The organism is Salmonella sp. 3C, from assembly GCF_025426275.1.
Lineage (GTDB): Bacteria > Pseudomonadota > Gammaproteobacteria > Enterobacterales > Enterobacteriaceae > Salmonella > Salmonella enterica.
The window spans coordinates 2,823,576-2,881,246 of record NZ_CP104858.1; the positions used below are offsets into that span (position 1 = coordinate 2,823,576).

The window sequence follows — 57,671 nt, forward strand, 5'->3', positions numbered from 1 at the left end:
AGGAACTGGTCGCACATATTGTGGCGTGCTGTCCAATGCATGAAACGGGCGCGCGGTTGCTGATTGGCTACATCGAACAGCACATTCTGCCACGACTGTCGCGCTACTGGTTGCAGGCCATGACGGAAAAAGCCGCGATCAGGCAGATTGATATCGGCGTTAATGGTGATGAGCAGATTGTTTTTGAGATCGTTTGCTGAAACCGGCCGTTCGAAGTGTCCGTAGTGCGATTTTAAAAACTGTACCGGTATACCGCTCCCCTTGCGGCAACCAGTTGACTAAAAAGGAAATGAAGGATTATGGCTATCAACAATAGCGCGCAGAAATTCATCGCGCGCAACCGCGCGCCGCGCGTGCAGATTGAATATGACGTAGAGATTTACGGTTCCGAGAAAAAAATCGAGCTGCCGTTCGTGATGGCGGTGCTGGCCGATCTGGCCGGGAAACCGCGTGAAGAACTGCCGCCGGTGACGGATCGCAAATTCCTCGATATTGATAACTTCAATGAGCGCATGAAAGCCATTGCGCCGCGCGTGGCGTTCGCTGTGCCGAATACGCTGACGGGTGAAGGTCAGTTGATGGTCGATATCACGCTGGAAAATATGGACGACTTTTCGCCGGCACAGATTGCCCGCAAGGTGGACGCCCTGAACCAGTTACTGGAAGCCCGCACTCAACTGGCGAACCTCCAGACCTACATGGATGGCAAGGCCGGGGCGGAAAATCTGGTCAATAAACTGTTGCAGGACCCGACTCTGCTGAAAACGCTGGCGAATGCGCCGAAATCGGCCGCTACCCAGCAAGATGTGTCAGCGGATAATGAATCAGCGGAATAACGTCGAATTTTTAAGGAATTTTCATGGCAAACAGTAATATGCAGGCAACCGACGCGGTTGCTCAGGATACCGCCTCCGCATCCGGTGAATTTGATGCGTTGCTGAATCAGGCCTTCCGACCCAAGACTACCCAGGCGGCAAAAGCCGTGGAAGCCGCGGTGCAGACGCTGGCGCAACAGGCGCTGGCGAACACGATCACCGTCAGCGATGACGCCTATAAAAGCATCAGCGCTATTATTGCGCAGATCGACTTTAAACTGACCGAACAGATCAAACTGATCCTGCAACATCCCGACTGGCAGAAGCTGGAATCCTCGTGGCGCGGTATGGAGCATCTGGTTTACAACACCGAGACCGACGAAAAGCTGAAAATTCGCTTCATGAATCTGTCAAAAGATGAATTGCGGCGCAACATGAAGCGTTACAAGGGCATCGCCTGGGATCAAAGCCCGATGTTCAAGAAACTGTATGAAGCCGAATACGGCCAGTTAGGTGGCGAACCTTATGGCTGTATCATTGCGGATTACTACTTCGACCATACACCGCCCGATGTGGATCTGCTTGGCTCTATCGCCAAAGTCGCCGCGTCGGCCCATGCGCCGTTTATTGCCGGGGCTTCCCCCTCGGTACTGCAAATGGACTCCTGGCAGGAACTGGCGAATCCCCGCGACCTGACCAAAATCGTCACCCAGAACCTGGAATATGCGCCGTGGAACTCGCTGCGGGCTAGCGAAGACTCCCGTTATATTGGCCTGACGATGCCGCGTTTTCTTGCCCGCCTGCCGTATGGCGCAAAAACCAACCCGGTGGACGAGTTTGATTTTGAAGAAGATGCGGATGGTTCTGACCATACCAAATACGTCTGGAGCAACGCGGCCTACGCGATGGGCGTAAACATCAACCGTTCCTTCAAACACTACGGCTGGTGTACGTTGATTCGCGGTGTGGAATCAGGCGGTGCGGTGGAAAATCTTCCCTGCCATACCTTCCCGACTGACGATGGCGGCGTGGACATGAAATGCCCGACCGAAATCGCCATCTCTGACCGCCGCGAGGCTGAACTGGCGAAAAACGGTTTTATCCCGTTGATCCACCGTAAAAACTCAGACTATGCCGCCTTTATCGGCGCACAATCGCTGCAAAAACCACAGGAATACTACGATCCGGACGCGACGGCCAACGCCAACCTGTCCGCCCGTCTGCCGTACCTGTTCGCCTGCTCGCGCTTCGCTCACTTCCTCAAATGTATCGTCCGCGACAAAATCGGTTCCTTTAAAGAGCGTGAGGATATGCAGCGCTGGCTAAATGAATGGATTATGAATTACGTCGACGCCGATCCGGTGAACTCCTCGCAAGAAACTAAAGCCCGTCGTCCGCTGGCTGCCGCTGAAGTAGTGGTGGAAGAGGTGGAAGGCAATCCAGGTTATTACGACGCGAAATTCTTCCTGCGTCCGCATTTCCAGCTTGAAGGGCTGACGGGATCGCTGCGCCTGGTGACAAAACTGCCGTCAGTGAAGCAGGGCAATGCCTGATGCATTTATTTTGTGAATGTTTAAGCGAGTGAAGTCAGAGAAGATAGAGAATATAAAGAGGGATATATGGCATATATTTACGGTTTGGTTGATTCGTTGCAAGGGAAAGATCAGGTCGGTGATGGGGAGTGTGTGACTTTAGTCAAGCAATATGCACATTTGGGGGTTACAGGAACCTGGAAGCAAGGGCGAAAGGTTTTTGGGGATAAGTCGATCCCCAGGGGGACAGCAATCGCAACTTTTGTTAATGGTAAATACCCAGCTGGTGACGCTGTGCATAAACATGCGGCTTTCTATCTTGAACAGGATTCTAACTATATTTATGTTATGGATCAGTGGAAAAAGAAGAAAAAAATCTCGTCCCGCTCACTTTCTCGTAAAGGTGGGATACGTAGTGATGGCACATATCCGGATGCCAGTAACAATGCCGAAGCTTTTTATATTATTGAGTAGGAAATACATATTATGACCATAAGCTCAACTTTTCATCTGTTACCTGGTATTGTTCTGCTCTTTTCACAATATGCTGTAGCCTGGGAAGTCAGTTGTCCGGCTGTTATTGATACTCAGTCTTCTGCTGTGAGCCTGAAGTCTGATGTCCCAGCGCCGTGGCAGCTTTCTCCTCGATATATGTCGCGTTTATGGTTAAGTAGTATTGGGGTAACGCAGGGTAAACCTGAAAACCTGATGGATCTCAAACCAGAGACTAAAAAAGTAAACGGTGAAAATTGGTCTGTATGGGAAACAGAACGTGTTAGCGATAAAGAAACCGATCGCTATTGGGTTTCGTGCATTTATGGTCATGAACAGATATGGTTGGCGCAACCAATACCTGCTTCTTCTACTCGCTGTAAGACCCGTGATTTTGAGGGGTCGCCAGAAGACCAGTCTGTATCTTTTATCTGTAATTAGCAATTTGAAACGTGAAAATTTCAGTATAGATTATGGTTTTTATTATCGGAAGCTATGAGGCATTATTTATATGCATTAAATAATGCAAACTCATAAAATAACTAAATACATTATCGGTATCGGAAAAATATACAGTCTTCTGTTGTCCTGAAATTATTGGAGAGGAATTCTGTACGGCAATGATTTATCTATAAACAAAGATGTAGATAAAATCAGATTAATTTTAAGTAAAACTTAACAAGGATATAAAAATGGCTTATGACATTTTTTTGAAAATTGACGGCATTGACGGCGAGTCAATGGATGACAAACACAAAAATGAAATTGAAGTACTGGGCTGGCGCTGGAATATTCATCAGGAATCCACCATGCACGCCGGTAGTGGCCTCGGCTCCGGTAAGGTCTCTGTCACTAATCTGGAATTCGAGCATTATATCGATCGCGCCAGCCCGAATCTGTTCAAATACTGTGCCTCCGGTAAGCACATTCCGCAGGCCATTCTGGTTATGCGTAAGGCTGGCGGCAACCCGTTGGAGTACCTCAAGTACACCTTTACCGATCTGATCGTTGCGGTCGTTTCACCTAGCGGTAACAGAGAAGGCGAAATCGCGTCTCGCGAGCGGATTGAGCTCTCCTTCAGCATCGTGAAGCAGGAATACGTGGTGCAGAACCAGCAGGGTGGCAGCGGCGGCACCATCACCGCAGGCTACGACTTCAAGGCCAACAAAGAAATTTAACGGTTGTTTTTCCGGCCAGATTTATATCTGGTCGGATTTATTGTTTTGATTTTAAAGGAATTTACAGTGAATGAATGGCGTAACCCCACTCGGTGGTTATGTGCGGTAGCTATGCCTTTTGCACTGCTCCTGCTTTCCGGATGCGGCAGTAGCGATGCGTTACCTGACCTCGAATCACAGCGACTCGACCTGAGCGTGAAAGCCTCCGATAAGGTGAATCCTGACAATCAGAAGAAGGCCGCGCCCATTGAGATACGTGTTTATGAACTGAAAAATGACGCCGCTTTCACGACAGCTGATTACTGGTCGCTCCATGACAACGACAAATCCGTCCTTACCGACGATTTAGTGCGTCGCGACAGCTTTATTTTGCGTCCCGGCGAAGAGAAAAAACTGCGTCGCCCGCTGAATGCGCAGACCACGGCAATCGGCGTACTGGCCGGATACCGTAACCTGGCCAAATCGGTCTGGCGGGTAACCTACAAAATCCCGGAAGCCCCGGAAAAAGCCTGGTACAGCAACTTCATACCGGGGAAAGGAAAAGTGCAGTTGGATGCGGAACTGGAACAAAGCGCTATTGTAATTACGGAACGGGATAAATGAATTATGAGCTGGAATGACCGCGTAGTCTGGAGTGAAGGACAATTTTTACTGCCGCAGATGTTTCAGCAGCAAGAGCGTTATCTGGAACACGTCATGCATTACCGCAGCCTGCCGCTGACCCCCTTTTTCTGGGGATTCAGCCACTACAATATTGATGGCGAAGCGCTGAACATCGGTAAACTGATACTGAAAGAGGCATCAGGGATTTTTCCTGACGGTACGCCGTTTAACGCACCGGACCATACCCCGCTGCCGCCGCCGCTGACCATCCTGCCGGAGCACCTGAACCAGCAGATTTGTCTGGCGGTACCGGTACGCGCGCCGAACAGCGAAGAAACTACGTTTGACAATAACCCGGAATCACTGGCGCGTTTCTCGGTACACGAACACGACATCCGCGACGCCAACTCGCTGGGACGTGGCGCGCAGTTATTACAGCTCAGTCACCTGCGCCTGCGGCTGCTGCCGGAAAAGGCGGTGACGGGCGCCTGGATTGGCCTGCCGCTGACCCGCATCACCGGGCTGAACCCTGACGGGCGGATAGATATCGACCACGACCTGATCCCGCCCATCATTAATTATCAGGCCAGTTCACTGATGTGTACCTGGCTGTCGTGGATCAACGATCTCATCCGGATGCGGGCCGATTCGCTGGCGGAACGGCTGACCGGCAGCGACAACCACGGCCATGAAGCAGCAGAGGTCTCCGATTACCTGCTGCTGCAAATTCTCAATCGCTTTGAGCCGCTGCTGACTCACCTGGCGAAAACCCCGCTGGCCCCGGAAGTGTTGTATCGCTACCTGTCCGAACTGGCCGGGGAACTCTCCACCTATGTGCGTCCACAAACGCGACGGCCCGCTGAATATAAAGAGTACAAACACCTGACGCCCTATGCCGGGTTGAAATCACTGGTCGATGAGGTGCAGTTCCTGCTGAATGCAGTACTGATCCGGGGCGCGCAGCGCATCGAGCTGAAAGAGGGGACTTACGGCATCCTGAATGCGGTGGTGGCTCCTTCCGATCTTGCCGATTTCAGCACGCTGGTACTGGCGATAAAGGCTTCAATGCCGACCGATGTGCTACTGCAACATTTTGCCGCCCAGACCAAAATCGGGCCATCCGATCGCCTGCCGGAACTGATCCGCTCGCATCTGCCGGGGCTGGCTTTGCAGGTTCTGCCTGTACCACCGCGCCAAATCCCGTTTCAGGCCGGATACATCTATTACGACATCCGCCGCGAGGGAGCATTGTGGGAACACATTGCCCGTTACGGCGGGATGGCCATGCATACCGCCGGGGAATTTCCGGGGCTGGAGACAGAACTGTGGGGAGTGCGCGATAAATGACAGACAGTACCCTGACGCCGCCAGCGGCGGACATGATGTCCTTTTTGTCCACCACGCCGGAGCATAAGGACAGTGAATATGAAACGCCGGTACACACCAGCCAGCGCACGGAACTCAATGTCATCGTTGAAGACGGTCCGGACAGCAAACTTCGGCTGGCTGAAATCAGCGCGGCGGCTAACCCGTTGCTCGCCGCTGCCCGGCCTTTATTGTGCGCTCTCGCAGCCATGCCCGCTAAACTGGATGCGGCCCTGGTAGAGCCTTACCGTAATCTGCTGGTACGCGAGATGCATCTGTACCAGACATTATGCGATCAGGCGAACCTGCGGCGCGAGCACGTACTGGCGGTACGTTACTGCCTGTGTACGGTGCTTGATGAAGCCGCCAATAACACAACCTGGGGACGGCGCGGCGTCTGGGCCGGAAAAAGCCTGCTGGTAACATTTCATGGTGAAAGCGAAGGCGGGATAAAACTTTTCCAGATCATCGGGCGTCTGGCGGCCAGCTTCCAGGAACATGGCAACGTACTGGAGGTTATCTACCACCTGCTGGGGCTGGGATTTGAAGGCCGCTACAGCGTGCAGCCAGACGGGCGTAAGCAACTGGACAATATTCGTCAGCAACTGCTGACACAGCTTTCACAGCGTCGCGATCCGGTCATGCCCGCGCTCTCGCCTGACTTTCAGGGGGCGATAAGCGGACGACTGCGGCGGATGCGCCGGGTGCCGGTCTGGCTGAGCGCCGGGATAGCCCTGTTGGCGATGCTGACGCTGTTTGGCCTTTACAGCCACCGGATGGATGTGCAGACCGTCACCGTACAACAGCATATTGATGCGATTGGTATAAAACTGCCGCCGCCGCCCGTGCCGGTTCATAAGCTGCGGCTGAAAATCCTGCTGGCAAACGAAATCGCCCGTGGCCTGCTGACCGTGGACGAAGATGACCAGCACAGTAGGGTGGTCTTCCGTGGCGACGCCATGTTTGTGCCGGGACAGAAAACGGTGAGTGACGCAATCCGGCCAGTGATTAACAAAGCGGCGCGGGAAATCGCCCGCGTGGGCGGCGCAGTCACTGTAACGGGTCACACTGACAGCCAGCCCATTCATTCGGCTGAATTCCCATCCAACCTGGTGCTGTCGGAAAAACGGGCGGCGGAAGTTGCGGCGTTGCTGACCTCCGGCGGCGTACCTGCCGGACGGGTACATATCGTCGGCAAGGGCGATACGGTGCCGGTGGCGGATAACGGCAGTAAAGCCGGGCGGGCGAAAAACCGTCGGGTGGAAATTCTGGTAGTGGAGTGAATGAATGATGAAAAAATCGACCTATGATGTGTCTCATCATTCGGCAGTATGTGGCGTGACGGGGGATTATTATCGGATCTCAGCGACATATCACATAACACGATCTGTTCGTGTTTTTTTGATCATCTTATGTTGCCTGTTATCCGGTGGCGCTTTTGCCGGATCCCCGATTAACGCAGGCTTCATTTCCCCCGATAATGTCAACCTCAGTACTCGGGATTTCCTGAAATTTTATGCCACTGACAACGTACAGAAAAAAGACAATGCACTGATGTATATGCTGGGGGTGGAGGATGCGACAGAAGGTAAAGCCTGGTGTGGATATGGTCAGGTTGACAGTATAACAATAAACCATACTGTGCTGACCTGGTTTGAACAGCACGCAGTGAAAAAGCCTGATGTAAGGGCTTCAATACTAATAGAGGAAGCATTAGTTAAAAATTTCCCCTGTCAGGGGACTGAACCCTCCGTAAAAATTGCTTCCCGGTCATCTCCTGTGTTATCCCTGACGCTGGATGCGCTTAATCTTTCAGGTAATGACTTTTTTAAATTTTGGGTATCTGGTAATCAACTGGATAAACTCAGGGCGGGTATCTATCTGCTTGGCGTGGAGGATGCGACAGAGAACAAACTGTGGTGTGGATACGCTTTATTTAAGACGCTAACATTAAATGAATTAGTCTATGTTTCTCTTAAAAATAAAACCAATGAGGAACTGAATTCTCGCGCGGCTGAACTTATCATAAATAAATTAATAGAGTATCCCTGTAAGATATAAAATCATTCAAGTTGCATCAAGGCGGCAAGGGAGTGAATCCCCGGGAGCGTACATTAGTTCGTGACTGGGGTGAGCGAGGAAAGCCAACGCACATGCAGCCTGAAGTATGACAGGTATACCCTGTGATAATGTTATCGCTGCCAGTTCAGATAAAGTCTTGGTGGTAAAGTCTTGGTGGTAAGTTATTGATATGTTTAAGGTAATGGTCTGTCTGTTGGTGGGTGTTCCTGCCATTTCTTATGCGCACGATTATGGGTGTGCTACGGTTGGAGCATCAATGGAGTCATCATTATTTGATGCCATAAAAAATGACCTGAATATAGATGTCGCTACTATTATAAAGGATAAAACAAAGGTAGAGATTCTTGATATCTCACCTGTATCTAAGGTCTATGCAGAATCTCTGGCCAGGATGGATTATGAAAAAGATAAGGCCAAAAATAAAGTGGCAATATTAGATAAAAAATCCTATTTCGATAGTTATTATGAAAATCAGGTTAAATCTATCGTGGCAAAATATACCTATATTAACAAAGATGAAGAAAAAGATATTTTCATTGCATCCAGCTTCATGAATGCTGATGAGTGTTCTGTAAGATTTAATGGTTATATTACTTTATCCAGGGAATTTTAAAATATTGATTATTGGGTGGCGAGTCGAAATATAATGCAAAAATTTCTTAGTCTGCTTTTTTCCCGGCGCGCGCTGGCAGTTGTGGGCGTTCTGGTTCTGGCGCTGCTGGTCTGGTTTGTCGGGCCGCTGGTGTCATTTGATACCCTGCGCCCGCTGGCCTCCGTGGGTAGCCGGGTAGTGACCATTGCCCTGTTGCTGATGCTGCTGGTACTGTGGCTGGTCAACTGGTCGATGAGTATCATCGGCATCAGTGTCCTGTGCCTGGCGATTGGCTTCGTCACACCGCTGCTGGCCCTGGGCGATGTCCATCCGTTTGCGCCGCTGTGGGTCCGCCTGACATTAATTGGTTTCATCCTGCTGATGTACGCGCTGTACGGCCTGTACCGGCTGTGGCGTGCGCTGCGTATGGATGAACAACTGCTGCGTCGCTTCCTGCATCCGCGCGGGGAAGAGGTACCGGTGGCAGGCGAGATCAAAGCCGACCTGCGCACCGTCAACCATATTGTCACGCAGGCCATCCGGCAGCTGCGGCAGTTGCGGGTGGATATGCCTGGCTGGCGTAAGATCTTCGAGGGAAAACGCTTTCTGTATGAGCTGCCGTGGTTCATGGTGGTCGGCAGTCCCGGCGACGGCAAAACCACGGCCCTGCTGAACACCGGATTGCAGTTCCCGCTGGCGGAGCAAATGGAGCAGACTTCGCGCATCCTGACAGTACCGGGTGGCGGCACGCTACACTGCGACTGGTGGTTTACCAACGAAGTGGTGTTGATTGATACCGCCGGACGCTACGCCCGCCACGATGACGGCGGAGAAGTGAGCGCCGCGCAGCGTAACGCCGGAGAGTGGCAGGGCTTTCTCGGTCTGCTGCGTAAACATCGCCCCGGCGCGCCGCTTAACGGCGTGATCCTGACGCTAAACGTGGCGGATTTAACCGCACAGTCACCGGCGGAACGCCTGGCGGCCTGCGCCGCTCTGCGGGCGCGACTGGCAGAACTGCGCGAGACCCTGGGGATTCGCTTTCCGGTCTATCTGGTGGTCACCAAAATGGATTTGTTGCCGGGGTTCAGCGAGTATTTTCGCACGCTGACCAGCCATCTTCGCGCACAAATCTGGGGCTTTACGTTGCCGTACAGCCGCAGGCGAAAAGCGGGCGACCCGCAGGCGCTGCACGCCGCCTGCGCGCAGGAGCTGGCGCGCCTGACGCTGCGGCTGGATCAGGGACTGGATACCCGGTTACAGGAAGAGTACGACCTTAAAAGCCGCCAGCGGCTGTATACCTTCCCGCGTGAGTTCGCCGCCCTCGGCGAGCCGTTGCTGGAGGCTATTGAACAGATCTTCCTCGATTCAAAATTCGATGCCACGCAACTGAATAACACGCTGCGCGGGGTGTTTTTCACCAGCGCCGCGCAGGCGCAGGCCGACGCCGTGGCCGACCAGTTGAGTATCTGGCAGCGCTTTGTCCGGGCGATAAGAACCGCCCGTGGCGAATCATCCGCCTCTCTCCCGCACGCTCTGCCGGACGGCAACCGCAGCTACTTTCTGCATGACCTGCTGACACAGTTTATTTTCCGTGAAGCGCACCTGGTGGAGCCAAACCTCCAGTGGGCCTGGCGTTACCGCCTGCTGCGCCTCGGCGGGCACCTGCTGGTACTGGTGCTGGCATTCCTGTTGTGGCAGGGGATGCAGACCAGCCAGCAGACCAACGGCGACTATCTGAATGAAATCAGCGCCCGCGCGACCCGGCTGGACGGTGAAGTGAAAGCCTACACCGGTAAACCGGCGATGGCTCCCGTCCCGGCACTGCTGGATAGCGCAAGGGAACTGTCCGCCTGGCCGGAACTGGACCCGGACGCGCCGCCGCTGACCTGGCGCTACGGCCTGTACAGCGTACCGCCGGTAACCGACAGCGTGGCGTCGCTGTACAACCGTCTGCTGGATCAACTGCTGCTGCCGCCGCTGGTGAAACGGATGGAGTATGTGCTGGCGGACGCCATTGCCCGTCAGGACAGTAAAGCTGCGTATGATGCCCTGCGCATCTATCTGCTACTGAATCTGGATAAAGATCACGAAGATAAATACAACGCGGCGGAGATCCAGTCGTGGGTGGTTAACGATCTGGGGAACAGCGACAGCGTGGCCGGGTTCGGCGGGCGCGCCGCCGTGCTGACGCATATCGAAGCGCTGTTTGACGGCAGCCGGGTGGTGCATTCACCGTATGAGAAAAATGAGGCACTGATCCGCCAGGCGCGGGCATTCCTCGACGGTCACACCAGTACCGAGCGTATCTATGCGCGGGCGCTGGCGGCGATGGAGAGCGAAGCGCCGCAGGAGTTCACGCTGGTACGCGCCGTCGGCGCGGATGCGGGAACGGTGTTTGTGCGTAGCAACGGCGCGCCGCTGGATCGGGGCGTGCCGGGTATTTTTACCCGTGAAGGATACCGGGAGCTGTTCGACAAACGATTACCGGAATTTGTGGCGGCGGCGACGGCGAACGATGGCTGGGTGATGGGCCGGGAGAGTACGCCAAAAAAGCTGACTGACAGCCTGCGCAGCCAGATACCGGGGCAGGAGCAGTCTGTCGCCCGCGAAGTCCGCCGTTTGTACCTGACGGAATATGCCCGCCGCTGGCAGGATTTTCTGGACAGTATCCATAGTATCAACAGTGCCGGGGAAGAGGGCAGTTCCGGCCTGGCCTATGATTTACAGGTGCTGCGCACCCTGGCGTCGCCGGACTCACCGCTGATGCGGCTGGGAAAAGCGGTGGTGGAGCAGACCACGCTGGTGCCGCCGCCGGACCCGCAGGCCAGACAGAAACAACTGGCGCAGCGCGCATCCGGTAACGCGGGGAAAGTGGTACAGACGGCAAAACTGTTCCAGGATATTCACCCGGAAGAACGGCTGGAAAAAACGCTGGTGGATGATCGTTTCGCCGCGCTGCGCGAGGTCATTGCCGGGCGGACGGACGGCGGACAGAGCGGCGGTGGGACGATGCAGATCGCTTCGCTGCTGACCATGCTCAACGAGTATTACACCCAACTGACCATTGCTGATAGCGCGCTGGCGGCGGGGACGTTGCCAGCGCGCATTACTGCCGCAGACAAGTTGCAACTGGAGGCGGCGAAACTGCCTGCGCCGCTGAAAAACATCCTGCTGGATCTGACGAAGCAGGGAACGCGCAAAATCAACGCCGGGACCGGCGACGTGCTGAACACCCAGATGGAGGCGATGATGGGCGACGACTGCCGTGACGCCATCGACGGGCGTTATCCGTTCGCCGACAGCCCGCAGGAGGTCAGCGCCGAGGACTTTAACCGCATCTTCGCCAGCGGCGGCGTACTGGATGCTTTCTGGAGCAAACAACTGGCTCCGCTGGCGGACACCGCCAGCGACCCGTGGCGCTACAAACCGACCGAAGGCAACATGACATTGCAGGGGCCGGATTTAACGCCGTTTCAGCAGGCGAAGCAGATCCGCAGCGTGTTTTTTAACAGCGAGGGCGGGAAAAAATTTTCCTGGTCGATGCAGATTAGCGTGGTGGATATGGACCCGGCCATCACGGAACTGGTGATTGATATCGACGGCCAGGTGCTGCGCTACGCCCATGGTCCGGACCGGCCCCTGAAAGTGACGTGGCCGGGACCGCGCAACGGCTCGATGGCGGAAATCACCGCCAGCCCGCGTATTCGCCAGGACACCTCAACGCTACTGACCGGCGGGCCGTGGGCGCTGTTTCATCTGCTGGACGCCGGAATGGTACAGGAAACGGCGGTGCGGGGGCGCCAATTGGTGGAATATGATTTTGACGGTCGCCGGGTGGTGCTGGAAATCACTGCCGGGCGGGATTTTAACCCGGTCAGCCGGGAGCTGTTGCAGAACTTCAGTTGCCCGGCGAGGGCGCTGTAATGCGCCGGCCAGCGGTGGTATCAGCCCCGGCGATGTTCGGCAGGCTGCCGGACCAGCGCGACTATGTGCGCTGGCGGGTGGGCGCTGAAGAGGGACGAATATGGCAGGACTGGCTGAACCGCCAGACATGGGTGGGCAGCGGGCGGCATATCGTGTTGCCGGAAGGCCAGACGACCGATGAAGAGCGTGACGGCTGGATGCACCTGTCGCCGCGTGGCGAACATGATATGCCCGCGCCGGAACACCATCCGCTGCCGTGGAGCTTTGTGATGTCGCCGGGATTTTTGCCGATGGGTGGGACGACTGACTGGCTGACCGGAGTGCTGATGGCGTCACGGGATAGCGTGGGACGCCCGTGGCCGCTGGTGATTTACCAGCGTTGCGGTCGGGAGTGGCTGGACGAGAGTTTGCAGGAGACGCAGGGCTGGCTGTACTGGCTGGCTGTACTGGCTGGCGAGGCTGGCGGCGCAGCATATCACGCCGGACACGATGCGGCGCGGGCGGCTGACGGAGCAGGTGGACCAGCTATGGGCGATGTGGCAGCCGGGGCCGTGGTGGGCGCAGTGGCTGCGTGGGTTACGACGTACATCGCAGCGCAGCCGGGAACTGACCGGGCTGCCGGATGAAGCACCGGTAGTAGAACTGCCGGGCGTGCGTTATCTGCCGTGGCCGGGCTGGCCGGGTAAGACGCTGGGGCAGGCAACACCGGGACAAGGCTGGTTCTGGCAGCAGAACAGTGAAGGGCGGTATGTGGATGCGCTGCGGCTGGTGGATGAAGAAAATAGAGGTCAGATGCTGTGAAAAAGTACGCTGTAGAGGTTCTGTTTATGTCTGCCTGTGCAGGAATGTTCCTGCCCGTATTTGCCTGGGGCGAAACAGATGTAAACATTGATAACCCGCTGGCGGAGTGTGTGGATATCCATCCCGTTCATCGTCAGGAAATGGATAACCTTACCATTCTGAAAACAACGGTCACACTGAAAAAAAGCACCGGTGAATGTGGCTGTTTCTCAACATTAATCAACTATACCAGCTTACTGGCGCAGGATGTTGAGGGTTACGGACGCGGAAGTGCATATTCCCTTCAGGAGGGGAATATCTCACTGGCGAAGATGCAGGGACGTTATCCTTTCAGCTTTGTATTATCGGTGGATAACCAGTCTGTACGGGATCAGAAGCTGGCGCTAATGATACGTTGTACACCACCGCTGTAATACACAGAATAGTCAGGGAGAAGATGATGGCAGTAAGACTGACTTTTGACGGGCAAAAGCTGACATGGCCTGGTATCGGGATATTTAAGGCGACCACGGGGTTACCGGATTTACAGTGGCCAGATAAACAGTGTGTGCCGGATGCGGCGATACCGGAAGGGAATTATAAATTGTTTATTCAGTTTCAGGGGGAGGCACCGATAAGAAATGCTGCGGATTGTGATCTGGGACCATCATGGGGCTGGAGTACCATTCCGCGAGGCCAGGCTGCCGGAACATGTGAGATATACTGGGCGAACTGGGGATATAACCGTATCCGGCTGGAATCAGCGGATGAGAAGACCCGAAAAGCCTGTGGGGGCAAGCGGGGTGGTTTTTATATCCATGATTCCACCAAAGGTTACAGTCATGGTTGTATTGAAGTGGAACCGGTGTTTTTCCGTATTCTGAAACAGGAGACGGAAAAAGAAAATGGTGAAAAGACATTTACGGTTAATGTTAAGTATGTTTCTGGTCAGCAAACGAATGGTGGAACAAAACAATAATACCGTTAAAACCGGATGAAATTATCGTGTCTGAACGTGCTGTGGTTGACAATGATTACAATGGTGGCCAGATAAGTAATGAGCACCAATGATAAAGTATATGACTGGCGGTGTGCTGGTTATTAATCAAATTTCTATAAAATGCAATGCGAATCTGGTAAGCGTAATAAAAATAAAATCATAATATTGTTATGTTCATTTCCTTATTTATGTAATTCAGTATTTATGTTATGTGCTAATTTTTGTGTTTTTATTTTCATGGCTCTTGTCAGCAATATACCCTGTTCTTCTGGTAAATATTTAAATATAACAGGCTGGTTGCATTATAAAGTGCGGGGCACTGTTTCCTGACGGTGAGTCTATTTATTTTAATCCGGTATTAAAGGAGTCACTACCATGAGTTTTGTATCCACAAATAATAAATCCGGTATGGGAGGGCTGACGACAACCACGCCGCCGATAACCGGAGAAAGTGGCGGTGTCACCGCAGATTCAGTCGCCGGAAGCGTGGCAGATGCGGCGGAATCCGCCGTGGAACAGGCTGCGGGATCGCTGTTTGGCGCATTGCCGGAGCCATCAGGACTGGTGAAAGCCGCGGTAGCAGCGGCGCAGGCTGCCGCCGCCGCAGGTATGGCGCAGGATGCGGTATCGGCCATCGTCTCTGCTGTTGCAGACGGGCCGGGGGCGCATAATGTGACGGTCAGCGGCAGCGCCGTACCGCCGGGCGCATTACTGTTCGCCAGCCTGGACGGCGGCGAAACATTAAGTGAACTGTTCAGCTATGTGGTACAGCTAAAAACGCCCGACACCCTGAATCTGGGCTATGTCTCCCCGGCGGCCAACCTGCCGCTCAAACCGATGGTGGGCAAAGATCTGTGCGTCAACATCGAACTGGATGGTGGCGGTAAACGACATATCAGCGGGCTGGTCACGGCGGCGCGGGTGGTGGGCCATGAAGGGCGTTCGGTTACCTATGAGCTGCGTATGGAGCCGTGGCTGAAACTGCTGACCCATACCAGCGACTACAAAGCATTCCAGAATAAAACCGTGGTGGATATTCTGGATGAGGTTCTGGCGGAATACCCCTACCCGGTGGAAAAGCGGCTGGTGGAAAGCTACCCGGTACGCACCTGGCAGGTGCAGTACGGTGAAACTGATTTTGATTTTCTTCAGCGACTGATGCAGGAGTGGGGCATCTACTGGTGGTTTGAGCACAGCGAGGACAGCCACACGCTGGTGCTGGCGGATGCCATCAGCGCCCACAAAGCATGTCCGGACTCGCCGCTGGTCGAGTGGCACCAGGAAGGGCTGAAGCTGGACAAGGAGTTTATCCACACTATCACGGCAAACGAGAGTCTGCGGACTGGCCAGTGGGTGCTGGATGATTTCGATTTTACGAAGCCACGTTCATTGCTGGCAAACACGGTGGCAAACCCGCGTGAAACCGGTCATGCCACCTACGAGCATTATGAGTGGCCGGGAGACTACTTCGACAAGAGTGAAGGCGAGATGCTGACGCGCATTCGTATGGAAGCGCAGCGCAGCCCCGGCAGCCGGGTGCTGGGTGCCGGGAATATTCGTACGCTGATGACAGGCTATACCTTCACGCTGGAAAACTATCCCACCGCCGAAGTCAATCAGGAATATCTGCTGATGCAGACCTTGCTGTTTGTGCAGGACAACGCGCAGCACAGCGGGCAGGACCAGCACTTTACCTTTTCCACCCGTTTTGAACTGCACCCCACCCGCGAGGTGTTCCGCCCGCAGCGGACGGTGAGCAAACCCCACACCAAAGGGCCGCAGAGCGCCATTGTCACCGGCCCGTCGGGCCAGGAAATCTGGACGGATCAGTACGGGCGGGTAAAGGTACAGTTTGGCTGGGATCGCTACGGCAAAATGGATGAAAACAGCTCCTGCTGGATACGCGTCAGCTACCCATGGGCGGGCAAAGGCTTCGGGATGATCCAGATCCCGCGTATCGGCCAGGAAGTGCTGGTGGATTTCAAAAACGGCGATCCGGATCTGCCGATCATCGTGGGGCGTACCTACAACCAGGACACCATGCCGCCGTGGGGACTGCCGGGAATGGCGTCGCAGAGCGGGATCTTCAGCCACTCGCTGTATGGCGGGCCAACGAACGGCAACATGCTGCGTTTTGACGACAAAACGGGCGCGGAGGAAGTGAAGTTCCACGCGGAAAAAGATCTCAACACCACGGTGAAGAATAATGAAACGCATACGGTTATGGTGGATCGCACTAAAACCATTATTAAAAATGAAACCAACAGTATTGGTGAGGACAGAAACACCACGGTAACGAAGAATGACGGCCTTTCCGTAAAACTGGCGCAGACGATCAATATCGGCACCACTTATCGTTTAGATGTTGGCGATCAATTCACACTTCGCTGCGGCAATGCGGCGCTTGTTTTACATAAGGACGGCTCCATTGAGTTTTGTGGCAAGCAACTGATGTTACATACCAGCGATGTCATGCAACTGATTGGTAAAGGTATTGATATGAACCCGGATGGCGGCACAGCCGTAACCGCCGATGATATTGCCCCCCTTCCCACCTCTGAGTGATCTGAATTAAACCTGGAGTTCTCATGGATCGACCATACCGCATACAGGAAGGGGGTTTTGTCCTGCCTGAAACATTTACGGATCGCAGCGTCAATATTTTTATCCTGGAGGGCAATGAACGAACATCGCCCAGCCTGAATATTTCCCGCGATACGCTAAAACCTGATGAAGACCTGCCCGCCTATATTGACCGCCAGATTGCACTGATGAAAAAAAATCTCGGTCAGCACCGGGTATTGTCGCGAGCGCCTGCACAGGCAGGAACGGGCAATGATGCCCTTATGGGGGAACAAATTGCCGCCACCCATAAATCCGGGAAAACGGAAGTGTACCAGCGTCAGGCCGGGTTTATTGCAACCCCTGGCAAGGTACTGGTCTTCACCCTGACCAGTCCCCGTCCTTTTGATGATAAAGCAGACCTACTCTGGAACACCTGGCTGGCAGGCTTTCAGCCGGATAAAAACGAATAATCACACGGAGGTGTGACCATGTATGAAGCAGCCCGTGTGGATGATCCTATCTACCACACCAGCGCGCTCGCCGGGTTTCTTATCGGCGCTATCATCGGCATCGCCATTATCGCGCTTGCCGCCTTTGCCTTCTTTAGCTGCGGTTTTCTTGCCGGGCTGATTCTGGGTTTTATGGCCGATCAAATAGCCTCCGGGGTATTGCAACTGGGCGAGGCCATCGGGCGCTCCATCCACCACACGGCAGGAAAAATCCTCACCGGTTCGGAGAATGTCAGCACCAACAGTCGCCCGGCGGCGCGCGCGGTACTGAGTACGGTGAAATGCGATAACCATATCGCAGAAAAACGCATCGCCCAGGGGTCGGAAAATATCTACATCAACAGCCAGCCCGCCGCCCGTAAGGATGACCACACCGAATGCGACGCGGTGATTGAAGACGGTTCGCCGAATGTGTTTCTCGGCGGCGGCACACAGACGGTACTGGAAATCAGTTCTGAAATTCCGGACTGGCTGCGCAAGGTGGTGGATGTATTGTTTGTCGTGGCGAGTCTGCTCGGCGGGCTGGCCGGGGCGTGGCGGCAGGCGGCAAAGCTGGGGACGAAATTTGGCACTAAATGTGCCGCTAAGTTTATCGGCGGGGAGCTTGTCGGGATGGCCGTGGGTGAGGCTATCAGCGGGCTGTTCAGCAATCCGGTGGATGTGACCACCGGGCAGAAAATCCTGCTGCCGGAAACGGACTTCACCCTGCCCGGTCGCCTGCCGGTCACCTGCTCGCGTTTTTACGCCAGCCACCTGGAAACTGTGGGACTGTTGGGACGGGGCTGGCGGCTGAACTGGGAAACCAGCCTGCGCGATGACGATGAACACATCACGCTGACCGGCGTACAGGGGCGGGAACTGCGTTACCCGAAAACGATGCTGACGCCCGGCCACCAGATATTTGACCCGGAAGAACAGTTATACCTCAGCCGCCTGCATGACGGGCGTTACGTGCTGCATTACACCGATCGCAGCTATTACGTATTTGGTGATTTTGACAGTGACGGCATGGCATACCTGCTGTTTATGGAGACGCCGCACTGCCAGCGCATTGTCTTCGGGCACGAAGGAGGCAGACTGGTACGGATAGCCTCCAGCAGCGGGCATCACCTGTTACTGCACCGCACACAGACCCCGGCAGGGGAGCGGCTGTCGCGAATTGAACTGGTGCAGGGCGGCACCCGTGGCAATCTGGTGGAGTACCGGTATGACGATAACGGTCAACTGACCGGCGTGGTGAACCGGGCGGGAACGCAGGTGCGGCAGTTTGCTTATGAAAACGGGCTGATGACGGCGCACAGCAATGCGGCGGGGTTCACCTGCCGCTACCGCTGGCAGGAACTCGACGGCGCGCCGCGCGTGACGGAGCACGACACCAGTGACGGTGAACATTACCGCTTTGACTATGATTTTGCCGCAGGCACCACCACCGTCACCGGCAGGCCGGGGGAGTCATGGCAGTGGTGGTACGACAGGGAGACGTATATCACCGCGCACTGGACGCCGGGCGGTGGAATGTACCGCTTCACGTACAACGAAGACCACTTCCCTGTCAACATTGAGCTGCCCGGCGGTCGCACGGTGGCGTATGAATATGACATCCAGAACCGGGTGGTGAAGACGACAGATCCGGAAGGCCGGGTGACGCAGACGCAGTGGAACGGTGAGTTCGACGAAATCACGCGCACGGCGCTGGACGATGACGCTGTCTGGAAAACGCAGTACAACGCCCACGGCCAGCCAGTGCAGGAGACGGACCCGGAAGGGCGGGTGACGCAGTACGCTTACGATGAACAGGGGCAGATGTGCAGCCGGACGGATGCGGCGGGCGGCACGGTGGTGACGGCGTTCGACAGCCGGGGGCAGATGACGCGGTACACCGACTGTTCAGGGCGCAGCACAGGATATGACCACGATGAGGACGGCAACCTGACGCGGGTGACGGACGCGGAAGGGAAGGTGGTACGCATCAGCTACAACCGACTTGGGTTGCCGGAGACGGTGAACTCACCGGGGAAACAGCAGGACAGGTATACCTGGAATGCGCTGGGGCTGATGAGCAGCCACCGGCGCATCACGGGGAGCGTGGAGAGCTGGCGGTATACGCCGCGCGGTCTGCTGGCGGCGCACACGGATGAGGAGAAGCGCGAGACGCGCTGGCAGTACACGCCGGAAGGCCGGGTGGCAGCGCTGACCAACGGCAACGGGGCGCAGTACCGGTTCAGTCACGATGCGGACGGCAGGCTGGTGCGTGAGGTTCGCCCGGACGGACTGAGCCGTACTTTTATCCTGGACGACAGCGGTTATCTGACGGCGATACAGACCACGGGCACGCAGGGCGGCGTGCGGCGGGAGACGCAGCAGCGGGATGCGCTGGGCCGTCTGTTACGGACGGAGAATGAACACGGCCAGCGGACGTTCAGCTACAACCGGCTGGACCAGATAACGGCAGTGATGCTCACGCCCACGGAGGCGGGGCAACAGCAGCACCGGATGCAGGCCGACACGGTGCGTTTTGAGTATGACCGCAACGGCTGGCTGACGGCGGAGCACGCGGGGAACGGTAGCATATGTTATCAGCGCGACGCGCTGGGCAACCCGACGGACATCACGCTGCCGGACGGGCAGCACCTGACGCATCTGTATTACGGGAGCGGGCATCTGTTACAGACGGCGCTGGATGGCCTGACGGTGAGCGAGTATGAGCGCGACAGCCTGCACCGTCAGATAATGCGCACGCAGGGGCAGCTTGCGACGTACAGCGGCTATGACGACGACGGGCTGCTGAGCTGGCAGCGCAGTCTGGCGTCCGGCAGTGCCCCTGTTCTTCCCGGCCAGCGCCCGGCGCGGCAGGGCTGCGTGACGTCGAGGGACTATTACTGGAACAACCACGGCGAGGTGGGCACGATTGACGACGGCCTGCGTGGCAGTGTGGTGTACAGCTATGACAGAAGCGGTTACCTGACCGGGCGCTCAGGTCAGATGTATGACCATGACCGTTATTATTACGATAAGGCGGGCAACCTGCTGGATAACGAAGGGCAGGGAGCGGTGATGAACAACCGGCTGCCGGGCTGTGGTCGTGACCGTTACGGCTATAACGAGTGGGGCGAGCTGACCACGCGGCGCGACCAGCAACTGGAGTGGAACGCGCAGGGGCAGCTGACGCGGGTCATCAGCGGCAACACGGAGACGCACTACGGCTACGATGCGCTGGGGAGGCGAATCCGCAAGGCGACGTACGGGCGGCACACGGGTCATACGGCGCGGAGCCGGACGGACTTTGTGTGGGAGGGGTTCAGGCTGTTGCAGGAGAACGTGCAGCAGCAGGGCTGGCGGACCTATCTGTACGATGCGGAACAGCCGTACACGCCGGTGGCGAGCGTGACGGGGCGGGGAGAAAGCAGGCAGGTGTGGTATTACCACACGGATGTGACGGGCACGCCGCAGGAGGTGACGGCGGCGGACGGAACGCTGGTGTGGGCGGGGTATATCAGGGGGTTTGGAGAGAATGCGGCGGACATCAGCAACAGCGGGGCGTACTTTCACCAGCCGCAGCGGCTGCCGGGGCAGTATTTTGACGACGAGACGGGCTGCATTACAATCTGTTCAGATATTATGCACCGGAGTGTGGCAGGTTCGTCAGCCAGGACCCGATTGGGCTAAGAGGCGGGTTAAACCTTTATCAGTATGCGCCGAATCCGTTGAGTTGGATTGATCCGTGGGGGTTGGTACACCATTAATACTAATGGGGCGATCGGTGATTTTGGTGTTTATAAAATAGAAATAAATGGTGAACTATATAAATATGGTAAAACAGATATGAATCGTGTAACTAAAAGTTCTGGTTTACCAACTAGATTACACCAACAGGTGACAAAATTAGAAAAAACTTATGGTAAAGGTAATGTTAAAGGTATTGTGTTAGAATCTGGCCACGAAACAACGGCCTCAGCGAAAGCTGTAGAAACTGCAAAGCTTGATGCGCATTATGAAAAGACAGGACAAGTTCCTGAGGGCAATCAAAAGAGTTATAAACCAAAAGGAGGTTGCTAATGAAGGTTTATTTTAGCCAAATATACCTCGAGGGTGAGAATACTACTTTTCCAATCACAAATACGATAATACACTTATTAAGTATTCAGCTTGATAAACTTAATAAAAACTTAAATCATTATGAGAAATTATTTAAGGCTGATGATTTTTCAATTATTTTTGTGATATCAGCAACGAGAAAAAGTGAGACTTTGAATGTAAAGGGGCCAACAACGAAATCAAAGGATAAGGAAACGTATTTTTCTTTATTTATACCATATCGGGAGTTTAGTGTTTTTACCATTCAAATATCTTATGTTCTTGATAATATAGCTGAAGGAATTATTTTTGTCCTTGATAAGTATAAAACAGACTCTTCAGGTGTGAAAGAGGCGATTAGTGAAGTAAAAGCATTAATTGAAAGTGATCCTGAAAAATATCAGAAGTGGACTAAGTGAAAATAGTCGGAAAGATCTCTTTGGCTATCACGACCGGCGCGGCCAGCTGACGAAGTACACCGACTGTTCGGGGCGCACCACGGCTTATGATTACGATGAGGGCGGCAACCTGATGCAGGTGACGGACGCCGAAGGGAAGCGCTGGTGTGGGCGGGGTATATCAGGGGGTTTGGAGAAAATGCGGCGGACATCAGCAACAGCGGGGCGTACTTTCACCAGCCGCTGCGGCTGCCGGGGCAGTATTTTGACGACGAGACAGGGCTGCATTACAATCTGTTCAGATATTATGCACCGGAGTGTGGACGGTTCGTCAGTCAGGATCCGATTGGGTTAAAAGGAGGGTTAAACCTCTATGCTTATGCGCCTAATCCGATTAGATGGATCGATCCTTTAGGACTCTATAATGGAGAGGGTATTCGTACTCCCGGTGAATATACTGTTTATTATCAACATCAATTGCCTACCGGAGATTATACTAAATCCGATGATTATCATTTTAAAAATGCAAATGAAGGTTTATACAATGCAATGAATCAAGATCCACAATTAAGAGCATCGCTGGAACGAAGATATCCAGGTATTTATGAACATGTTTCTCCTGGCGCAAGAAATGGATATAGCTCAGAACCGCCAAGAGGTACAACTTGGCATCATGCTAATCAACCAGGATCTTTAGAATTAGTGGTTTTTGAACATCATCGCAAGTATTCAAAAATTTATCATCCAGACGGAACGGGAGGTAGGAATAAATGGGGTGGTGGTTCAGGATGTCGATAGATAATAAAGCAGGAGATGATCATGGCTACTAAGTTTAGCGGTATTTGGCAACTAGCTGAAAATTGGGAAAGTATCCCCTATCCCGGTCGTTTTTATACGAAGGGGGAAGTTACATCAGGAAGTATAGAACAAAAGGAGTTTGTCCTTTTTCTAAGCAAAGAAGTTGAAGAATATGTAATAGAAGATGGCAGGTCAATTCCTGTTCAATTTGCTGGGCAAGGCTATAAATCATGGTTAGATTCGGCAACGGTACGAGGAATAATTGAAAGTGAATTCGAATTTTCCTCAGAGACCAATGTCCAAGATGTTATAAAAGCAATTTTTTATTATTTGGACAATGATGCCTTTTTACGTGAGTAAATTTCTTTAACTTTTATAAAGGTCGGATATTATACCCGAACTTTATATTTTTTTAAATAAAAAATAGTCCTACCAATTTAATCATCTACTTAAACCCCGTCTGCAATCCTGTTCCGCTCAATCACCGGTATCATTCAGCGCACCGGGAAAATCTTTCAACCATGTCTTAACTTTCCGGTGATTAATATACGTTACGCTCATACCTTCAATACAGCCCCACAGTTCGCGGGTATTTTGCGGAGTGATCACGATGCAGTCTTTTATCACCCGAATTTTAACGGGCATCCCGTTAATAAACCCGGCCTGCGGCATCCATTCGCCGCACAAACGAACCGAGCATCCTTCAACGCATGAATAAAACTCGCAGTGGCTGAAGTTCGGCACGGTATCAGCGCGAGTTTGCGTACGACGACAACGACTGCATGACGATGCACCGGGAGCCGGGCGGCGAACGGTATTACTACACCTGGGCGTGGTTTGAAGGCCCGGACGATGCGGCGTGGCGGGTGACGGGCCATCATACGGACAGCGGCGAGCAGTATCGTCTGGACTGGAATCTGGCAGAACGTTCGCTGTGCGTGACGGATAGTCTGGGGCGTACGCGCTGCCACTGGTGGGATGCGCAGGGCCTGGTGACGGCGTACCGGGACGAGGCCGGGCAGATGACCACTTTCCGCTGGAGCGATGAAGAGCGGTTACTGCTGGGGATGACGGACGCGCAGGGCGGCAAATGGCGTTATGTCTATGACCGTCTCGGCCACCTGACGGAGACGCATGACCCGCTGGGCCGGGTTGAGCAGACGCAGTGGCATCCGGTGTGGCACCAGCCGGAAACGGAGGTGGATGCCGCGGGGGCGGCGTGGCGTTATGAGTATGATGAGCGGGGCAACCTGCAGGCGGTCAGCGACCCGCTGCACCAGCGCACGGTATACGGGTATGACCGGCACGGCCAGGTGGTGCGGATAACCGACGCGCGGGGCGGAGATAAATACCTGCAGTGGAACGAAGACGGGCAGCTTATGCGCCACACGGACTGTTCTGGCTCGCAGACGGCATGGTTTTATGATGAACGCACGCGGCTGGAAAGGGTGACGGACGCGGAGAGTAACAGTACGCGTTACAGCTATGACGGCAACGGACATCTGACGGAGGTCATGTTCGCGGACGGGCGTACGGAGCGTTACCAGCCGGATGCGGCGGGACGGCTGGTGAAATACACCAGCCCGGCGGGGCAGATAACACGCTGGCAGCGGGACGGCCAGGGGCGGGTGCGCAGGCAGACGGATGCGACGGGTCGCAGGACGGCGTATGAGTACGACGCTTACGGGCGGCTGACCACGCTCACGAACGAGAACGGGGAAAGCTACCGGTTCCGGTACGATGTTCTGGGCCGGGTGACGGAACAGACGGACCCCGGCGGCAGCCGCCGGGTATACGGGTATAACGCGCTGAATGCGGTGACGGCAGTGATATACGGCGGGGAGCGCGGGGGCGAAATCCGCCACGGTCTGGAGCGTGATGCGGCGGGGAGGCTGACGGCGAAAATCACGCCGGAGACGCGCACGGAATACCGGTACGACGCGGCGGACCGTCTGCTGGAAATCCGCCGCAGGCAGCATGATGCGGCGGAAGGCGGAGAGCCGGAAGTTATCCGGTTCAGCTACGACAGTGCGGGTAACCTGCTGAGCGAGGAGACGGCGCAGGGCGTGCTGCAGAACCGGTACGATGTTCAGGGCAACCGCACAGAAACGCAGATGCCGGATGGGCGGACGCTGCGGTACCTGTACTACGGGAGCGGCCATCTCCAGCAAATCAACCTGGGGCGTGATGTCATCAGCGAGTTCACGCGTGACCACCTGCACCGTGAGGTGCAGCGGAGCCAGGGGCGGCTGGACACGCGGCGGATGTACGACCGGACGGGCCGGTTAACGCGGAAACTGACCTGTAAAGGAATGCGCGGTGTGGTGCCGGAGACGTTTATCGACCGGGAATATGCGTACAGCGGCCAGGATGAGCTGCTGAAAAAGCGGCACAGCCGGCAGGGGGTGACGGATTATTTTTACGACACGACGGGGCGCATCACGGCGTGCCGGAATGAGGCATACCTGGACAGCTGGCAGTACGACGCGGCGGCGAACCTGCTGGACAGGCGGCAGGGAGAGACCGCGCAGGCGGGTGCAGGCAGCGTGGTGCCGTTCAACCGGATAACGTCATACCGTGGGCTGCATTACCGTTACGATGAATATGGCCGGGTTGTGGAAAAGCGGGGCCGCAACGGCACGCAGCACTACCGCTGGGACGCGGAGCACCGGCTGACGGAAGTGGCGGTCACCCGGGGGGACACCGTACGGCGTTACGGGTACGTGTACGACGCGCCGGGCAGGCGGGTGGAGAAGCACGAGCTGGACGCGGAAGGAAAGCCGTATAACCGGACGACGTTTTTATGGGACGGAATGCGGCTGGCACAGGAGTGCAGGCTGGGAAGAAGCAGCAGCCTGTATATCTACAGCGACCAGGGGAGCCACGAGCCGCTGGCGCGGGTGGACAGGGCGGCGCCGGGCGAAGCGGATGAGGTGCTGTATTACCATACGGACGTAAACGGCGCGCCGGAGGAGATGACGGACGGCGGGGGCAATATTGTCTGGGAAGCGGGCTATCAGGTATGGGGGAACCTGACGCATGAAAAAGAAACCCGGCCCGTACAGCAGAACCTGCGTTTCCAGGGGCAATATCTGGACAGGGAAACGGGGCTGCATTACAATTTGTACAGATTTTATGATCCGGATATCGGGAAGTTTATATCGGGCGATCCAATCTCGCTGAAGGGTGGAATAAACTTATATGCGTATGCACCGAATCCTCTGTCATGGATCGATCCTTTAGGTCTTAAATGTGGATCTTCGTATGAGCAGGCCAGAAATAAAGCCCTCAAATGGTTAGAAGAACGTGGATTTAAAGCGGAGAGAGTTAATATAGGTAAGTTCGGTTCGACAAGAGGAAAACCTGTAGGAATGACAACCGCCGATGGCAAAACAGGATTTAGGATCGAATATGATGAACGAAGTGGTGCCCATATTAATGTCTTCAGTGGAAAGGATAAAGGCGAACATTTCTTATTTGATGCAAGTGAATCTATCGTAACAAAACTCCAAAAATTATTTGATCTTCCATCCAAACCTCAAAGGCCAATATCATGACTCTTGATGATGAAATAAAAGAGAAAATATTACAGCTATCTGATTCACTCTTAATCATTGATAGCTGGAATTCTATCGCTGATGAGTTATCAGACTCTTTTGAATGGATAGGTTCAAAAATTAACTGGTCAAAGACCAGTAAGCATGAAAGTCTGAATTTAAAAGGTAATTATTTCGATTGGATTGATCAAATAAATAACTTTATCCATGCCAATAACATTGATAGTGAAATTTTACATAGCGATAATATTTATTATATAAATGATTCATCATTGGATTTCTCAGTTTCTATTAAACCAAAACAATTTTATCAATTTTTAAAGATGGCTATTAACAATATCCCTCAGCATCATTATTTCTTCAATAGAGAAAAAAAATGGTGTATTGTAATAAGCTCTGAGGGCTATATCGATTTTGGTTTTTCAGTATCAGATAAGATATAATGACAGCCGGGAAGAATTATATAAACCTTCCCGGCTTTTTTATTATTCAATCCCCGTTCATTCCACTAAACCAGCACGTCCTTAATTCCCTTAACCACCTGTTTAGCCTGATAAAGCTGCTCGCGCAGCTTCTGCTCCTCGTTACTGTCCGCCATCAGCACAATACACCCCTGTGAAATCTTCACGGTGACGCCGCGCCCGGTCTTAAATCCCGCTTCTTCCAGCCAGTCGCCCTTAAGATGCAGGCTGGGGATTTGTGAGTAATAGGTGGTCATGTGGGTTTTGCTGTTGATGTGGCGGACGCTGACGCCGGAGGCATTCATATTTGCTGACTAAATAAATTCTTAATTATCCGCCGGATGCTGGCTGATTGTGGAGCTCAGGGTGAGCGAGTATGGGCGCGACATCCTGGCACTGAGCCCCCCTCTCCCCGGCCAGCTCCGGGCGGTGATGAGCAACCGGCTGCCGGGGCCGTATTTTGACGATGAAACGGGCCTGCATTAAAATCTGTTCAGATATTATGCACCGGAGTGTGGCAGGTTCGTCAGTCAGGGCCCGACAGGGCTGTAAGGAGGATTAAATCCTTACCACTATCCGTTGAATCCCGTCACAGATACAGATCCGCTGGGATTGTTTACATGTGAATTATGTAGTCGCATGATAGATGAGACTAATAATAGTCTGGATAGTCTTCCATTTAATCCGGCAAAAATGTTAACGGCTAGTTTAAATATAGCTAATTCTGCAAGATTGCACACAAGTGGGGTAGCCAAACTCGGGATAGGTATTGCTGCTGATGGATTTATTACATTGTCTCCAGTGGGCAATGTTTCTCTGGCAGGGGGGAATATCACATTAGCAACTGCTTCATATAACAGGGCAAATTTATGATTATCAGAATCACTTAATGAAACCGACAAGGATAGGTGCTGCAAAAATTTATTAGGTGTATTGCCTTATAGTGAACAGTTTGACGATCCAGATGAGCCATCAATTAGCGATGTGTATAAAGAGAAATTCCATAACATGATGGATTTTCCAATGAATTTAATCAAAGAGATAGGGACATTGATGTTTGATGAATATGATTAATAAAATATCCATGTTGATCTTTATTATTGGAAGTATAATCGCGATAATATGGATATTATATGCCACTTTATCGAAAAGAGGGATGTTTAGAGATAATCTTAAAAAAATAATCAAGATAATATGTGATTTATTTTGGGGGATAGGCTGATAACTCTGAGTAAAGAATATAAGAGACTGTACATGAAATTATTAATCATTCGTTGAATAAAAGCCGGGAAATCATTATAGGCGGATAACCGCATCACGGAAGATATGTAGTAACTGTACCGGTATGACTGTTACGGGAGGCTGACGCCGGAGCAGATGGCGGGACAACTGGAGCCGGAGTACACACCCCAAAGGAAAGAGAGGTTTGTGTGTATTATTCATTGTGTGATCATAGCGGTACAGGTACTTCTGCTGGTTTGTTATTCACACTATCAGCCCCTGATGCTGATTTATCACCAGGAATATCAGAGTCTGGAGGGGATTCTTATGGGGCACTTCTTGCGGGAGTGGCTTATACAGATGCTCGTAATAAAAATGATAGTTATAAATATACAAAAGGTGTGAGTATGGGACCCGGATTTGGAGACTGGGGGGAACTCACATGCTCCCGGCATTCGAGGTGTCTATCGGAGATTTTCGATCTGATGGATAAGGAATATGATTGGTTATCAGGTGAATTCAAGTGAAAAGAAATAGATTTTTTCTATCGTTACTATTTATGGTGTTGATTGTGTTGTTCGTTATTCTATTTTTTACATGGTTAGGTAGAGAGAATATTAAAAATGATAGCGCTATTCGAGAAGTTGCGAAAGAAGAAGTTGATAAGCTTTTTTCTCTTTATAATAAAGGGGAGTATGCTGAGATATATGATTTGTCATGTGACTCTTTCAAAAATGCCACTGCGAGAAAAGATTTTTTAACAGTTATGGGAACTAAAATGAAAATACTCGGTGAATTTAAAGGGCGAAAACTTCAATATAGTAATGTCATTAATTCAAAATCCGTGGGGTTATATTATAGAGTGGACTATATTAACTATTCTTTAATTGAAGAATTTAACTATATTAAAAATGATGGACAAAAAATATGCTTGCAAGCAATGTTTACGGATGATGCGGGGAAACATGGGGAGGTAATTAAATTACATTAACGTGTGATAACTCCAGTTAGAGCCTATCCCAATGCGATGAAGAATTGGGGCTGTATTATAACTAGCACCGTTCTATAATCCGGGACTGGGAAGGTATATTACGCAGATCCAATAGGGCTGAAAGGGGATGGAACCGATATCATTCTCCGCTGAATCCTATTACAGATAGTGATCCTCTTGGCCTTATTACTTGTGGTGCTGATAGAGGTGATTCTGGCAAGTTATTAAGATGAAAAATGGTTGAAAATAATTGCGTTAGTGAATGCTCATTTATGCCTTTACCTACAAAAAGTAACGGATTTGCTTGCTGGAATTGTGTTAACGAATGCAAATAAAATCAATGCTGTTGATGTTTTTACTACAGGAATAAGTATGGTTAACGATAAGGATACAGCTATATTAATTAGTGATTTAATGTTGAGATTCGGTAAGGAACTTGATGAATCTGTTGCTGTTGTTCAGTCCCGTTGTGATGAGGATGAATTTAAGGTATATCGAGAAGCGGTTGGTTTGATCATGGGTGAAATGCTTATTAAAATAATGAATCCATTATATGAAAAACATCCCGAAATAAAACCAAAAGGATTGAAATAAAACATCTGGAGCCGGAGGAATAATGTGTAAAAGCCGGAGGGGTTATCTTTTCCCGGCTTTTTATTATCAATTACTCATTAACTCCTGTTCCGTTCTTTTGCGTTTAATCACCGGAATATCTCCGGTATTGTTCAGCGCCCCCAGAAATTTTTTTAACCACTGTTCTGCACTCCGTTTATTAATGCGGGTTACGCCCATCCCTTCAATACAGACAAAGAGTCCGTGGGTATGCTGCGGCGTGATCACGATGCAATCCCTCATTACCCGCACCTTGACGGGCATCCCGTTAATAAACCCCGCCTGCGGCATCCATTCACCGTACAAACGAACTGAAAGTCTCTCAACGCGTGAGTATGTAAGTATCCCGCATAATCGAGCCATTCACATTTAGAGATCATCCGACATAATCAATCTGCCAACGCAGGAGATCGCTGTGCGTAAAGCCCGTTTTACTGCGCACCAGATCATCGCTGTGATTAGATCAGTCGAATCCGGACGGACTGTTAAAGATGTCTACCGGGAGCCGGTATTTCTGAAGCCACCAGGGACAACTGGAAGTCTGGATACGGCGGCAGGGATACGCGTGGAATCACAAAAGGCTCCACCGTATTTACTGTCTGCTCAAGCTGAATTTTCGCCGTAAGGGTAAACAACGGCTGCCGGTACGCAATCCCTCGCCACTGGTCACGCCGGAAGCGCTGAACCAGAGCTGGTCTGTGGGCGTCGTTTTCGCACGTTCAATGTTGTTGATGACTGTAATCGTGAAGCGTTGTCGATTGAAATCGATCTGAATCTGCCAGCTCTGCGAGTGGTCCGTGTACTCGACAGGATTACAGCAACCGCGGTTATCCGGCCATGCTGCGTATGGATAAGGGACCGGAATTTATCTCGCTGGCACTGGCTGAATGGGCAAAGAAACATGCAGTAAAGCTGGCGTTTATCCAGCCGGGTAAGCCGAAGAAAAACGTTTTCATCACGCGCTTTAACCGGACATACCGTACAGAAATACTCAATTCTTATCTGTTCAGAACGCTGAATGAGGTGCGGGAAATTACGGATAAAGGGTTATCAGAATATAACTGCGAACGTCCATATGAATCGCGGAACAATATGATACCGAAGGAATACCGCTAACAACATTATCTGGCCGGAATCTTAAAAATGCATGGAACTAAAACGGGTCTATTTACAGGGGCACCTGCGATGAATTTCGCTGCACTGAAAAGCGATACCGGATGAGAGCTGCTTCAAATTAATGTGCCATGTTCACGGGGAGGTTGTGCGACGTTTGCATAATCCAGCAAGAACTGAAAGGAAGGGGAGAGCTTTTTCATGCCTGTATAATCAGTCTGGCCTGTGTCAGTCAGCTCTTAGTGTTGAGACTCTCATTGGAGCGCTATAATTGCTTTTCCGTTTCGGAAAACAAGATTTTCCATTAAAGATCTTCCCTGCGAGGAAAAGTTAACTAATAATCTTACCGTCGAGTTAGGAGATGTATGTTTAAATATAAACAATGTTGCAACGATGCCTGATAATTATCCTCTCTTCGAAGATAAGTTTCCCACACTCAGTGTGCTGGGTGTCATTGTAAGGTTATCACTTGAATGTAAATGGAAGGTATAATTGCTTTTTGACTAGTATTCTATTCCACCCTGACAACACGATGTTAACATCAACACTGTTTATATTGGCAATAACGCAATTTTTTTCAGATTAAGAGGTGCTCTGATATATAGATTTTTATAACATTACTTATTTGAATTGGTAACAAATACCAATAAGTACAAGCTGTTATTACCAGCCACGGATTTTTCCATACGGTAAGATTTGGTATGGCGTTATGTATTCTGGATGTGCTGGATTATTTTAATTTGGTTTAAAAAAAAGGTGGTTATTCAAATGAAAAGCATAAAAAAAATTGATTATCGCAAGTGCGTTGAGCATGATGGCTGCTAGTTGTTATGCTGCTGGATTTTTGCCGGACACAGAGCAACAGAAATCAGTGGATATTAGCTTTGCCGCTCCCGAATCTTTAACCGTATCGCTTGAGCAAGTGCCGGGCTTAATGGCTGGGAGGGGGCATGATGGTATGGATATTGCGAAGCTTACAGTTAGTTCTGCTTCTATTCAAGAATTCGGGGCCAGGGGGGTTTCTGGCTCGATACTGGGCAGCGCTGGCAGTGAATGGAAAATAACTGGTAAAAATAGTGGCGAGTCAATCCTTGTGGGCTTTTCAACTAATGTAGCCACAGCCAAGGGCCCGAAAATGTGGAATGGGGAAACCTGGAGCACCTTTGATACCAATGCCCCAGTTAATATTGTTATAACAGGGGATCAGGATATCCCACCTGATACGTACCCACTGACTTTAGATCTAGTGGGATATCGGCCTTAATAGTAAACAACTATTAGTGTATTGCGCCTTGTTTAAGGCGTAATACACATCAAGTTTTTCATTTTTCTTTTACAATTTTTGATATGAAAACAATTAATTTTGTTTTAATGGCGGTAGCTTTGTTCGCCTCTAATTCTATGGTTTCAGTATATGCCGCCAGGCAGCAATTAAATTCAGCCACTAAATCATTCAGCGTGAAGCTGGGAGCTACACGTGTGATTTATCACGCTGGTACACCCGGCGCGACGCTCTCGGTGAGCAACCCGCAGGATTACCCTATTTTGGTTCAGTCTTCAGTCAAAGCAGAAGACAAAAATTCGCCAGCCCCCTTTATGGTGATGCCGCCTCTATTTCGTTTAGAAGCGAACCAGCAGAGTCAACTGCGTATTATCCGTACTGGTGGTGACATGCCGACGGATCGTGAGACTTTACAGTGGGTCTGTATAAAGGAGGTACCACCCGAAAATGAACAGTCGGATACACAGGCTAAGGGCGCGACCCTTGACCTCAATTTGTCCATCAGCACCTGTGACAAGCTGATTTTCCGCCCGGATGCCGTGAAGGGGACGCCGGAAGATGTTGCAGGAAATTTAAGATGGGTGGAGACGGGCAACAAACTTAAGGTAGAGAACCCCACCCCGTTTTACATGAATTTAGCCTCTGTCACAGTAGGGGGAAAGCCCATTACAGGGCTTGAGTATATCCCCCCTTTGCTGACAAAACACTAAATATGCCAGGGGGCACTCGTGGTGATGTCGAGTGGAAAATTATTACAGACTTAGGTGGTGAAAGTCATCCGTTCCACTACGTTTTTAAATAAGTTCAAGGATTTAGCGGCAGAAAATGAAGTTCAAACAACCTGCCTTGCTACTGTTCATCGCGGGAGTGGTTCATTGCGCAAATGCGCACGCTTACACATTCGATGCATCAATGTTGGGCGATGCAGCGAAAGGGGTTGATATGTCGCTCTTTAACCAGGGGGTACAACAGCCAGGGACTTATCGAGTGGACGTGATGGTGAATGGTAAACGTGTCGACACCCGTGATGTGGTGTTCAAATTGGAAAAGGATGGGCAAGGAACGCCTTTTCTGGCTCCTTGTTTGACGGTCAGTCAGCTTTCACGCTACGGCGTAAAAACGGAAGATTACCCTCAGTTGTGGAAAGCAGCAAAGACCCCAGATGAGTGTGCGGATCTGACCGCCATTCCACAGGCTAAAGCGGTACTGGATATCAATAATCAGCAACTGCAACTGAGTATTCCTCAGGTGGCGTTGCGTCCGGAATTTAAGGGGATCGCTCCTGAAGATCTCTGGGATGATGGTATTCCGGCGTTTCTGATGAACTACAGTGCGAGGACAACGCAGACGGATTACAAAATGGATATGGAGAGGCGTGACAACTCTTCCTGGGTACAACTGCAACCGGGAATCAATATAGGTGCGTGGCGTGTCCGCAATGCGACCAGCTGGCAGCGGAGTGGTCAACTGTCGGGGAAGTGGCAGGCAGCATATACCTATGCTGAGCGTGGACTGTACTCACTAAAAAGTCGTCTGACTCTGGGGCAAAAGACTTCGCAGGGGGAGATATTTGATAGTGTGCCATTTACCGGTGTGATGTTGGCATCGGATGACAACATGGTGCCCTACAGTGAGCGGCAGTTTGCTCCGGTAGTGCGTGGGATTGCCCGCACGCAGGCTCGGGTGGAGGTCAAACAGAATGGTTACACCATTTACAACACCACCGTGGCGCCCGGACCGTTTGCACTGCGGGATCTGTCGGTAACAGACAGTAGTGGTGATCTGCATGTCACCGTGTGGGAGGCCGATGGCAGTACACAAATGTTTGTGGTGCCGTATCAGACCCCGGCGATAGCACTGCACCAGGGATATTTGAAGTACAGCCTGTTGGCGGGCCGATACCGATCGTCAGACTCTGCAACGGATAAGGCGCAGATCGCGCAGGCTACGTTGATGTATGGTCTGCCGTGGAATCTCACTGCATACGGCGGTATACAGAGTGCAACGCACTATCAAGCTGCATTGCTTGGTTTGGGGGGATCTCTCGGGCGGTGGGGGAGTTTATCTGTCGATGGAAGCGACACACACAGTCAGCGTCAGGGGGAGGCGGTACAGCAAGGAGCCTCCTGGCGACTGCGTTACAGCAACCAGCTGACTGCGACGGGGACAAATTTTTTTCTGACGAGATGGCAGTATGCCTCGCAGGGCTATAACACCCTATCCGATGTGCTCGACAGTTATCGACATGATGGCAACCGTCTATGGTCGTGGCGGGAAAATTTGCAGCCGAGCTCGCGTACTACCCTGATGTTGAGCCAGTCATGGGGGAGGCATTTGGGCAATCTGAGTTTAACCGGTTCCCGTACCGACTGGCGTAATCGCCCCGGTCATGATGACAGCTACGGACTGAGTTGGGGAACCTCTATCGGAGGGGGCTCGCTGTCATTGAACTGGAATCAAAACAGAACGCTGTGGCGCAATGGCGCGCACCGTAAAGAGAACATAACCAGCCTGTGGTTCAGTATGCCATTAAGCCGCTGGACGGGGAATAATGTAAGTGCTAGTTGGCAGATGACTTCACCATCACACGGTGGTCAGACGCAACAAGTGGGGGTCAACGGAGAGGCATTCAGTCAGCAACTGGATTGGGAGGTGCGTCAGAGTTACCGTGCCGATGCCCCGCCAGGTGGTGGTAATAACAGCGCATTGCACTTGGCATGGAATGGGGATTACGGCCTGTTAGGTGGTGACTATAGCTACAGCCGGGCGATGCGCCAGATGGGAGTCAATATCGCGGGAGGTATAGTTATCCACCATCATGGTGTGACGCTGGGGCAACCTTTGCAAGGCTCAGTGGCGCTGGTTGAAGCGCCAGGGGCCTCGGGGGTGCCAGTTGGCGGCTGGCCTGGCGTTAAGACGGATTTTCGTGGCGACACCACAGTGGGCAACCTGAACGTCTATCAGGAGAATACAGTCAGCCTCGATCCGTCGCGACTACCGGATGACGCAGAGGTCACACAAACCGATGTGCGCGTGGTGCCAACCGAAGGGGCGGTGGTGGAAGCGAAGTTTCACACTCGCATCGGGGCCAGGGCACTGATGACGCTGAAACGGGAAGATGGTAGCGCCATTCCTTTCGGGGCGCAGGTTACAGTCAATGGGCAGGATGGCAGTGCTGCTCTGGTGGATACTGATAGCCAGGTTTATCTCACTGGTTTGGCGGATAAGGGCGAACTGACGGTGAAATGGGGAGCACAGCAATGTCGGGTTAACTACCACCTACCTGCCCACAAGGGAATCGCGGGCTTGTATCAAATGAGCGGTCTCTGCAGATAACCGATTCTGAAGGAGAGAACAATGTGGATGAAAATACAGCGAGTGAAAACGGTTATCTATAGCGTAACCTTACTGGTTGCTGCCAGTAGCTTGATGCCGATAGCGAACGCCGCAGAAAAACTTCAGACAACGCTACGTGTAGGGGCTTACTTTCGGGCCGGGCATGTGCCAGATGGGATGGTGCTTGCGCAAGGCTGGGTGACTTATCACGGCAGCCACAGCGGGTTTCGGGTATGGAGCGATGAGCAAAAGGCGGGTAACACGCCTACCGTATTGCTGCTGAGCGGGCAACAGGATCCTCGCCATCACATTCAGGTTCGCCTGGAGGGGGAGGGGTGGCAACCAGATACGGTGAGTGGTCGTGGCGCCATTTTAAGAACCGCTGCAGATAACGCCAGTTTCAGTGTGGTCGTTGATGGCAATCAGGAAGTGCCTGCGGATACCTGGACGCTAGATTTTAAGGCCTGTGCATTGACACACGAGGAGGCGTAGACATCTGTTCCACTCATACTACCTGTATCAGTGAATAAGGCGAATACTGTATATCAGGTTCGAGGATGTATTGAAAATTTACTCAAGGCAAATATGGTTAGCAATCTTCATTGCAGAAAAATCAATTGCTGATTGATTTTAAAATCTGAAATTCATCTTTTTTTGTAGGGAGAGGAATATTATGTTTCGTAAAATAATTTAACGGACACTGATGCCTTTATTATTTTCTGTTTTGTGGATTTGTTTGATTCACTCTTTTGTGAGCGGGGCTTTATAAGCCCCTGGTATAAGGTTTGTTTATCTGTCAGGTATTCATATGTGATATTTAAGATTTTATGTTTAGAGGGCTTTTTCTTGTCCCCTCAGGCGTAAAAATAATTTATTTTTTATATAAAGGAATAAAGCATATGTCTTATGCACGACATTTACCGGTATTAATGTATCACCATGTCAGTGATAAACCCGGACAGATAACCTTATCTCCCCGTACGTTCCGGGCGCAGATGAAATGGCTGGCTGAATCTGGCTGGAAAACCGTTACCGCAGCAGAGGTGGAAGCTTTTTATCATGGTGCAAGATTGCCTCGTAAAAGCGTCATGCTGACCTTTGATGGCGGCTGGCTGGATAACTGGTTGCAGGTTTTTCCGGTGCTGCAGGAGTTTAATCTGCATGCGCATCTCTTTCTTGTGACCAGTTTGATCAGTGACGGACCGGTCCGTATTCCTGCAGGCGAACTGGTGTACTCTCATGATGAGTGTCAGAAGCTGGTTAAACAAGGCCGGGCTGATGAGGTCATGCTGCGCTGGTCAGAGGTCCGGGAGATGCACCTCAGTGGCCTTGTTGAGTTTCACTCGCACACGCACACCCACCGACGCTGGGACCAGAAACCTGTGTCCCGTAATCCGTCGGATTTGCTTCGTGTCGATATTCTTCTTAGTCGTAAGCGGATGAGGGAGATGCTGGGTTATTGCAGTCAGCATCTGTGCTGGCCTGAGGGCTGGTATTGTTCTGACTATATTCATGTGGCTGAAGAGCTGGGGTTCACATACCTGTATACCACAGAAAGGCGTATGAACAATCCAGTCATCGGTTCACAGCGTATTGGTCGTATCAACACAAAGGAGCGAAAGAATGTGGGCTGGCTGAAACGTCGTCTGTTTTATCACACCACGCCCGGATTTTCTTCGCTGCTGGCCCGGCATAAGGGGGCACGTCGGATAGCTGACTGAGCCGGAGACCAGGATGAAAGTGCTGCATACCGAATCCTCCCCCATCATCGGCGGGCAGGGGTTGTAGGCTATATCCCAAATGATGGTGCTGATTTTGAGCAGAAATAAGATAACACCGGAGGCCGTGATAGACCCGGTTGCGCAGAATCTGGAGGCAGCAGGTCACTGGCGCAGGGCTTCTACCCGCTGGCTTTTGGTCATGGGAGATTTTGAATGTACAGAGGCCCAGCGGGAGTGGTTGTTGTTGCGCCGGAATTATTGCCTTGCGCAGATATCTTCCCCTGGCGCCAGTAAAGCTGGATATCAGCGACGTGACGAAATGAGAGGAGCCTGCACATAGGTTTATGTTTTGAGTAAGCGTCTTATTTAAACCGTCTGTTCTGTTTCCTCCGCTTTCACAAATAATGTCGAGCCGGGTGGGGGACTCAAGTAAGAATAATCTGGCGATGTTTTGCTTGTTTCCACGGGATACTTTGTTAGGTGAACGATGCAATTAATGTGCTCCAGACTGCGTCACAGAAAAGGAGAATGCCTTTGCAGAACGGGTGCATGACAATGAACCACTTTATTATTGGTATCTGGTTCGGCGACAACCTTGACGATCACTTCTGAGATAGGGTATTTACACTGAGTGGTAAACAGGTTCAATTAGTAACCGGAGATGGATGCAAAATCATGATCGATTCAGATGCTATTTTGCAGCCAATAGATTTTTTATTAAGATGATATCAAGGACATTGAGGCACACAATGACGCATCAGTAAGTCGTTGATAGCTCATTTGATATAAGAATTTCTTTTATCAACGGAAGATAATGATGGAACTGATCAATAATCGTGGTATGCGAGACTGGATGATATTTATTAAAGTGGCGGAAGTAGGGAATCTTTCCCGGGCTGCACGGGAATTAGATATTAGCATTTCTGCTGTCAGTAAATCGCTTAGCCGCCTTGAGAATTCTATTGAGGTTACTTTACTTCGGCGCGATTCACATCACTTAGAACTGACTGGAGCTGGTCAGACAGCCTATGCAAGCATGAAAAGGATAACATCTTCCTTTCAGTCCTTGCTGGATGAATTGCGAAATCCGGATAAAATTATCAGAGGGAGTATAAAATTTTCGGCTCCGGCTATTGTCTGTGAGTTTCTTGCCAATAAGTGGATATGGGAATTTACAGCTAGCTATCCGGATACAAAAATCTACCTGGATTCACGAGAGCGTAGCGATTTTTTTAGTAAATCCCTGGAGTTTGATGAGCTGGTTTTTAAAAGTGGCATAATCGAAAGTGAGGATCTCGTGTATCGAAAGATAAGCCCTTTAAAGTTGGCTCTTTGTGCGAGTCCGAAATATATCAGAAAATATGGCAGGATCTCACACCCTGGCGATTTGGAAAATCACATTATTGTGGGTCTTCACAATCATGGTCTTTCCGGACCTCTTACTCTTTTCCGTCAAGATGAATCATACACTATTAGTGGCGCTGTTAATGTTCATTTATCTTCCAATAATCTTTTGAGTGTTCTTAATTTGGTTTTAGAAGGAAAGGGTATCAACCTTATGACTCCGGCCTGGCTTGCCACCAAATACTTAAAAAATAATGAACTTGAAATTATACTTCCTGAATGGAGGGTCCCAGATCTCCCCATTTATCTTGTATGGCGTCATCGTCAGTATTATTCTCCTTTATTTCAACGCTTTCTGTCTTTTATTGAAGATAAATGGAATAATCGCCCACAAATTGATTTTCTGAATGATGATTAACCCGTTTGGAATGGTTTTGACACGTTCCTGACTTAAACCCACATGATGATGACTGAATTGAGGCATCGAGATATGCGACTGGTCAGCCAGTCGTCTTTTGACGATGCCCAATACAAAACATGATGCCGACTGACGGAAATGATAATATCCGGAAACAGGACGGGGCTGTTTTTGGGCAGCCGGAAGTTAAGCCCATACCAGAAACGTTGCAGTGTACTGAAAAATGGCGCTAGGTTGCACCTGTTCAACGATTTTCTGAAGGCGCAGGAGTATTCATTACTGATATCCTCCATTGCGCCTTCGGGAACCCACAGGACCAGCTATTTTACCGATAGTGTTTAAAAGGCGTAAGTAATGCCGAGCATGAAGTCATTGGAGGCAGCCTTTGTGTCTGCATCATAAGCGGTATGTTCATCACCAGCATAGTGATTTTTTGAAATGCTTACTTTGCCAGCATTAATGTATTTATAACTGGCGTCAATCATAATATTATCTGTTACAGCATATTTTGCACCGATACCTGCGCCCCAGGCAAAGTTATTTTTTGAAGCAGACAGAGTTTCATTAATACCAAAACCAACAGGAATGGTGTTATTACTTAGCTTCACATGAGCGAGGCCAACGCCTGCGCTGATATAGGGAGTAAATGCCGTACTATTGTGAAAATCATAATAGCCATTAACCATGTAAGTGGTCATTCGGACCTGATTTTTTACATTTATGTGTACTGGATCACCAAATGCAATAATATCCTGCCCGCCTTTAGCATCCGTCTCACCTCTGAAAGTGGTATCCAGTTCTAAACGTACTGGAAGCTGGAATGGATCATAAAAGTCATAACCGATAGCAACCCCGCCGCCAAAAACGCCTTTGGTACGGTCAGGTAACGTTGCATGACCATTAACTATCTCATCCTGGCTGAAGGTTGAGTTGATTCCATAGACATTGACTACGGATGTCCCCGCTTTCCCGGTGATATAGATCCCTTCTTTTGCTGATGCAGTAGCGGACCAGGCTACCACAAGGGGAATGATGCAGACTGCGAAAAAGTTTTTCATTTCAGAACCTGCCTTAATATTGGGCTAAAAGACAAGTTTCACGGTATAGGGTGTGATATAACGATTACATAAACGAAGCCCAAAAAACGGTCTATTGTAACGCTGGGTTTTCTGTAAGCGGGTAAAAAATGAGATGAAAATTTTAAATAACAATACGATAATCGTCGGTATGGAAATCCATCTCCTCGCCAAATTGCCCCACGTACGGTTTCACTTCTACGTTATGTAACAGGTAGTGTGAGATAGAGCGATGCTGTAACAAAAAGATGAAGATGAATTTGTACCCGACCTGGATAAAGCCCGTTATCCAGGAATAACGGGCAAAAATATTTACTCAAGTGCCTGGGCGAGATCTTGTTGTACCTGTTGACGCTGTTCTGGTGTTAAGACTTTGCTTAAATCAAAATAATATTTAACCCGATAATAGCGAGCCTGTTGTTCTATGTTACTGAAGGCTGCAAGCTGCTGTTTTACGGCGGCGTCATCCCATTTACCGGATTTAATCACCTCTATCAGCGCACCGTCTTTAATTCCCTTCATAGAAATCTGACTGACGTCGGTTTCCAGTTGTTGGTGAAGTTTTTTGATCCGGGTAATCTGATCGTTTGTCAGCTTCAGATGCTGGACAATAGGATCCTGGGCGGGCAGGGGAGGATTGGGGACAGCGGTGGCGAAAGCGCCAAAAGAAACGCCCGCCAGAGTCGCTGCCAGTAAAGTTGTGCGTACAAAGTTTTTCATGAAGATATCCTGATAAGGGAGTGATTAACCGTTTTTATTACCCACGAATGGCGAGCAATTATCTTAGAGCCTATCCCATTAGGGCTATTTTACTTGCCATTTTGGACCTGGGCAGTGCTCAAAATCCTCACGTACTACGTGTACGCTCCGGTTTTTGCGCGCTGTCCGTGTCCAAACTGGCTGCGCCAATAACGCCTGGTGGGATAGGCTCTTAGTCAGAATACGTTGCCTGCCACATTACGCCACGCGAATTTGTTTTACGGAGAGTTACGGAGTGAAACAATCCCGCCGCGGTGAGCGGCAGGTTGCTTACAAGGTGAATGGATCGGCATCGCGCCAGGCTGGAAATTTTTCGCGATAGTCCTGCAAGGCGACGAGAGAAAGATCGGCATCGATACGTGTCGCCTGGTGTGGTTCGGCGGTGGCGATAATGTCGCCCTGGGGATTAATGATCCGGCTATCGCCGCGATAATGTAGCCCGTTACCATCGGTGCCAACCCGGTTGCAGCCTGCGACATAAGCCTGATTTTCAATAGCGCGCGCCGTCAGTAATGTTTGCCAGTGTAGCGAGCGCGGCGCGGGCCAGTTCGCTACATACAGCGCCAGATCGTAATCATTGCGGTTGCGTGACCATATCGGAAAGCGCAGATCGTAACAGATCAGCGGCAGAATGCGCCAACCGCGCCACTGCACGATGATGCGTTTATCGCCTGCGGCATAATGTTGATGTTCATCCGCCATACGAAAGAGATGGCGCTTATCATAGAGATGAACCTTGCCTTCCGGTTCAACCAGTAAGAAGCGATTTACGGCGCCGCGCTCAGTTTGTAGCGCCGCGCTGCCGGCAATCAGAGCGTCAGTTTGTCGGGCTTTGGCCTGCATCCACGTAATCACGCTATCTTGCGAAAGTGAGTTATTAGCGGCCTCCATCGCGAAGCCGGTGGTAAACATTTCAGGCAGAACAATCACATCCCGGCCAGATACGAGCTCTAGCTGTCTGTCAAAATGACGCAGGTTTGCCGGGCCGTCCATCCAGACTAAAGGTTGTTGCAACAGAGTAATTTTCAAACCAGACACGATCGGAGCTCCTCATTGAACAGCGTCTTTACACTGTAGCATGAGCAATAATAAAAAAGCGGCAAGAAAAAGCCCCGCGAAAGCGGGGCAGGAAAGACACGAGACTGATTATGCGGCTTCGACTTTACGCACTTTCTCCGGCAGCTTTACCGGTTTGGTCGCCAGCGCTTCAGGTTCAAAATCATCAACGTTGATACTGCGCAGGCGGCTCTCTTCCGCTTTCGCCAGGATGGCGGCTTCATCTTTATCTATAAGCCCTTTCGCCAGCGCATTGCGCGCCAGTTCATCCAGACGAGTAAACGGCAGATTTTTACCCAGTTCTTTGCAGATGCGCTGGTGGATAGGGTCGGCAGCGATGACATCACGCAGCGCTTCTTCCAGTAAACCGACCGGATTATGTTCGGCGGGCGTCAGATACTGACCGCGCCCAATGCGTGAACGTGTGGCGTTCGGCACCTGTAGGATCTTCGCCACGGCGTGATCCAGCTTATCAGACGGCGCCAGATAATGACGGCCAGTCGGGAAGATCATCGCGGTGAGCAATCCGGCCACGACGCGGTTCGGGAAGTTCTGCAGCAGATCGTCCATCGCTTGTTCAGCACGATACAGCGCATCCTGTACGCCCCAGTGCACCAGCGGCAGGTCGGCTTCGTGGCGGCCTTCGTCGTCGTAACGCTTCAGTACGGCTGAGGCCAGATAAAGCTGACTCAACACATCGCCCAGACGCGCGGAGATACGCTCGCGGCGTTTCAGGCTGCCGCCCAGTACCGCCATTGACACGTCAGACAGCAGCGCCAGGTTTGCGCTCAGTCGGTTCAGATGCTGGTAATAACGCTTCGTGGCGTCGCCGGTTGGCGTATGGCTCGTTAATCCGCGGGTCAGGCCAAGCCAGAAACTGCGGACGGTATTGCTGCCGACATGGCCGATATGTTTAAACAACAGCTTATCAAAGGCATTCACATCATTATTCTGCGCTGCGACCATCTCTTCCAGTACATAAGGATGGCAGCGAATGGCGCCCTGACCAAAGATCATCATGCTACGGGTCAGGATATTCGCGCCTTCCACGGTGATCGCGATAGGCGCGCCCTGGTAAGCACGCGCCAGGAAGTTGCTCTCGCCCAGCATAATGCCTTTACCCCCAGTGATATCCATCGCGTCGATAATGGACTGCTGGCCGCGGTGGGTGCAGTGGTACTTCACGATAGCCGACAGTACCGCCGGTTTTTCACCCAGCATAATGCCATAGGTGATTAACGATGCGGCGGCATCCATCACATAAGCGTTACCTGCAATACGCGCCAGCGGTTCCTCAATACCTTCCATCTTGCCGATAGATATTTTGAACTGACGACGAATGTGAGCATAGGCGCCGGTTGCCAGCGCGACGGATTTCACCCCGCCAGTGGAGTTGGACGGCAGGGTAATACCGCGTCCTACCGACAAACATTCCACCAGCATACGCCAGCCTTGTCCGGCCATTTTGGGGCCGCCGATAATATAATCAATAGGCACGAAAATATCGTTACCGCGGGTTGGACCATTCTGGAACGGAACGTTAAGCGGGAAGTGACGACGACCAATTTCCACACCCGGCGTTGAGGTGGGGATCAGGGCACAGGTAATACCCAGCTCTTCTTCTCCGCCTAACAATCTATCCGGATCGGAAAGCTTAAACGCCAGGCCCAACACGGTAGCTATCGGTGCCAGCGTAATGTAACGCTTGTTCCAGGTCAGGCGCATACCCAGCACCTGCTGGCCCTGCCATTCGCCCATGCAAACCACGCCGGTATCCGGAATGGCGCCTGCATCAGAACCTGCTTCCGGGCTGGTCAGCGCAAAGCAGGGGATCTCCTGGCCGCGCGCCAGTCGCGGCAGATAGTGATTCTTCTGCTCTTCCGTACCATAGTGCTGCAACAACTCGCCAGGGCCGAGTGAGTTTGGAACGCCGACGGTGATAGCCAGAATCCCGGAGACGCCGGACAGTTTTTGCAGTACACGGGACTGCGCATAAGCGGAGAACTCCAGTCCGCCATACTCTTTTTTAATGATCATCGCAAAAAAACGATGCTCTTTCAGATAAGCCCACAGTTCCGGCGGCAGATCCGCCAGTTCATGGGTAATCTGGAAATCGTTCGCCATCCGGCACGCTTCTTCTACCGGGCCGTCGAGAAACGCTTGCTCTTCGGCAGTGAGTTGCGGTTGTGGATAGTTGTGCAGTTTTTTCCAGTCAGGCTTGCCCTGGAACAGATCGCCTTCCCACCAGGTTGTACCGGCATCAATCGCTTCTTTCTCAGTGCGCGACATCGGCGGCATGACCTTACGGAAGCCGCGGAACACCGGTGCGGAAATCATTGATTTTCGCATCGGTGTGAGGTTAAACGGCACGAGGATAATGGCCAGAGGAACCAACAGCCAGATGGACCACAGGCCAGCGACGCCAAGTGCGGCGGTCCAGGCGAGCAGAATCAGGCTGCTGAGAAATAAACTCACGCGGTGATAGAACAATGCGCCGAGCAGAACAACCGTAGCGATAATACTCAAAATCATCATAACGAAAAGCTCCCTTGCTTGTAGGAGGTCTGACCACTTGTGATGATTAGGTTGTAGTGGATGTAAAATCTTTTAGCAATGTGTTTACAAAATAATTACAACAAAGCTCACATTGTTGCCGTTTTTGGGGGCACGAAAAATCAAAAGCGTGAGGCGTTAATTCGGCTTATGCTTCTCGCCTGTACTGCTATCCGGTACACTGCATACTGTCATTTACATTCATGCTGAAGGATATCCTCATGTACCAGGATCTTATTCATAACGAACTGAACGAAGCGGCGGAAACGCTGGCTAATTTTTTAAAAGATGACGCCAATATTCACGCCATTCAGCGCGCGGCGGTCCTGTTGGCTGACAGTTTTAAAGCGGGTGGTAAGGTACTTTCCTGCGGTAACGGCGGCTCCCATTGCGATGCGATGCACTTTGCTGAAGAGCTGACAGGTCGTTATCGTGAAAATCGTCCGGGCTACCCGGCAATTGCGATTTCTGATGTTAGCCATATATCCTGCGTTAGTAATGATTTTGGCTATGACTATATTTTCTCTCGTTACGTTGAGGCGGTAGGGCGCGAAGGCGATGTCCTGTTAGGGATCTCGACGTCGGGTAACTCTGGTAACGTGATTAAAGCGATTGCCGCGGCCCGTGAAAAAGGCATGAAAGTGATTACGTTGACCGGCAAAGACGGCGGCAAAATGGCGGGAACGGCGGATATTGAAATTCGCGTACCGCACTTCGGTTATGCCGATCGTATTCAGGAAATTCATATCAAAGTGATTCATATCCTGATTCAGTTGATCGAAAAAGAGATGGTTAAATAACTATACCCGTCATACTTCAAGCTGCAGGTGCGTTGGTTGCGCTCAGAAACCCCAGTCACATAGTTATCTATGTTCCTGGGGATTTCCTCCCTTACCGCCTTCCTGCAACTCGAATTATTTAGGGTATAGCATATTGTTTTCTTTGATATTTTGAGATTTGATTGGCTGTAAAAATTACGCCTTCCCGCTTAAGGCGTTTGTGGAGGTGATGTATGTGCGAACTGCTTGGGATGAGCGCCAATGTGCCGACGGATATCTGCTTTAGCTTCACCGGACTGGTGCAGCGTGGCGGCGGAACCGGGCCGCATAAAGACGGCTGGGGAATTACCTTTTACGAAGGAAAGGGCTGTCGCACGTTTAAAGATCCGCAACCGAGCTACCATTCGCCGATTGCGAAACTGGTACAGAATTACCCGATCAAGTCCTGCTCGGTTATCGCCCATATCCGTCAGGCTAATCGCGGTGAAGTAGCGCTGGAAAATACACACCCTTTTACCCGGGAATTATGGGGACGCAACTGGACTTATGCTCATAACGGTCAGCTCAACGGTTATAAGTCGCTGGAAACCGGTAATTTTCGTCCGGTGGGGGAAACCGACAGCGAAAAAGCGTTTTGCTGGCTATTGCATAAATTAACGCAGCGTTATCCCCGCACGCCGGGCAACATGACAGCGGTATTTAAATATATTGCGACACTGGCGACGGTATTACGTGAAAAAGGCGTTTTTAACATGCTGCTGTCAGATGGGCGATATGTGATGGCGTTTTGCTCAACCCATTTGCACTGGATCACTCGCCGGGCGCCGTTTGGCGTAGCCACGCTGGTGGATCAGGATATGGAAATTGATTTCAGCTCACAGACCACGCCAAATGACGTGGTTACCGTGATTGCTACCCAGCCGCTAACGGGGAATGAAACCTGGCAAAAGATTATGCCAGGCGAATGGGCGTTATTTTGCCTCGGAGAGCGTATAATTTGAGGCCAGCTGTGGCTGAACGACTTCGTGACTCAACGGTTTGCTCACGACGTAACGTCCATCAACGATAGAAACAGTTGGCGGCTTATGCGTCTGTTCAAAATAATCGTAGCCGGGTTTTAGCTGCGCCCAGAAATCTTTGTAATATGAATATTTATGACGCTGCATATTAGCGTCGGTCATCCGGAACGGATAAATACTCACCTGCACGCTCGGCTGACCAAAGACCAGCGCGGCGGTGACAAACTGGAAAATCTCATCAATGCCGCTATCGGTCATGGCATAGCAGCCGACGGAAACACAGGCGCCGTGAATCATCAGATATTTACCATCATAGCCATGCGCACGATCGTAGGCATTTGGAAAACCAATGTTGATGGCCTTATAAAAACGGCTGTCTGGCTTGAGTTGATTACGCTGAACGCTGTAAAAACCTTCCGGACTTTTAAAATCGCCCTGACGGCGTTTCGGGCCTAACCCGCCGGAATAGTTGCAAATTTTGTAGCTATCAAGCAACTGGTATTGCTCACCCATTTTGACGTAGAGATCAAGGGTGCGCTCTTCTTTAAAAATCTGAATATAGACCGGTGAGCCCATTAACTGCTGCTTATACTCTTTACTGACCGGCGTGACGGGGCTGCTGCTGCTCAGCAAACCGGCAAACGAGACGCACGGCATCAGAAGCATCGCAAGAAAAAATGCGATTTTACGCATACTGCTTGTTCCTTGATAAAACGGTTACACACGCCAGAACGGCAAAAGAGTCCCCAAATCGGAGTAATCTGGATTTGGAGCGCTCACATTAGCACCACGGCAGTTTTTCGCAAGTCCCCGTGTGTACGTTTACAATTTTCCCGCCGCTTTCGTCGTCATACCTTCGAATATGTCGCATTTTTAACGCGAATGTCTCTTTGCGCGCAATAAAACATACTGTACACTTAAACAGTGTTGTGGGGGCGAGCGATGCGCAAAATCATACATGTTGATATGGACTGTTTTTTTGCCGCGGTAGAGATGCGTGATAATCCGGCGTTACGCGATATCCCCATTGCCATTGGCGGGAGTCGTGAGCGAAGAGGCGTTATCAGTACCGCCAACTATCCTGCGCGCCAGTTTGGCGTACGTAGCGCGATGCCGACCGCCATGGCGCTAAAGCTGTGCCCCCATCTCACCTTACTGCCTGGCCGCTTTGACGCCTATAAAGAGGCTTCGCGGCATGTACGTGACATCTTTTCCCGCTACACTTCACTGATTGAACCGCTCTCGCTGGATGAAGCCTGGCTGGATGTGACTGACAGCCCGCACTGTTATGGTTCGGCGACGCTGATCGCCAGGGAGATTCGTCAGACTATTTTCAATGAACTGCAACTCACCGCCTCCGCCGGCGTTGCGCCAGTGAAATTTCTGGCGAAGATCGCCTCCGATCTCAATAAACCGAACGGACAATATGTTATTACGCCAGCCGATGTACCCGGCTTTCTTAAAACGTTGCCGTTAGCCAAAATTCCAGGCGTGGGGAAAGTTTCCGCCGCTAAACTGGAAAATATGGGGTTAAGAACCTGCGGGGATATTCAACAGTGCGATCTGGCGATGCTTCTCAAACGCTTTGGTAAATTTGGCCGGGTATTATGGGAGCGTAGTCAGGGTATTGACGAGCGTGATGTTAACAGCGAAAGGCTGCGTAAATCGGTAGGCGTTGAGCGTACTCTGGCGGAGGATATTCATGAATGGTCGGACTGCGAGGCCATTATTGAACATTTATATCCGGAACTGGAGCGTCGTCTGGCTATAGTAAAGCCCGATTTACTGATTGCCCGACAGGGCGTTAAATTAAAATTTAATGATTTTCAGCAAACCACTCAGGAACATGTCTGGCCGCAATTAAATAAAGAAGACTTAATTACCACCGCCCGTAAAACCTGGGACGAGCGTCGCGGCGAGCGCGGCGTACGGCTGGTGGGGCTACACGTAACGCTGCTCGACCCTCAGTTGGAACGACAGTTGGTGTTAGGGTTATAAGTCAGGCTATTAAGATTTTATCACTATTACGATTGCGCCATCTAAATTTCAGTATTACTATACCCGCGTTTTCTCATTCTCAATAACTGCAAAGGAGGTTCATCATGACACTTTATTCTCTGAACGCACTTTGCAGACCTTTCCAGGATTAATTTTCTTTTATTGCCCTGGATTAGTCTGCCATTTCCTGATTTTTTAATTCATATATGGAATGGTATATGGGCAATTATATTCGTCCTTTATCAGATGTGGTATTTTCTATCGCATCGGATAACCTGTGGATCGAAGATTCCGCGATCCAACAATTATATACGACGGCTAAGTTAACCGGTATGAAACGCGTTATCGGGATGCCAGATCTGCATCCGGGGCGCGGCTATCCTATTGGCGCAGCCTTTTTCTCGCGTGGACGTTTTTATCCGGCGCTGGTCGGCAACGATATCGGCTGCGGCATGGCGTTATGGCAAACGGATATTTTAGGGCGTAAATATAACGCCGATAAACTGGAGAAGCGGCTGGCGTCGCTGCCTGACGTGGCGGACGCGCAGTGGCTGGAGGAGAATGTCCCCGCCGCAATGCAGCATCATTCGTGGCGCTCTGCGCTGGGTTCCATTGGCGGCGGCAATCATTTTGCCGAGCTGCAGCAGGTCGATCGCATCGTCGATGCTGATTCGTTCGCTTTGTCGGGGTTGCAAAAAGCGCAGTTATTACTGCTGGTACACAGTGGTTCACGCGGTCTGGGGCAAGCTATCCTGCGTCGTCATGTGGCGGCGTTTTCGCATAACGGTTTGCCGGAAGATAGCGACGATGCGCGCCACTACCTTGCAGAACATGACGATGCGCTGGCATTTGCCCGCAGTAATCGCGCGCTGATTGCCCGCCGGATACTGCAACAGCTCAGGGCTGAGGGCGAACCGCGGCTGGATGTGGCGCATAACTTCGTTGAACCCTGTACTGTCGCGGGTGAGGCGGGGTGGCTGCACCGTAAAGGCGCTACGCCAGATGGGCAGGGACTGGTGATTATCCCCGGCTCGCGCGGCGATTATAGCTGGCTGGTGAAACCCGTCGTCAGCGAGGAGAGCCTCTTCTCCCTGGCGCACGGCGCGGGGCGCAAATGGATGCGTACCGAGTGTAAAGAACGGTTATCGGCAAAATTTACCCCGCGACAGCTCTGCCGTACTGGGATGGGTAGCCGGGTGATTTGCCGCGATCGCCAGCTCATTTATGAAGAAGCGCCGCAGGCGTATAAATCCATCGATAGCGTTGTGGATTGTCTGGCAGACGCCGGACTGATTACGCCAGTTGCCTGCCTGCGTCCGGTGCTGACGCTGAAAACCTCAGGGGAGAAAAGCGCATGATCTTACTGCAACTTTCTTCTGCGCAGGGACCGGACGAGTGTTGTCTGGCGGTAAAAAAAGCGCTGGATTGTCTGACGAAAGAAGCCGCCAGAGAAAAGGTATCGTTGACGCGACTTGAAACAGAGCCGGGACGATTACCAGACACGCTGCGTTCCGCGCTGGTCTCGCTGGACGGCGAAAAAGCCATGGCTTTCAGTGAACGTTGGTGCGGCACGTTACTGTGGATTTGTACCAGCCCGTATCGTCCGCACCATGGGCGAAAAAACTGGTACGTCGGCATTGGGCGCTTTTCCGCCGACGAGCACATACAGTCTGATGAGATTCGTTTCGAGACTCTGCGCTCTTCCGGCCCGGGTGGGCAGCACGTTAATAAAACCGACTCGGCAGTGCGGGCCACGCACCTGGCGAGCGGGATTAGTGTGAAGGTTCAGTCGGAGCGCAGTCAACATGCGAATAAGCGTCTGGCCCGGCTGCTGATTGCCTGGCGGCTGGAACAGCAACGGCAAAATGAGTGTGCGGCGTTGAAGTCTGAAAGGCGTCTGTTCCATCATCAGATTGAGCGCGGCAATCCGCTGCGGATATTTAAAGGAATGGCGTTTACGCCACAATAATTCGGTGCTACCAGCGCTGTTATAGGGCTGTCTGGCTATTCGCGTGTAGCCGCAGCGCTATTCAGCGCATCCAGGAGAGCTTATCTGGCAATGGATACCCGATATTCCATATTGATAGCCCGTCCAGAAATGGGACGGGCATTTTAGCGCTTTCTTACTTCGCAAGAATCGCTTTCAGCAATTCGGTCAGCAGAGTCCAGTAGTGGCCGACGCTTTCGATATGTACCTGCTCATCCGGAGAGTGAGGTCCGGTAATGGTAGGCCCAATAGAAACCATGTCCATATCCGGATAGGGTTTCTTAAACAGACCGCATTCCAGGCCGGCGTGGATAATCTGGATGTTAGGTGTCTTGTTAAACAGACGCTGATAGGTTTCCCGCACCAGGTGCATGACCGGCGAGTTCGCATCGGGCTGCCAGCCAGGATAGCTGCCTTTTGCTTCGGTTTTCGCGCCAGCCAGCTTGCCCAGCGAATCCAGCATACTCACCACATAATCTTTACCGCTGTCGATAAGAGAGCGAATCAGGCAGTGAATTTCGACATTCGCATCAGACATTATGACCACGCCAACGTTCAGCGATGTTTCCACTACGCCTTTCGCCACGTCTGAATTGCGGATCACGCCGTTCGGCGTTGCGTTCAGCAGGCGCACAAAGGTATCGCGTGACGGCGCGGTCAATGCGGCTTTATCACTGGCAACCTCATTGAGTTGCAGCGTCAGGTTTTTCTCTTTTTCCGCCAGTTCGTTTTTCAGAATATCCTGGTAAGCGTTCACTAATGTTTTCAGAGCGCCTACGTTGTCTGCGGCAACGGCGAGGGTAGCGAACGCTTCGCGCGGAATCGCGTTACGCAGCGTGCCGCCGTTGAAATCGATCAGACGCAGATCCAGTTCTTCTGCGTGCCCGGCCAGAAAACGCGCCAGCAATTTGTTGGCATTGCCAAGACCGAGGTGAATTTCACCACCGGAGTGGCCGCCTTTCAGGCCTTTCAGGGTTAGCTTAAAGCACGCAAATCCTGCGGGTACAGCTTCACGGGTCAACGGCAGATTAGAGGTAAAATCAATACCGCCTGCGCAGCCCATATAGATCTCACCTTCTTCTTCAGAGTCGGTGTTGATCAGGATGTCGGCCTGCAACCAGCCGGACTGGAGGCCGAACGCGCCATCCATGCCCGCTTCTTCGGTCATGGTCAGCAGCACTTCCAGCGGGCCATGGACGACATTATCATCAGCCAGTACCGCTAACGCAGAAGCCATTCCAATACCATTGTCGGCGCCGAGCGTAGTACCGCGCGCTTTAACCCATTCGCCATCAATATAAGGCTGGATAGGATCTGTAGTGAAGTCGTGAACGGTGTCGCTATTTTTTTGCGGCACCATATCCAGATGCGCCTGTAAAACGACCGGCTTGCGATTTTCCATACCTGCAGTGGCGGGCTTACGGATCAGAATATTACCGACCTGGTCGCGATCCACGTAAAGGCCTTTCTCTTTGGCCCAACTCACAATATGTTCCGCGAGTTGCTCTTCGTGATAGGACGGGTGAGGAATAGAACAGATTTTGGCAAAAATATCCCACAAAGGTTGTGGTGATAACTGAGACAGTTCAGACACGATAAGTCTCCTTGGCGGTGGTCTGAAAAACGTTCTTACAGGCCACAGGGTTAGCGGAATTGATAACTCTTACGAGATGCGACTGAGAATACCACTTTCTCCGCCTGCGGGTAGTATAAAGCATACAAAAAGAGGCGTGGATTCCGCTAAACACTGGTTTTTAGCGCGTCAGGTCTCTATAATCTCGCGCAACTATTTCCCCCTCGAACACTTTTTAAGCCGTAGATAAACAGGCTGGGACACTTCACATGAGCGAAAAATACGTCGTCACCTGGGACATGTTGCAGATTCACGCACGCAAACTGGCGAGCCGCCTCATGCCTTCAGAACAATGGAAAGGCATTATTGCCGTAAGTCGTGGCGGCCTTGTACCGGGCGCACTACTGGCGCGTGAATTGGGCATTCGTCATGTCGATACCGTATGCATCTCCAGCTACGATCACGATAACCAGCGCGAACTGAAAGTGCTGAAACGTGCAGAAGGCGACGGCGAAGGCTTTATCGTCATCGACGATCTGGTCGATACCGGCGGCACCGCCGTCGCGATTCGCGAAATGTACCCTAAAGCGCATTTCGTCACGATTTTCGCTAAACCGGCGGGCCGTCCGCTGGTTGATGATTATGTTATTGATATTCCTCAGAACACCTGGATTGAACAGCCCTGGGATATGGGTGTGGTATTTGTACCGCCGATTTCAGGTCGTTAATCAGCAGCTTTTCAGAGCGCCCGGCAATGCCGGGCGCTGTTTTATTGGTTACAATAAGCCTCTATGAGTATCCAAGGAGGCTGCACGAATGACACAGGCTAACCTCAGCGAAACCCTGTTCAAACCCCGCTTTAAACATACTGAAACGTCTACCCTTGTCCGTCGGTTCAATCGTGGGTCGCAGCCGCCCATGCAATCCGCGCTGGACGGTAAGAACGTCCCGCACTGGTATCGCATGATAAACCGCCTGATGTGGATTTGGCGCGGCATTGACCCACGAGAAATCCTTGATGTGCAGGCGCGTATTGTGATGAGCGACGCAGAGCGAACGGATGATGATTTATACGATACGGTCATCGGTTACCGCGGCGGCAACTGGATTTATGAGTGGGCAAAGCAGGCGATGGACTGGCAGCAGAAAGCCTGTCAGGAACAGGACGCCATGCGCAGCGGACGCTACTGGCTTCATGCCTCAACGCTCTATAACATTGCCGCCTACCCGCATTTGAAGGGCGATGAGCTGGCGGAGCAGGCGCAGGCGCTGGCGAATCGCGCCTATGAAGAGGCCGCGCAGCGGTTGCCAGGCTCGTTACGTGAAATGGAATTTGCCGTTCCTGGCGGTTCGCCTGTCACCGCGTTTTTACATATGCCGAAAGGGGATGGCCCGTTTCCGACGGTGCTCATGTGCGGCGGCCTGGACGCCATGCAAACCGACTATTACACCCTGTATGAACGCTATTTCGCGCCGCGCGGTATCGCGATGTTAACGCTTGATATGCCTTCGGTTGGATTTTCATCAAAGTGGAAATTAACCCAGGATTCCAGCTTGCTCCACCAGCATGTGTTAAAAGCGCTTCCTAATGTTCCCTGGGTGGATCATACCCGTGTTGCGGCGTTTGGTTTCCGTTTTGGCGCCAATGTTGCGGTGCGTCTGGCCTATCTGGAAGCGCCGCGTTTGAAGGCGGTGGCTTGCCTGGGGCCGGTGGTCCATGCGCTACTTAGCGATCCGCAACGACAGAGCACGGTGCCGGAGATGTATCTGGATGTGCTGGCCAGCCGTCTGGGTATGCATGATGCTTCGGATGAGGCGCTGCGTGTGGAGCTCAATCGCTATTCGTTGAAAGTACAGGGGCTACTGGGCAGACGTTGTCCTACGCCAATGCTTTCCGGCTTCTGGAAAAACGATCCTTTCAGCCCGGAAGAAGAGTCTCGCTTAATTACAACATCATCTTCAGACGGTAAGCTGATAGAGATCCCTTTTAACCCGGTGTACCGCAATTTTGACCGCGCGCTGCAAGAAATTACCGACTGGATTAATCATAGATTGTGTTAATAGATTGATAAATTCTATTGATTTGGTAAAACAGTTGCTTCATTAAAGGAGATCGCAATGACGTTACCGAGTGGACACCCGAAAAGTAGATTGATCAAGAAATTTACCGCGCTTGGCCCCTATATCCGGGAAGGGCAGTGCGAAGACAATCGTTTTTTTTTCGATTGCCTGGCAGTTTGCGTCAACGTGAAGCCCGCGCCAGAGAAGCGTGAATTTTGGGGCTGGTGGATGGAGCTGGAAGCACAAGAGAAACGCTTCACTTATCGTTATCAGTTTGGTTTGTTTGATAAAGAGGGCAACTGGACCGCAGTGCCGATTAACGAAACCGAAGTGGTGGAGCGACTGGAATACACGCTACGCGAGTTTCATGAAAAGCTACGCGACCTGCTGATTTCTATGGAGCTGGCGCTGGAGCCGTCTGACGATTTCAACGACGAGCCGGTAAAACTGTCGGCATAACCCTGCTGTCATGCCTGATGGCGCAGCGCCATCAGGCACAATGCGACTTATCAGAACTGGTAGGTCAACCCTATTGCCACAATATCATCGTCATTAATGCCTAACGTGTTATCGCTATCAAGCTGATTGATTTTGTAATCTACAAACGCGGACATATTTTTGTTGAAGTAATAGGTTGCGCCAACGTCAATGTAATTCACCAAATCCTCACTGCCGACGCCCTCAATATCTTTGCCTTTTGACAGCACATAGCCTAATGACGGACGCAGACCAAAATCAAACTGATACTGGATAACCGCTTCGAAGTTTTGGGTTTTATTGGCAAATCCGCCGGAAACTGGCGTCATGTTGCGGGTTTCTGAATAGAAGGTCGCAATATAAATATCATTAGCGTCATACTTAACACCCGTAGCCCAGGCTTCGGCTTTATCGCCCGTACCGCGGCGCTGCAGATTTTGCTCCCTGGTGCGATCGGAGAGAGTATAAGCGCCGCTGACGGCAAAATCGCTGCCGCCGAAATCATAGCTCACGGATGTGCCGAAGCCGTCGCCGTTTTGCTTTTTCACATCGCGATCTTCGTTTTTCCCCTGATACTGTAAGGTAAGATCCAGTCCATCAACGATGCCGAAGAAATCGGTATTGCGGTAAGTCGCCAGCCCGCTGGCGCGTTTAGTCATAAAATTATCGGTCTGGGCGGAAGAGTCGCCGCCGAATTCGGGAAACATATCCGTCCAGGCCTCAACATCGTACAGCGCGCCCAGGTTACGTCCATAGTCAAAAGAACCGATATCTTTTAATTTCAGGCCAGCAAAGGCCAGGCGGGTTTTTTGCTGGGACGAATCACTTTCGGCTTTATTACCGGCAAACTCAGCTTCCCAGCGCCCGTAGCCGGTCAATTGATCGTTAATTTGCGTTTCGCCTTTAAAACCAAAACGAACGTAGCTTTGATCGCCATCTTTGCTGTCATAATCGCTCATATAGTGCATGGCTTTAACTTTTCCATACACATCAAGCTTATTACCGTTTTTATTGTAAACCTCGGCGGCGTGAACAGATGCTGATGCGATGATACTCACCACTATTGCCAGAGTGCTCTTATTCATTTCCATTCCTGTTTTAATTACGCGCTATGATTTGTCGGGAGACCCGGTAAAAAACAGGAAGGTTTTTAACGTTCGGTAATGAAAGATTTATGACAAAGTGAGAATTTTTTTTAAAAAAATATGTTTAATTGTTGCGGTAATAAAATGGTCAAATTCCGCCGCTACGCTTGCTGATCCTGCGCAACAAAATTTCACGCTACGCGTACAGGTTGTTGGCAACCGGAGCCAGTCCTGCTAAAACGTTCATTTGGTCTTTATTTCTTATTTTGAACGGCAGAGAATCATGAGTGACAGCCAGACGCTGGTCGTAAAACTCGGCACCAGCGTGCTAACAGGCGGATCGCGCCGCCTGAACCGTGCCCATATCGTAGAACTTGTCCGCCAGTGCGCGCAGCTACACGCCGCGGGACATCGTATTGTTATTGTTACCTCTGGCGCGATTGCCGCCGGACGTGAACATCTCGGCTACCCGGAACTGCCGGCAACGATCGCCTCTAAACAGCTTCTGGCGGCGGTAGGGCAAAGCCGCCTGATTCAACTGTGGGAGCAGTTGTTTTCAATTTACGGTATCCATATCGGGCAGATGCTGTTGACGCGTGCGGATATGGAAGACAGAGAGCGCTTTCTGAACGCCCGCGATACGCTACGTGCATTACTGGATAACCATATTGTGCCGGTTATCAATGAAAATGATGCCGTTGCGACAGCGGAAATTAAAGTGGGCGATAACGATAACCTCTCCGCGCTGGCGGCTATCCTGGCAGGCGCGGATAAACTGCTGCTGCTGACCGATCAGCAAGGATTATTTACCGCCGATCCGCGTAGCAATCCGCAGGCGGAGCTTATCAAAGATGTGTATGGCGTTGACGATGCGCTGCGCTCTATCGCGGGAGACAGCGTTTCCGGGCTGGGAACCGGTGGTATGAGCACTAAGCTTCAGGCGGCAGACGTGGCCTGTCGCGCGGGTATTGATACGATTATTGCCTCAGGCAGTAAACCGGGCGTGATCGGCGATGTGATGGAGGGGATTTCCGTCGGCACCCGTTTTCATGCGCAAGCCTCGCCGCTGGAGAACCGCAAACGTTGGATCTTCGGCGCGCCGCCGGCAGGTGAAATTACGGTTGATGAAGGCGCGACCGCGGCAATGCTGGAACGTGGCAGTTCACTTCTGCCAAAAGGCATCAAAAGCGTGACGGGCAATTTCTCGCGGGGGGAGGTCATCAGAATTTGTAACCTGCAAGGGCGTGATATTGCTCATGGCGTCAGCCGTTATAACAGTGATGCTCTGCGGCGGATAGCCGGTCACCACTCTCAACAAATCGATGCGATTCTGGGCTATGAATATGGCCCGGTCGCTGTTCATCGTGATGACATGATTACTCGATAAGGAACAGGCATATGCTGGAACAAATGGGCATTGCTGCTAAAGCGGCGTCGTATAAGCTGGCGCTGCTCTCCAGCGGCGAAAAAAATCGCGTGCTGGAAAAAATAGCCGATGAACTGGAAGCGCAAATGGAAAGTATCCTCAGCGCGAACGTACAAGATGTTGAGCAGGCGCGAGCCAATGGCCTGAGCGAAGCGATGCTGGACCGCCTGACGCTGACCCCTGCGCGTCTGAAAGCGATTGCTGACGATGTGCGCCAGGTCTGTAATCTCGCCGACCCGGTCGGGCAGGTGATCGACGGCGGTCTGCTGGACAGCGGGCTACGTATGGAACGCCGCCGCGTGCCGTTGGGCGTGGTTGGCGTTATCTATGAGGCGCGTCCGAATGTTACCGTTGATGTGGCTTCTTTGTGTCTGAAAACCGGTAATGCGGTGATTCTACGCGGTGGGAAGGAGACGTATCGCACGAATGCCGCAACCGTTCGTGTCATTCAGAAGGCGCTGAAAGCTTGCGGTTTACCGGAGGCGGCGGTTCAGGCGATTGATAATCCGGACCGTTCGCTGGTCAATGAAATGCTGCGTATGGATAAGTACATCGATATGCTGATCCCGCGCGGCGGCGCAGGCTTGCATAAACTGTGCCGCGAGCAATCCACCATTCCGGTGATTACCGGCGGGATTGGCGTGTGCCATATTTTTGTTGATAGCAGCGCAGACATCGCCCCGGCGCTGAAGATTATTGTTAACGCCAAAACCCAGCGCCCGAGCACCTGTAACACGGTGGAAACCTTGCTGGTGCATCAGGACATCGCAGAACGCTTTTTGCCTGCGCTGAGCAAGCAGATGGCGGAGAGCGGCGTGACGTTGCATGGGGATGAAACCGTCATGCAACTGCATGGCCCTGCCAAACTGGTGCCGCTGAAACCGGAAAAGCTGGATAACGAGTTTCTGTCTCTGGATCTGAACGTTGTGGTGGTCGAAAATATGGATGGCGCTATCGCTCACATTCGCGAACATGGTACTCAGCACTCCGATGCGATTTTGACGAGTGATATGCATAATGCTGCGCGTTTCGTGAACGAAGTGGATTCCGCTGCGGTTT

51 protein-coding genes and 11 pseudogenes (2 of these 62 cut by a window edge) are annotated in these 57,671 nt (G+C 51.7%); 52 read left to right on the plus strand and 10 right to left on the minus strand.

The genetic code is table 11. The features are described 5' to 3' along the window. The 24 genes and pseudogenes from tssH to N7E69_RS13400 form a co-directional block, all read left to right on the plus strand. Positions 1-200, plus strand: partial view of a type VI secretion system ATPase TssH gene (gene tssH / locus N7E69_RS13290; RefSeq protein ID WP_000449784.1) — the 3' portion only. Its footprint begins 2,440 nt before the window's first position; only the last 200 of its 2,640 coding nucleotides appear in the window; its start codon lies beyond the left edge, outside the window; the stop codon is at positions 198-200. Between the two features lie 99 nt (positions 201-299). Next, entirely contained in the window at positions 300-836 is a 537-nt protein-coding gene (gene tssB / locus N7E69_RS13295) for a type VI secretion system contractile sheath small subunit (RefSeq protein ID WP_001675674.1), read from the plus strand. 23 nt (positions 837-859) lie between these two features. Next, positions 860-2,368 (plus strand): type VI secretion system contractile sheath large subunit, encoded by a 1,509-nt coding sequence (gene tssC, locus N7E69_RS13300; protein WP_000013881.1) that lies wholly within the window; start codon positions 860-862, stop codon positions 2,366-2,368. Positions 2,369-2,434: 66 nt separating this feature from the next. Next, positions 2,435-2,821, plus strand: coding sequence for a BPSL0067 family protein (locus N7E69_RS13305; RefSeq protein ID WP_000323514.1), 387 nt, complete (start codon positions 2,435-2,437; stop codon positions 2,819-2,821). Between the two features lie 12 nt (positions 2,822-2,833). Next, on the plus strand, positions 2,834-3,280 hold the full coding sequence (locus N7E69_RS13310) for an STY0301 family protein (RefSeq protein ID WP_001573854.1): 447 nt from the start codon (positions 2,834-2,836) through the stop codon (positions 3,278-3,280). A 251-nt stretch (positions 3,281-3,531) separates the two neighbouring features. Continuing rightward, positions 3,532-4,017, plus strand: a complete 486-nt coding sequence (locus tag N7E69_RS13315) for an Hcp family type VI secretion system effector (RefSeq protein ID WP_000312792.1) — start codon at positions 3,532-3,534, stop codon at positions 4,015-4,017. Between the two features lie 66 nt (positions 4,018-4,083). Then, entirely contained in the window at positions 4,084-4,620 is a 537-nt protein-coding gene (tssJ, locus tag N7E69_RS13320; RefSeq protein WP_001007103.1) for a type VI secretion system lipoprotein TssJ, read from the plus strand. A gap of 3 nt (positions 4,621-4,623) precedes the next feature. Next, complete coding sequence (gene tssK / locus N7E69_RS13325) at positions 4,624-5,967, plus strand: type VI secretion system baseplate subunit TssK (RefSeq protein ID WP_000118732.1); 1,344 nt, start codon at positions 4,624-4,626, stop codon at positions 5,965-5,967. Further along, complete coding sequence (tssL, locus tag N7E69_RS13330; protein ID WP_000132486.1) at positions 5,964-7,268, plus strand: type VI secretion system protein TssL, long form; 1,305 nt, start codon at positions 5,964-5,966, stop codon at positions 7,266-7,268. Before tssK ends, tssL begins: the two co-directional genes overlap by 4 nt. A gap of 4 nt (positions 7,269-7,272) precedes the next feature. Then, positions 7,273-8,046 (plus strand): Rap1a/Tai family immunity protein, encoded by a 774-nt coding sequence (locus tag N7E69_RS13335; protein ID WP_000976555.1) that lies wholly within the window; start codon positions 7,273-7,275, stop codon positions 8,044-8,046. A 202-nt stretch (positions 8,047-8,248) separates the two neighbouring features. After that, positions 8,249-8,680 carry a Shiga-like toxin A subunit SciR gene (gene sciR / locus N7E69_RS13340; RefSeq protein WP_077906638.1) on the plus strand — a complete coding sequence of 144 codons (432 nt, stop codon included), beginning with the start codon at positions 8,249-8,251 and terminating at the stop codon, positions 8,678-8,680. 33 nt (positions 8,681-8,713) lie between these two features. Then, entirely contained in the window at positions 8,714-12,583 is a 3,870-nt protein-coding gene (icmF, locus tag N7E69_RS13345; protein WP_108610906.1) for a Type VI secretion protein IcmF, read from the plus strand. Next, positions 12,583-13,384 (plus strand): annotated as a pseudogene (locus tag N7E69_RS13350) (TagF domain-containing protein). Before icmF ends, N7E69_RS13350 begins: the two are co-directional and overlap by 1 nt. Then, positions 13,381-13,797, plus strand: coding sequence for a DUF2195 family protein (locus tag N7E69_RS13355; protein ID WP_000759642.1), 417 nt, complete (start codon positions 13,381-13,383; stop codon positions 13,795-13,797). Before N7E69_RS13350 ends, N7E69_RS13355 begins: the two are co-directional and overlap by 4 nt. A 23-nt stretch (positions 13,798-13,820) precedes the next feature. Then, the gene (locus N7E69_RS13360; protein WP_000968384.1) at positions 13,821-14,342 is read left to right on the plus strand and encodes a DUF2778 domain-containing protein; all 522 of its coding nucleotides are present in this window, start codon (positions 13,821-13,823) and stop codon (positions 14,340-14,342) included. A 396-nt stretch (positions 14,343-14,738) separates the two neighbouring features. After that, positions 14,739-16,928, plus strand: coding sequence for a type VI secretion system Vgr family protein (locus tag N7E69_RS13365; protein WP_000011530.1), 2,190 nt, complete (start codon positions 14,739-14,741; stop codon positions 16,926-16,928). Between the two features lie 23 nt (positions 16,929-16,951). Next, the gene (locus N7E69_RS13370; RefSeq protein WP_000375834.1) at positions 16,952-17,398 is read left to right on the plus strand and encodes a DcrB-related protein; all 447 of its coding nucleotides are present in this window, start codon (positions 16,952-16,954) and stop codon (positions 17,396-17,398) included. Positions 17,399-17,416: 18 nt separating this feature from the next. After that, positions 17,417-21,168: pseudogene (locus N7E69_RS13375) on the plus strand (RHS repeat-associated core domain-containing protein); the annotation flags it as partial. Positions 21,169-21,259: 91 nt separating this feature from the next. Continuing rightward, positions 21,260-21,493, plus strand: a complete 234-nt coding sequence (locus N7E69_RS13380) for a hypothetical protein (RefSeq protein ID WP_235790843.1) — start codon at positions 21,260-21,262, stop codon at positions 21,491-21,493. After that, positions 21,493-21,930: a hypothetical protein gene (locus tag N7E69_RS13385; protein WP_000870136.1), complete on the plus strand. Its 438-nt coding sequence runs from the start codon at positions 21,493-21,495 to the stop codon at positions 21,928-21,930. The genes N7E69_RS13380 and N7E69_RS13385 overlap by 1 nt, the downstream gene beginning before the upstream one ends. An 85-nt stretch (positions 21,931-22,015) precedes the next feature. Continuing rightward, positions 22,016-22,413, plus strand: a pseudogene (locus N7E69_RS13390) (RHS repeat-associated core domain-containing protein); the annotation flags it as partial. Between the two features lie 12 nt (positions 22,414-22,425). Next, positions 22,426-22,578: pseudogene (locus tag N7E69_RS24560) on the plus strand (Rhs-family protein); the annotation flags it as partial. Between the two features lie 33 nt (positions 22,579-22,611). Beyond that, positions 22,612-22,707, plus strand: coding sequence for a hypothetical protein (locus tag N7E69_RS24565; protein ID WP_235604823.1), 96 nt, complete (start codon positions 22,612-22,614; stop codon positions 22,705-22,707). Positions 22,708-22,728: 21 nt separating this feature from the next. Next, positions 22,729-23,067, plus strand: coding sequence for a hypothetical protein (locus tag N7E69_RS13400; RefSeq protein WP_000201550.1), 339 nt, complete (start codon positions 22,729-22,731; stop codon positions 23,065-23,067). Between the two features lie 117 nt (positions 23,068-23,184). Here N7E69_RS13400 and N7E69_RS13405 read toward each other — a convergent pair whose 3' ends face one another. Continuing rightward, on the minus strand, positions 23,185-23,394 hold the full coding sequence (locus N7E69_RS13405; protein WP_001675680.1) for a SymE family type I addiction module toxin: 210 nt from the start codon (positions 23,392-23,394) through the stop codon (positions 23,185-23,187). A 47-nt stretch (positions 23,395-23,441) separates the two neighbouring features. On the opposite strand from N7E69_RS13405, the pseudogene N7E69_RS13410 reads away from it, so the two are divergent. Both N7E69_RS13410 and N7E69_RS13415 read left to right on the plus strand, forming a co-directional pair. Next, positions 23,442-26,264 (plus strand): annotated as a pseudogene (locus N7E69_RS13410) (RHS repeat-associated core domain-containing protein); the annotation flags it as partial. Then, on the plus strand, positions 26,261-26,707 hold the full coding sequence (locus N7E69_RS13415) for a hypothetical protein (protein WP_000171102.1): 447 nt from the start codon (positions 26,261-26,263) through the stop codon (positions 26,705-26,707). The pseudogene N7E69_RS13410 and the gene N7E69_RS13415, both read left to right, overlap by 4 nt. Positions 26,708-26,772: 65 nt before the next feature. Here the strand turns inward: N7E69_RS13415 and N7E69_RS13420 are convergent, their stop codons facing one another. Further along, on the minus strand, positions 26,773-27,030 hold the full coding sequence (locus N7E69_RS13420; RefSeq protein WP_000994230.1) for a SymE family type I addiction module toxin: 258 nt from the start codon (positions 27,028-27,030) through the stop codon (positions 26,773-26,775). A gap of 136 nt (positions 27,031-27,166) precedes the next feature. Here N7E69_RS13420 and N7E69_RS24570 point away from each other — a divergent pair. From N7E69_RS24570 to N7E69_RS13440, 6 genes and pseudogenes are all read left to right on the plus strand, one after another. Further along, positions 27,167-27,340, plus strand: a pseudogene (locus tag N7E69_RS24570) (RHS repeat-associated core domain-containing protein); the annotation flags it as partial. A 24-nt stretch (positions 27,341-27,364) separates the two neighbouring features. Further along, positions 27,365-27,598 carry a hypothetical protein gene (locus tag N7E69_RS13425; protein WP_124084119.1) on the plus strand — a complete coding sequence of 78 codons (234 nt, stop codon included), beginning with the start codon at positions 27,365-27,367 and terminating at the stop codon, positions 27,596-27,598. A 557-nt stretch (positions 27,599-28,155) separates the two neighbouring features. Beyond that, positions 28,156-28,473 carry a hypothetical protein gene (locus N7E69_RS13430; RefSeq protein ID WP_001751277.1) on the plus strand — a complete coding sequence of 106 codons (318 nt, stop codon included), beginning with the start codon at positions 28,156-28,158 and terminating at the stop codon, positions 28,471-28,473. Beyond that, entirely contained in the window at positions 28,470-28,937 is a 468-nt protein-coding gene (locus N7E69_RS13435) for a sugar tyrosine-protein kinase (RefSeq protein WP_000828183.1), read from the plus strand. The genes N7E69_RS13430 and N7E69_RS13435 overlap by 4 nt, the downstream gene beginning before the upstream one ends. A gap of 29 nt (positions 28,938-28,966) precedes the next feature. Next, positions 28,967-29,122, plus strand: a pseudogene (locus N7E69_RS24575) (RHS repeat-associated core domain-containing protein); the annotation flags it as partial. Between the two features lie 130 nt (positions 29,123-29,252). After that, positions 29,253-29,531 carry a hypothetical protein gene (locus N7E69_RS13440; RefSeq protein ID WP_012543321.1) on the plus strand — a complete coding sequence of 93 codons (279 nt, stop codon included), beginning with the start codon at positions 29,253-29,255 and terminating at the stop codon, positions 29,529-29,531. A gap of 66 nt (positions 29,532-29,597) precedes the next feature. On the opposite strand, the gene N7E69_RS13445 is transcribed toward N7E69_RS13440, so the two are convergent. Further along, positions 29,598-29,912, minus strand: coding sequence for a SymE family type I addiction module toxin (locus N7E69_RS13445; RefSeq protein WP_072100769.1), 315 nt, complete (start codon positions 29,910-29,912; stop codon positions 29,598-29,600). Positions 29,913-29,964: 52 nt separating this feature from the next. Between N7E69_RS13445 and N7E69_RS13450 the strand changes: the two genes are divergently transcribed. The 10 genes and pseudogenes from N7E69_RS13450 to N7E69_RS13495 all read left to right on the plus strand — a co-directional run bounded on the left by N7E69_RS13450 (position 29,965) and on the right by N7E69_RS13495 (position 39,098). Then, positions 29,965-30,174: a hypothetical protein gene (locus N7E69_RS13450; protein ID WP_001676010.1), complete on the plus strand. Its 210-nt coding sequence runs from the start codon at positions 29,965-29,967 to the stop codon at positions 30,172-30,174. Then, a pseudogene (locus tag N7E69_RS13455) lies at positions 30,095-30,665 on the plus strand (integrase core domain-containing protein); the annotation flags it as partial. The gene N7E69_RS13450 and the pseudogene N7E69_RS13455, both read left to right, overlap by 80 nt. An 808-nt stretch (positions 30,666-31,473) precedes the next feature. After that, positions 31,474-31,926, plus strand: coding sequence for a Saf-pilin pilus formation protein SafA (locus N7E69_RS13460; RefSeq protein WP_001675682.1), 453 nt, complete (start codon positions 31,474-31,476; stop codon positions 31,924-31,926). A gap of 107 nt (positions 31,927-32,033) precedes the next feature. Continuing rightward, positions 32,034-32,746: pseudogene (gene safB / locus N7E69_RS13465) on the plus strand (pili assembly chaperone SafB). Between the two features lie 23 nt (positions 32,747-32,769). After that, a complete protein-coding gene (locus N7E69_RS13470; RefSeq protein WP_000669624.1) occupies positions 32,770-35,280 on the plus strand; it encodes a fimbrial biogenesis outer membrane usher protein in 2,511 nt (836 codons plus the stop codon). A gap of 21 nt (positions 35,281-35,301) precedes the next feature. Then, positions 35,302-35,772: an AfaD family invasin gene (gene afaD / locus N7E69_RS13475; RefSeq protein ID WP_000266946.1), complete on the plus strand. Its 471-nt coding sequence runs from the start codon at positions 35,302-35,304 to the stop codon at positions 35,770-35,772. Between the two features lie 407 nt (positions 35,773-36,179). Continuing rightward, positions 36,180-37,001 (plus strand): polysaccharide deacetylase family protein, encoded by an 822-nt coding sequence (locus N7E69_RS13480; RefSeq protein ID WP_000119387.1) that lies wholly within the window; start codon positions 36,180-36,182, stop codon positions 36,999-37,001. Between the two features lie 82 nt (positions 37,002-37,083). Further along, positions 37,084-37,321 (plus strand): annotated as a pseudogene (locus N7E69_RS13485) (PerC family transcriptional regulator); the annotation flags it as partial. 494 nt (positions 37,322-37,815) lie between these two features. Further along, positions 37,816-38,763: a LysR family transcriptional regulator gene (locus N7E69_RS13490; RefSeq protein ID WP_000970300.1), complete on the plus strand. Its 948-nt coding sequence runs from the start codon at positions 37,816-37,818 to the stop codon at positions 38,761-38,763. Between the two features lie 119 nt (positions 38,764-38,882). Further along, a pseudogene (locus tag N7E69_RS13495) lies at positions 38,883-39,098 on the plus strand (hypothetical protein). Positions 39,099-39,101: 3 nt separating this feature from the next. Here the strand turns inward: N7E69_RS13495 and pagN are convergent. The 4 genes from pagN to fadE all read right to left on the minus strand — a co-directional run bounded on the left by pagN (position 39,102) and on the right by fadE (position 44,189). Then, positions 39,102-39,821 carry an adhesin/invasin protein PagN gene (pagN, locus tag N7E69_RS13500; RefSeq protein ID WP_000787603.1) on the minus strand — a complete coding sequence of 240 codons (720 nt, stop codon included), beginning with the start codon at positions 39,819-39,821 and terminating at the stop codon, positions 39,102-39,104. A gap of 330 nt (positions 39,822-40,151) precedes the next feature. Continuing rightward, complete coding sequence (locus tag N7E69_RS13505) at positions 40,152-40,559, minus strand: Spy/CpxP family protein refolding chaperone (protein ID WP_000788200.1); 408 nt, start codon at positions 40,557-40,559, stop codon at positions 40,152-40,154. A 309-nt stretch (positions 40,560-40,868) separates the two neighbouring features. Then, on the minus strand, positions 40,869-41,636 hold the full coding sequence (locus tag N7E69_RS13510; RefSeq protein WP_000015789.1) for an amidohydrolase: 768 nt from the start codon (positions 41,634-41,636) through the stop codon (positions 40,869-40,871). A gap of 108 nt (positions 41,637-41,744) precedes the next feature. Beyond that, positions 41,745-44,189, minus strand: a complete 2,445-nt coding sequence (gene fadE / locus N7E69_RS13515; protein WP_000973052.1) for an acyl-CoA dehydrogenase FadE — start codon at positions 44,187-44,189, stop codon at positions 41,745-41,747. A gap of 239 nt (positions 44,190-44,428) precedes the next feature. Between fadE and lpcA the strand changes: the two genes are divergently transcribed. Further along, positions 44,429-45,007 carry a D-sedoheptulose 7-phosphate isomerase gene (gene lpcA / locus N7E69_RS13520; protein ID WP_000284049.1) on the plus strand — a complete coding sequence of 193 codons (579 nt, stop codon included), beginning with the start codon at positions 44,429-44,431 and terminating at the stop codon, positions 45,005-45,007. A 212-nt stretch (positions 45,008-45,219) separates the two neighbouring features. Then, positions 45,220-45,987 (plus strand): class II glutamine amidotransferase, encoded by a 768-nt coding sequence (locus N7E69_RS13525; RefSeq protein ID WP_000333387.1) that lies wholly within the window; start codon positions 45,220-45,222, stop codon positions 45,985-45,987. Here N7E69_RS13525 and dpaA read toward each other — a convergent pair. Beyond that, positions 45,958-46,698: a peptidoglycan meso-diaminopimelic acid protein amidase gene (gene dpaA / locus N7E69_RS13530; RefSeq protein WP_001225658.1), complete on the minus strand. Its 741-nt coding sequence runs from the start codon at positions 46,696-46,698 to the stop codon at positions 45,958-45,960. The two genes, N7E69_RS13525 and dpaA, sit on opposite strands and share 30 nt — an antisense overlap. Before the next feature lie 249 nt (positions 46,699-46,947). On the opposite strand from dpaA, the gene dinB reads away from it, so the two are divergent. From dinB to prfH, 3 genes are all read left to right on the plus strand, one after another. Continuing rightward, positions 46,948-48,003, plus strand: a complete 1,056-nt coding sequence (gene dinB / locus N7E69_RS13535) for a DNA polymerase IV (protein ID WP_001226204.1) — start codon at positions 46,948-46,950, stop codon at positions 48,001-48,003. A gap of 218 nt (positions 48,004-48,221) precedes the next feature. Next, positions 48,222-49,361 carry an RNA ligase RtcB family protein gene (locus N7E69_RS13540; protein ID WP_000528879.1) on the plus strand — a complete coding sequence of 380 codons (1,140 nt, stop codon included), beginning with the start codon at positions 48,222-48,224 and terminating at the stop codon, positions 49,359-49,361. Then, positions 49,358-49,972 carry a peptide chain release factor H gene (gene prfH / locus N7E69_RS13545; RefSeq protein ID WP_000602086.1) on the plus strand — a complete coding sequence of 205 codons (615 nt, stop codon included), beginning with the start codon at positions 49,358-49,360 and terminating at the stop codon, positions 49,970-49,972. The genes N7E69_RS13540 and prfH overlap by 4 nt, the downstream gene beginning before the upstream one ends. A gap of 154 nt (positions 49,973-50,126) precedes the next feature. Here the strand turns inward: prfH and pepD are convergent, their stop codons facing one another. Continuing rightward, the gene (pepD, locus tag N7E69_RS13550) at positions 50,127-51,584 is read right to left on the minus strand and encodes a cytosol nonspecific dipeptidase (protein WP_261743115.1); all 1,458 of its coding nucleotides are present in this window, start codon (positions 51,582-51,584) and stop codon (positions 50,127-50,129) included. Positions 51,585-51,832: 248 nt separating this feature from the next. Here pepD and gpt point away from each other — a divergent pair, with 248 nt between their 5' ends. The 3 genes from gpt (at position 51,833) to crl (ending at position 54,083) form a co-directional block, all read left to right on the plus strand. Continuing rightward, entirely contained in the window at positions 51,833-52,291 is a 459-nt protein-coding gene (gene gpt / locus N7E69_RS13555; RefSeq protein WP_001292018.1) for a xanthine phosphoribosyltransferase, read from the plus strand. 88 nt (positions 52,292-52,379) lie between these two features. After that, entirely contained in the window at positions 52,380-53,624 is a 1,245-nt protein-coding gene (frsA, locus tag N7E69_RS13560) for an esterase FrsA (protein WP_000189582.1), read from the plus strand. 57 nt (positions 53,625-53,681) lie between these two features. Then, the gene (gene crl, locus N7E69_RS13565; RefSeq protein WP_000174693.1) at positions 53,682-54,083 is read left to right on the plus strand and encodes a sigma factor-binding protein Crl; all 402 of its coding nucleotides are present in this window, start codon (positions 53,682-53,684) and stop codon (positions 54,081-54,083) included. Between the two features lie 50 nt (positions 54,084-54,133). Here crl and phoE read toward each other — a convergent pair whose 3' ends face one another. Continuing rightward, complete coding sequence (gene phoE / locus N7E69_RS13570; RefSeq protein WP_001043667.1) at positions 54,134-55,186, minus strand: phosphoporin PhoE; 1,053 nt, start codon at positions 55,184-55,186, stop codon at positions 54,134-54,136. A gap of 283 nt (positions 55,187-55,469) precedes the next feature. Between phoE and proB the strand changes: the two genes are divergently transcribed. Together proB and proA are read left to right on the plus strand one after the other, a co-directional pair. Beyond that, positions 55,470-56,573 carry a glutamate 5-kinase gene (proB, locus tag N7E69_RS13575; protein WP_001285275.1) on the plus strand — a complete coding sequence of 368 codons (1,104 nt, stop codon included), beginning with the start codon at positions 55,470-55,472 and terminating at the stop codon, positions 56,571-56,573. Between the two features lie 11 nt (positions 56,574-56,584). After that, a protein-coding gene (gene proA, locus N7E69_RS13580) for a glutamate-5-semialdehyde dehydrogenase (RefSeq protein WP_000893239.1) crosses the window boundary here: on the plus strand, positions 56,585-57,671 show its 5' portion. The gene runs 161 nt beyond the window's last position; the window shows 1,087 of its 1,248 coding nt (coding positions 1-1,087); it begins with the start codon at positions 56,585-56,587; the stop codon falls past the right edge of the window.

Coding starts and splice junctions, on each gene's coding strand:
- tssB (WP_001675674.1), top strand. CDS start 300: ATGGCTATCAACAATAGCGCGCAGAAATTCATCGCGCGCAACCGCGCG.
- tssC (WP_000013881.1), top strand. CDS start 860: ATGGCAAACAGTAATATGCAGGCAACCGACGCGGTTGCTCAGGATACC.
- N7E69_RS13305 (WP_000323514.1), top strand. CDS start 2,435: ATGGCATATATTTACGGTTTGGTTGATTCGTTGCAAGGGAAAGATCAG.
- N7E69_RS13310 (WP_001573854.1), top strand. CDS start 2,834: ATGACCATAAGCTCAACTTTTCATCTGTTACCTGGTATTGTTCTGCTC.
- N7E69_RS13315 (WP_000312792.1), top strand. CDS start 3,532: ATGGCTTATGACATTTTTTTGAAAATTGACGGCATTGACGGCGAGTCA.
- tssK (WP_000118732.1), top strand. CDS start 4,624: ATGAGCTGGAATGACCGCGTAGTCTGGAGTGAAGGACAATTTTTACTG.
- tssL (WP_000132486.1), top strand. CDS start 5,964: ATGACAGACAGTACCCTGACGCCGCCAGCGGCGGACATGATGTCCTTT.
- N7E69_RS13335 (WP_000976555.1), top strand. CDS start 7,273: ATGATGAAAAAATCGACCTATGATGTGTCTCATCATTCGGCAGTATGT.
- sciR (WP_077906638.1), top strand. CDS start 8,249: ATGGTCTGTCTGTTGGTGGGTGTTCCTGCCATTTCTTATGCGCACGAT.
- icmF (WP_108610906.1), top strand. CDS start 8,714: ATGCAAAAATTTCTTAGTCTGCTTTTTTCCCGGCGCGCGCTGGCAGTT.
- N7E69_RS13360 (WP_000968384.1), top strand. CDS start 13,821: ATGATGGCAGTAAGACTGACTTTTGACGGGCAAAAGCTGACATGGCCT.
- N7E69_RS13365 (WP_000011530.1), top strand. CDS start 14,739: ATGAGTTTTGTATCCACAAATAATAAATCCGGTATGGGAGGGCTGACG.
- N7E69_RS13370 (WP_000375834.1), top strand. CDS start 16,952: ATGGATCGACCATACCGCATACAGGAAGGGGGTTTTGTCCTGCCTGAA.
- N7E69_RS13380 (WP_235790843.1), top strand. CDS start 21,260: ATGAATCGTGTAACTAAAAGTTCTGGTTTACCAACTAGATTACACCAA.
- N7E69_RS13385 (WP_000870136.1), top strand. CDS start 21,493: ATGAAGGTTTATTTTAGCCAAATATACCTCGAGGGTGAGAATACTACT.
- N7E69_RS13400 (WP_000201550.1), top strand. CDS start 22,729: ATGGCTACTAAGTTTAGCGGTATTTGGCAACTAGCTGAAAATTGGGAA.
- N7E69_RS13415 (WP_000171102.1), top strand. CDS start 26,261: ATGACTCTTGATGATGAAATAAAAGAGAAAATATTACAGCTATCTGAT.
- N7E69_RS13420 (WP_000994230.1), bottom strand. CDS start 27,030: ATGAATGCCTCCGGCGTCAGCGTCCGCCACATCAACAGCAAAACCCAC.
- N7E69_RS13425 (WP_124084119.1), top strand. CDS start 27,365: ATGATAGATGAGACTAATAATAGTCTGGATAGTCTTCCATTTAATCCG.
- N7E69_RS13445 (WP_072100769.1), bottom strand. CDS start 29,912: ATGGCTCGATTATGCGGGATACTTACATACTCACGCGTTGAGAGACTT.
- N7E69_RS13460 (WP_001675682.1), top strand. CDS start 31,474: ATGATGGCTGCTAGTTGTTATGCTGCTGGATTTTTGCCGGACACAGAG.
- N7E69_RS13470 (WP_000669624.1), top strand. CDS start 32,770: ATGAAGTTCAAACAACCTGCCTTGCTACTGTTCATCGCGGGAGTGGTT.
- afaD (WP_000266946.1), top strand. CDS start 35,302: ATGTGGATGAAAATACAGCGAGTGAAAACGGTTATCTATAGCGTAACC.
- N7E69_RS13480 (WP_000119387.1), top strand. CDS start 36,180: ATGTCTTATGCACGACATTTACCGGTATTAATGTATCACCATGTCAGT.
- N7E69_RS13490 (WP_000970300.1), top strand. CDS start 37,816: ATGATGGAACTGATCAATAATCGTGGTATGCGAGACTGGATGATATTT.
- pagN (WP_000787603.1), bottom strand. CDS start 39,821: ATGAAAAACTTTTTCGCAGTCTGCATCATTCCCCTTGTGGTAGCCTGG.
- N7E69_RS13505 (WP_000788200.1), bottom strand. CDS start 40,559: ATGAAAAACTTTGTACGCACAACTTTACTGGCAGCGACTCTGGCGGGC.
- fadE (WP_000973052.1), bottom strand. CDS start 44,189: ATGATGATTTTGAGTATTATCGCTACGGTTGTTCTGCTCGGCGCATTG.
- lpcA (WP_000284049.1), top strand. CDS start 44,429: ATGTACCAGGATCTTATTCATAACGAACTGAACGAAGCGGCGGAAACG.
- N7E69_RS13525 (WP_000333387.1), top strand. CDS start 45,220: ATGTGCGAACTGCTTGGGATGAGCGCCAATGTGCCGACGGATATCTGC.
- dpaA (WP_001225658.1), bottom strand. CDS start 46,698: ATGCGTAAAATCGCATTTTTTCTTGCGATGCTTCTGATGCCGTGCGTC.
- dinB (WP_001226204.1), top strand. CDS start 46,948: ATGCGCAAAATCATACATGTTGATATGGACTGTTTTTTTGCCGCGGTA.
- N7E69_RS13540 (WP_000528879.1), top strand. CDS start 48,222: ATGGGCAATTATATTCGTCCTTTATCAGATGTGGTATTTTCTATCGCA.
- prfH (WP_000602086.1), top strand. CDS start 49,358: ATGATCTTACTGCAACTTTCTTCTGCGCAGGGACCGGACGAGTGTTGT.
- gpt (WP_001292018.1), top strand. CDS start 51,833: ATGAGCGAAAAATACGTCGTCACCTGGGACATGTTGCAGATTCACGCA.
- frsA (WP_000189582.1), top strand. CDS start 52,380: ATGACACAGGCTAACCTCAGCGAAACCCTGTTCAAACCCCGCTTTAAA.
- crl (WP_000174693.1), top strand. CDS start 53,682: ATGACGTTACCGAGTGGACACCCGAAAAGTAGATTGATCAAGAAATTT.
- phoE (WP_001043667.1), bottom strand. CDS start 55,186: ATGAATAAGAGCACTCTGGCAATAGTGGTGAGTATCATCGCATCAGCA.
- proB (WP_001285275.1), top strand. CDS start 55,470: ATGAGTGACAGCCAGACGCTGGTCGTAAAACTCGGCACCAGCGTGCTA.